Genomic DNA, 55,858 nt, shown 5'->3' with positions numbered 1-55,858 from the left:
GCGAAACTTGCCGGACGGACCTCCGGCGACAGCACCGTCGCCTATCAGCTCGCCTTCGCGCGCGCCGTCGAGGCGGCGCTTGCCCTCGAGGTGCCGCAACGTGCCCACTGGCTGCGGGCGCTCATGGCGGAGCTTGAACGCCTCGCCAATCACCTCGGCGACATCGGCGCCATTTGCAACGACGCGGCGTTCGCGCTGATGCATGCCCATTGCGGCATCCTCCGGGAACAGGTTCTGCGGGCGAACGATGCCTGTTTCGATCACCGGCTGATGCGCGACCGCATCGTTCCGGGGGGCGTGATCGGCGATGTCGCGGAGGGTGGCCTCGCCGCCTTGCGCGCGTTGCTCGCCGAGGTGCGCCGGCGTTTTCCCGCGCTGGTCGAGCTCTACGACAACACGGCGTCTCTCCAGGACCGGACCGCCGGCACCGGGGTACTGACGCCGGACCTCGCGCGCCGGTTCGGCGCCGGCGGCTTTGTCGGGCGGGCCTCGGGCGCGCCTTCGACGCACGCAAGCTTCCCGATCAACCGCCGTACGATCGCCTCCGCTTCGATGTGCCGGTGCTCGATGACGGCGACGTCAATGCGCGCGTGTGGATCCGCGTTCGCGAGGTCGAGCAGAGCCTGTCACTCATCGAGCAGATACTGGACGGATTGCCGGACGGCGCGGTGCGGGCCGAGGTCGCGCCTGGCTCCGGCGAGGGATTGGCGCTCGTCGAGGGCTTTCGCGGCGATGTCCTGGTGTGGCTGCGCCTCGACGCCGGAGGACGGGTGGCGCGCTGCCATCTCCGCGACCCGTCCTGGTTCCAATGGCCGCTGCTCGAAGCGGTCATCGAGGGCAACATCGTCGCCGACTTCCCGCTCTGCAACAAGTCGTTCAACTGCTCCTACTCGGGGCACGATCTTTGAAAGCGTCGCCTCATGCGGAAGTTGCTCCTCGAAGGCCTGATCCGACCACCGCTCACCGAGCGGGCGCCCTCCCCGGACGACGCGGCGCTGATCGAACTCGCCAACGCGCTCGGCCGTGCAGGACAACGGCGCCTCGGCCGCAGCCTTTCGATCCGCGAGGTCGACGCCGGCTCGTGCAACGGCTGCGAGCTCGAGATCCACGCGCTCAACAACGCCTACTACGACATCGAGCGGTTCGGGCTGCGCTTCGTCGCCTCGCCGCGCCATGCCGACGTGCTGCTGGTCACCGGGCCGGTCACCAGGAACATGCGCGAGGCTCTGGAGCGCACCTACGCCGCGACGCCCGATCCGAAGTGGGTGGTCGCGGTCGGCGACTGCGCGCGCGACGGCGGGTGTTTCGCCGGAAGCTATGCCGTCACGGGTGGCGTCGCGGATGTCATTCCGGTCGACCTGCATATCCCCGGCTGCCCCCCGCGCCCGCTGGAGATCGTGCAAGCTCTCCTGGCGCTGGTGCAGTCGTCCGCGGCCGAGACGAGGGCCGTTTGAAGGACACACGCCTCGACGACGCGGCTCTTAGCAGCGCCGGTCAGGCCGGTCGCGTCTTCCAAGTCGCCGCCGTCGCGCTTCCGCACCACGATCCACCGGGAGATAACCCACAACCCCCCCCGGGGGGGGGGGGGGGGGGGGGGGGGGGGGGGGGGGGGGGGGGGGGGGGGGGGGGGGGGGGGGGGGGGGGGGGGGGGGGGGGGGGGGGGGGGGGGGGGGGGGGGGGGGGGGGGGGGGGGGGGGGGGGGGGGGGGCGGCCCGGGGGGGCCGCCCCGGGGGGGGGGGGGGGGGGGGGGGGGGGGGCGGCGGGGGGGGGGGCCGGGGGGCCGGGGGGGGCGGCGGGGGGGGGGGGGGGGCGGGGGGGCGGGGGGCCGCGGGGGGGGCGGGGGGGGGGGGGGGGGGGGGGGGGCCGGGGCGGCCCCGGGGGGGGGGGCGGGCCGGCCCGGGCCGCCCGGGCGGGGGGGGGGCCGGGCCCCCCGCCCCGGGGGGCGGGCCGGGGGCCGGCCGGGGGGGCGGGGGGGGGGGCGCCGGCCGCCCCGCGGGGGGCCCCGGGGGCCGCGGCCGCCGGGCGGCCCGCCCGGGGGCGGGGGCCGGCCCGGGGGGCGGCGGCGGGGCCGGGGCGCCCCCGGGGGGGGGTGGGGGGGGGTCGCCGGCGGCCCGCCCTGGGGGGGGCGGCGGGGGGGGCCTTCCCCCGGCGGCCGCGGGGGGGGGGGGGGGGGTTGGGGGCGCTTTCCCTGGGGCGGCGGGGGCGGGGGGGGGGGGGGGGGGGGGGCTTCCGGGGGCGGGGGGGGGGGGGGGGCGCGGGGGGCCGGCCCCGCCGGGGGGGGGGGGGGTGTGGGCCCCCCCCCGTTCGTGGGGGGGGGGGGGGGGCGGCGGAGGGGGGGCGGCGGGGCGGGGGGGGGGGGGCGGCGGGGGCGGGGGGGGTTTGGGCGGGGTCCGCGCCCTTTTGGGGGGGGGTTTCTTGGGGTTTTGTGGGGTTTGTGGGGCCCGGCGGCTGGGGGGGGGGGGTCGGGGGGCCGGGGGGGGGGGGGGGGTTCCCCCCCCCCGGCCGCGGGGGGCGGGGGGTGTCGGGGGGTGTCGGCGCTCGGGGGGGGGGGGGGGGGGGGGGCCGGGCCCCCGGCTCCGGGGGGGGGGGGGGGGGGGGGGGGGGGGGGGTTGTCGGGGGGGGGGGGCTTCGGGGTTTGTCCCCCGGGGGGGGGGGGGGCCGGGGGGGGCCCCGCGCCGCCTGTTGGGGGGGGGGGGTTGGGCGGCCCCGGGGGGGGGCTGTGGGGGGTCGGGTGGGCTTTGCAGCGGCTTTCGCCGGGGGGTCTTTGCTTGGGGGGGGGGGGGGTTTTCGGCGCCGGCGGGGGGGGGGTTGGTCCCCGGGGGGCGGGCGGGGGCGGCTTCCCGGGGGGGGGGCCGCGAGCGGGGGCGCTGACCCCCCCCCCGCCCGCGGGGGGGGGCATCTGCGGTCTGCGGGCCCCGGCGGACGGTTTTACACCCGGGTACCTTTTGGGGGGGGGGCCGCGCCGCCCGGGCGGCGGGGTTGGTTTGTTGGGGGTTTGGGGGGGGGGGGGGGGGGGTTTCCGTTTGGGGGCTCTTCCGGCGGGCGGCTTGGTTGGGGGTGGGTTTGGGGGGGCGCGTCGCGGGGGGGGGGGGGGCCGGGGGGGCGGGGGGGGGGGGGGGGGGCCGGGGCCCCGGGGGGGCCGCGGGGCTCTTGGGGGGCGTTCCCCCGCGGGGGGGGGGGGGGGGGGGGGGGCCCCGGCGGGGGGGGGGGGGCCCCCCCGCCGCCCCCCCCCCGGTGCGCCGACGGCTACAGGCCGGGCATGACCTGCTGAAGGGCTGCGCGGGTCGGGGTGGACGCCTGGACGGCGGAAGCGAACGCGGCGGTGCTGCGCGGTTTAGCGGATGTTAACCATGTTCGGCGATGGTGGCGGCATGACGATCGCCCCGTCAAGCATCCGGACGCCACTCGCTCGACCGCAGGCCGACGGCAGTGCGGGCAAGCGAGCGGCGACGGCGACGGCAAGCGCCGTCCGCGCCGCGTCGCCCGCCGGAGGAGCCTCGGCGACTGACGCGGGGATGGTGCGGCTGCGGCGATTCCTCGAGTCCGGGGAACGTCCGGCGCGCTTCGTGTTGCCGGGGTCATACCTGAACATCCTGGTTTGACATCGCTCAAACTCTGTTGACCGGCGCGTCGGGTTGTACCGGCGGCTGCGGCAAGGCCATCGCGGGCGCCGCTTCGAGGGCATGGACCTGCACCTTTGCGTTGCGGCCGCGCAACGGCAGGACGCCGATGGCGGTCGAATGGAAGCCGTCGCCGGCGGCGGCGAGGGCCCGCTCGGTGACCAGAATGTACGTGCCATACTGCTTGTTCATCTGCTCCAGGCGGGCGGCGATGTTGACCTCGTCGCCGTGCACGGTGAACAACAACCGCTCGGCGGTGCCGACGGCGCCGGTGATCAGCTGGCCGGTGCTGATGCCGCACCGCGCCTTGAGCGCCAGGCCGCTGCCGAAGCGGCGGTTGGCGAGCACGTCCTGGATGTCGAGGGCGGTGCGCAGCGCGTGGGCGGCGTGGTCGGGGTCGTCGATGGTGGTGTTGAAGGTCACCAGCATGGCGTCGCCGCGGAACTCGGTGATGACGCCGCCGTAGCGGGCGATCACTTCGCCGACCGCTGCGAGGTAGTCGTTGAAGGTCTGCATCAGCTCGTTCGGCGACAGCCGTTCGGCAATGCCGGAGAACCCCTCGATGTCGCAGAACAGGATGCTGGCGGTCTTGACCTCACCGACGCCGGGCCGGATGCCACGGTCGGAGTGGGCAATGCGGGCGGCGACGTCAGGGGTGACGAAACGGGACAGATCCTGGGCCACCGTGGCGTCGGCGACGGCGCGGATCAGAAGGCGCCGCGCCCGCACCTGCGCCACCGCCAGAACCGCGGTGACGAGGAGGATGGAAATGATCTTGTCGATCTCCGCCCCGACGAGGACCATGTTGGAGGTCAGGTAGGCGACGTAATCGCGGGTGACGACGGCGGCGCTGCCGGCCATGGCATCGATGGCGTACCACAGCAGCGCGAACCAGCCCACGGCAGCGGCGGTGCCGGTGGCGATCACGAACGTCGGCTCGAAGCGGAGCGTCCTGAGGGAGATAAAGATGAACACATACAGCAGTGTCGGCGCCTTGAGATAGAACGGCGCCGGTTGCTGGTACTGCAGATGAAAGCTCCAGATCAGCACCATGAGGAGGCCCATGTCGCCGATCACCGAGATGAACAGGAACCATTTCGGCAGCACCCACTGATACGAGAGGAGCAGCCTGACGCCTGTAAACAGCACGTAGAGCGCCAGAACATAGGGCACCGGCGTGAACGGCGTGCCCTCAGAGGTCTTGGGCGCGACCGTGTAGAGCAGGACGAAGAACACGACGAGAGCAAGCTGCGTCCAGCCGATCAGCTTCTCGGCCTGCACCTGTTGTGCTTCGATCGAGCGCCGCACCCGCTCCGGCATTTCTGCGTGCCCGGACGGGCCGAAGACGAACCTGCCGACCTTGTTCGACATGCGGTGAATCCCTTACGAGCGCCCGGCGCGTTGGCGGCCATGTTCGGGCGGCGACGGAGTATGGACCCCCGCGGCGCTCGACGCGATCACACCGTTGCACAACCTCGTTACGGGCGGCTCCGGACGAACCCGGACGCCATATGATCGCCCTTGGGCAAGGCCAAGATTTCCTGTACGGAGTCGAGTATGACGGATGAACGAACCAACCTGATCGGGCTCACCCGTGCGGAACTGGAAAGCCGGCTGACCGCGATCGGGGAGCAGCGCTTCCGCGTCCGCCAGGTCTGGCACTGGATCTACCACCGCGGCGCCCGCGACTTCGACCAGATGACGTCGCTGGCGAAGCCGCTCCGCACCCGCCTTGCCGAGCATTTCACCACGGCCCGCCCGGAGGTCAGCCGCGAGCAGACGTCCGAGGACGGCTCCCGCAAGTGGCTGTTGCGCTTCGCCGACGGGACGGAAGCGGAATCGGTGTTCATCCCCGAAGAAGACCGTGGCGCCCTGTGTGTCTCGACCCAGGTCGGCTGCACGCTCACCTGCCGGTTCTGCCACACCGGCACCCAGCGCCTCGTGCGCAACCTCGACGCCGGCGAGATCGTCGCGCAGGTGCTGGTGGCCCGGGACGCCTTCGGCGAATGGCCGGCGCCGCCGGGCGAGCGCATGCTGTCCAACGTGGTGGTGATGGGCATGGGCGAACCGCTGTTCAACTACGATAACGTCGCCGACGCGCTCCGCATCATCATGGATCCCGAGGGCATCGCGATCTCACGGCGGCGCATCACGCTCTCGACCGCAGGCGTGGTGCCGATGATCCGCCGCGTCGGCGCCGATCTCGGCGTCAAGCTGGCGGTCAGCCTGCACGCGGCGACCGACGAGCTTCGCGACGCCATCATGCCGATCAACAAGAAATACCCGCTGGCCGAGTTGATGCAGGCGTGCCGGGAGTATCCGGGCGCGGACAACGCGCGGCGGATCACCTTCGAATACGTGATGCTGAAGGGCGTCAACGACTCGGCGGACGACGCCCGCGCCTTGGCGGCGCTGGTGCGCGGCATACCGGCCAAGTTCAACCTGATCCCGTTCAACGCGTGGCCGGGCGCGCCGTACGCCTGCTCGCCGATGGCGACGATCCGCCGCTTCAGCGCCATCCTCAACGACGCCGGGTATACGGCGCCGATCCGGGTTCCGCGCGGACGCGACATCCTGGCAGCGTGCGGACAGCTACGCTCCGCGAGCGAGCGGGAGCGCCTGTCGCGAATGACGGCACGTCTCGCTGCCGGCATCGCCGACGAGCACCACCCGAGGCCGCCCGATCCGCCAACGGCCGACCCGCCGCCGGCCGATCCGCCATCGGCATGAAGGCTCGGGGCTCGCTCCAGACCGTCGGGCAGGTGCTCGCCCTGACGCTGTTCTGCCTTGCTCTCTACGTGCCGGGGCTGACCGTTGTGCCGCCGCTCGATCGCGACGAAGCCCGCTTCGCTCAGGCGACCAAACAGATGCTGGAGACCGGCGACCTCGTCGACATTCGCTTCCAGGAGGAGCCGCGCCATAAGAAGCCCGCCGGCATCCACTGGCTGCAGGCTGCGTCCGTGGCGCTGGTGGGCGAGCCGAAGACGACCATCTGGCCCTATCGCCTGCCGTCGGCGCTGGCAGCGTGGGCGGCGGCGCTGCTCGTCTTCGCCGTCGGCGCCTCGCTGTTCGACCGGCGCACCGCCTGGCTCGGCGCCGGACTCACCGCCGGCTCAGTGATGCTGGTGCTGGAGGCGCATCAGGCCAAAACCGACGCGGTGCTGCTTGCCACGGTCGTCGCTGCACAGTTGGCGCTGGCGCGCCTCTACATGAGCGGGCGCGCGGACGCTGCCGATGTCAAACCACCCGGCATCGCCGCCGCCCTGACATTCTGGAACGCACAGGCGGTCGGCATCCTCGTCAAGGGTCCGATCGCGCCGCTGGTCAGCGGCTTGACCATCCTCGCCCTGGTCCTCGCCGACCGCGACGGCCGCTGGCTCAAGGGGCTGCGTCCGAAACTGGGCGTGCCGCTCGCGCTGGCGATCGTCGCACCATGGGCGATCGCCATCGGCGTCGTCACCGATGGCGCCTTCTACACCAGCGCCATCGGCTCCGACCTGTTGTCCAAGGTCGGCTCCGGTCAGGAATCCCACGGCGCCTGGCCCGGCTACCATATGCTCCTGATGCTGGCGCTGTTCTGGCCCGGCTCCCTCTACGGGTGGCCGGCGCTGCTTCAGGCGTGGCGGACACGGGCCGCCCCTGGGGTCCGCTTCTGCCTCGCGTGGCTGGTGCCGGCTTGGCTGGTGTTCGAGTTGGTGCCCACCAAGCTCCCGCACTACGTCTTGCCCCTCTATCCGGCTCTGGCGCTGCTCACCGCCCATGCCGTCCTCGGAACCGCGGGTCGGCTCGACGCGCGCTGGGTAAGGGCGATTCAGGTGGTGTGGGCGGCGCTGGCCATCGCGCTCGGCGTGGCGGCGATGGTGCTGCCGGCGATCCTCGGCGATGGCTTTACAGCCTGGTCCTTGGTCCCCGCCGCCGCCGCGTTCGCCGCCGCGGTGCTGACATTGCGCCTCACTTGGCGCGGCCGGCCGCTGGCGGCGACGCTGTGTGCTCTGCTGCTGGGCGCCGTTACCCTCGCCTCGACGCTGCACTGGGTCATGCCGCGTCTCTCCGATCTCTGGCTCAGCCGCGAAATCGCCGCCTTGGTCGCCGAAGCCGCGCCGGCTGGTGACCCTGTGGTGGCGGTGGCCGGGTTGAGCGAGCCGAGCCTGGTTTTTCTGCTCGGCACCAGGACCCGGCTCACAGATGGCGCCGGCGCCGCCCGTCATCTCGCCGCGTCGCCCGGTGTCGTGGTCGTGGTCAGCGCCCGGGAAGCGGATGCGTTCCGCTCTACAGCCGCGGATCTGGGCGTTGTGCCGTGCCTGCGCGGCGCCGTCACGGGTTTGAACTACTCCAAAGGCGATGATTTGCAACTGACGCTCTACGACCGAAGCTGCTGATCCGACGCCGTGCCGGGCGACCCTCCCAGTCGCTCGCCACTCTTCCGGGCAGCATCCACGCCTTCGATACGCGGCGGCCGTGGCTGGCGTCGTTCATCGTGGTGACGCTGGCGGCCCTGATCAGCATGCTGTGGTTCCGCTTCATCGGAAACCTCGGCCTTGTGCCACGGTTTTGCCACCCGGCACGGATATAACATATTGAAATAGCTTGTTTTGTGTCCGTACGCTACGTAAAGGTGTATGCGGATGTATGCAGTCGTCACGGTGTGGACTGAGAGACAGGTAACGCCGGTAGACCGGAGACAGAACCCTGAGTTCTACCCACGGATGCATTCTGTGCTGCCCGCCTTCGGGTCTAGTGCAGCGGTGCATTCAAAAAATGCACCATTGCTGCACGCAACCCTTGATTCTCGTGCAAACCGTGACTTGTTCACCGAATCATTCGCAGGGGTTGTGCACTAGGACCCTGATCGCGCGGTGCGGACTTGCGAGACATGACGGGCAAAAGAACCTTAACAGAACATGCCCACGACTCCGGGCTCCGTCAAGGGTGGCCCCCCTACAGCAACCCCATCTGCTTGAAGCTGGACTGGCCGCGGCGGGAGACGATGACGTGATCGTGCAGCACGATCCCGACGCCCTCGAGGGCCTTCTTGACGATGCGGGTCATCTGGATGTCGCCGTCGGACGGCTTCGGATGGTTGCTGGGATGATTGTGGACCATGATCAGCGCCGAGGCGTCTAGGGCCAGTGCGCGCTTGACCACCTCGCGCGGGTAGACGGGCGTGTGATCGATGGAGCCGGTGTGCTGCACTTCGTCGGCGATGAGCACGTTGCGGCGGTCGAGAAACAGCACCCGGAACTGCTCGACCTTTGCGTGCGCCATCGACGCCCGGAGGTATGATATCAGCTTGTCCCAGGTGGTCAGCACCGGCGCTTCGTCCACCTCTTCCCGGATGATGCGTGCGGCAAGCGTGCGCACCGCCTTGAACATGGCGATGGTGTGGTGGTTGACCGGCTCGAACGCGGCGAGCCGCTCCTCGGAGGCGTTGACGACGCCGCCGAGGCTGCCGAACGCCTTGAGCAGGTCCTTGGCGAGGGGCTTGGTGTCGAGCCGCTGGATTGAAAAAAACAACAGCAGCTCCAGCAACTCGTAGTCCGGCAGTGCTTCGTCGGCACCGGCGAGGAAGCGATCGCGGAGGCGCTGGCGATGCCCCCAGTAGTGCGGGCGGTTGGTGAGGAGTTCTTGGCTCTGGCTGTCCGACAGGCCGGTTGGCGGGGCGGCGGCTTCACCTTGCAACTTCTGCGACAAGAGCGGCCGCGGGTCCTCGCACTGGAACACCCAGTGCTGGCGGATCCGGTCCCAGGTGCCGCCCAGTTCGCGCATCAGATGGCGATGCGGGTGGGTGTCGCCCTCGATCGTGTAGATGCTCTCGCCGGACGGTGTCACCCGCTGCGTCACGTTCAGGCCGACGGCCGTCAGAACGGCGTCGGCGTCTTGCCGGCTCACGGTCATCACCAACGCATCTCGCTCCTTGCGACGCGACCAGCACCGGGAGCCGCAGACTTGGAGAGGCGGCCGAGGCTCCCGGTGGGTGCGGGTTGTCGGTTGTGCAATCCAGATGCATCCGATGCGTTAACCCAATGGTAAGATAGCAGCACCACCCCAATTGGGTAAAGAGAGATTCCGTGCGTTCGATGGGGTATGCGGCAGCCCGGCCGGCCGGCCGAGGCTCGCGCGCTACGAGCGGGAGCGGCGGCCGGGAATGGGGATCAGGCTCAACCCGAACAGCACCGCGGCAACCAGCACGATCGACGGCCCGGACGGTGTGTCCAGGTAGAGGGAGGCGTAGAGGCCGAGCACCGCCGCCGCGGCGCCGATAAGCGCAGCGAGAACCGCCATCCGCTCCGGCGTGGCCGCGAACGGGCGGGCGGCGGCGGCCGGAATGATCAACAGCGCGGTGACCAGGATGATGCCGACCAGCTTCATCGCCATGGCGATGATCAGGGCGATCAGCACCATGAAGATCACCTGCACCCGGCCGACCGGCACGCCCTCGGCCTGAGCCAGATCCTGATGCACGGTCGCAGCCAGCAGTGGGCGCCAGATGGCCACCAGCGCGGCGACGACGAGAACGCCGCCGCCGTAGATCCAGGCGAGATCCGCCGGCGTCACGGCGAGAATGTCGCCGAACAGGTAGCCCATGAGATCGAGCCGCAGCCATGCCATGAGGCCGATGGCGACCAAGCCGAGCGACAGGGACGCGTGAGAGAGGATGCCGAGCAGCGCGTCCGATGACAGCCATTGGCGTTGCTGGAGAGCGACTAGAGCGACGGCGATTGTGGTCGTCACCACCACCACGCCGGCGGTGAGGTTGATGTCCAGGAACAGGCCGAGGGCAACGCCGAGCAGCGCCGAATGGGCCATGGCGTCGCCGACATAAGCGATCCGGCGCCAGATGATGAAACAGCCGAGCGGCCCGGCGACGACCGCGACGCCAATCCCCGCGAGGACGGCGCGAATGAAAAAATCGTCGAGCATCATCGGGCTTTCGGCTGCGAGGGCGCGGACGCCGGGTCCGGGTGGCTGCCGTCCCGCAACGGTACGACGTCGCCGGCAGCATCGTGGGCGTGATCGTGATGGTGAGTGTAGACCGCGAGCGCAGGGGCCGCCCGCGGCCCGAACAAGCGGACGTATTCCGGATGCTGACCGACCGCTTCCGGTGTGCCGGCACAACAGACGTGGCGGTTGAGGCAGAGCACGTGGTCGGTGGCGGCCATCACCACGTGGATGTCGTGGGACACCATGAGGATGCCGCAGCCGCGTTGCCGCCTGAGCCCGCCGATCAGTTCGTAGAGGGCCGCTTCGCCGGCATAGTCGACACCCTGCACCGGCTCGTCGAGCACCAGGAGATCCGGGTTGGCGAGCAGCGCGCGGCCGAGCAACACCCGCTGCAACTCGCCGCCCGACAGCGACTGAACTGCAGCAGCGGCCAAGTGCGCGACGCCGGTCTCCGCCAACGCCGCCACGACCTCGGCGGGCGATCGCCGCACCGTCAGGGTCATAAGCCGGCTGACGGTCATCGGCAGCACCGCCTCCACGTGCAGGCGCTGCGGCAGGTAGCCGACGCGCAGCCCGGCGCGGCGTCGCACGCGACCGGCGCTGGGCGGCACGAGGCCGAGCACCAGCTTCAGCAAGGTCGTCTTGCCGGCGCCGTTGGGGCCGATGATCGTGGTAATCTCCCCTCTCCGCAGGGTGATGTCGACGCCCTCGACGATAGTGGCTGCGCCATATCGCAAAGTCAGGGCCTCGCCGACCACCAGCGTTGCCGGATCCAAGGCAGTGTCCGTCACGCGCAGATCCCTCGAGAGCCAGAGGTGTCGGTTTGGCGGTCCCGGCCGTTGCACGGCCTCGGTGTTGACACGCCGTGCCGCCATTCTGTAACAGCAGGCGCGGCGCGTTTCCAGTCGTGGCGGAGGAGGAGCCGGTTGTGAGGATCGTACACCTCTTTCTGCGCATCTCCCTCGCCTTCGCGATGTGTGCGGTGATCAACGTTGCGGCGCGTGCCGATGCGCTGCACGTGGTCGCGAGCATCCAGCCGGTTCATTCCCTCGTGGCGGGCGTCATGGATGGCGTCGGTGAACCGACCTTGCTGATCCAGGGCGGTGCGTCGCCGCATACCTACGCGTTGAAGCCATCGGAAGCAGCGGCGTTGCAGCAGGCGGACGTGGTGTTCTGGATCGGGGAGGCGCTGGAGACCTTCCTCGCCAAGCCGCTCCGGAGCCTGTCGCGCCGCGCGGCCATCGTCACCTTGGCGGACGCGGACGGGGTTGACTTGGTTGAGGCTGGATCCGGGGACCATGCTGCTCACGATCATGCCGACGGCGGGCACGATCACGCCGACGGCGGGCACGACATGCACATCTGGCTCGACCCGACGAACGCTGAGGCGATGGTCCGGCGCATCGTGGACGCGCTAAGCCTTGCCGATCCCGCAGCGGCACCGCAGTTCCGGGCCAACGGGGCCGCCCTGCAGCGGCGGCTCGCCGGCTTGGACGCGGCGCTGTTCAAGGCCCTGACGCCGCTCCAGGGGCGACCCTACATCGTGCTCCATGACGCCTACCGCTATCTGGAGCGGCGCTACGGCTTGACGCAGGCGGGGGCGATAACCGTCAGCCCGGAGCGCCGCCCGAGCGCCCGCAAGCTCACGGAGATCCGCGCAGCGCTCGCTGACACGAGAGCGTCCTGCGTGTTTGCGGAGCCACAGTTCGAGCCGGCCCTGGCGCACACCGTGATCGAAGGCAGCGATGCGCGCATCGGCGTGCTCGACCCCCTGGGGTCGGCGTTGCCGCCGGGACCGGATGCCTACTTCGGGCTGATGCACAACCTGGCTGCGGCGCTCGCCGACTGCCTGGCGCCGCACCGGTGAGACCTGTCATCGGGTCAACAAGCTGAGGAACCGGAGCGACGGCTTGACGTTAAGCACGATGACGCCTAGCCGAGGAGGAAAACGTCATGATCAGGCGCATCAGAACGGGGATGTTGTTGGCTTCGTTGTCGGCGGTCGCCTTCGCCGGGACGGCCTGCACTTCGGAGCGCGAGCGGCGCATGGAAGACGCGCGTCTGGCGCAGCGGGTCATGGAGGAGCTTCAGGACGCGCGCGATCTCGACACGAGCCGCGTCAATGTTCAGGCCAAGGGGCACCTGGTGCAGCTCAGCGGCTTCGTCGATACCGACGACGAGAAAGAGCGCGCCGAGGAAATCGCCGAGGATGTGAAGGGCGTGAAGGACGTTGAAAACGACCTGATCGTGGACTGACCGGCCGGGCGCGCTCCCTTACGCGTTCTTGAACTGGCGATGTGAGACAGCGAACACGTCCGCGTCGATGGAGGTCCCGTCGCCGTAAAGTCGGTCCTCGGCCGGGCTGTCGTTGACGATAAGCAGTCGCTGCGCGTCGTCTTCCACCGCGAGAAGCGCGATGCCCTCAGGGTGATCAACCCCATCTCCCACTGGTAGGTCAAGGAGATGTTTCAGCCGGTCGTGGGGAACCACGTCCGGCTGGTCGATCTCCAGGGCGCCGGGCCAGCGGTACAGGGCGACCGGGCCGTCCAGGTCCATGGTGGGGCCGGCCAGGATCAGCAGGTCGTCGTCGAAGCGCGCGAGCTCGCGGATGCCGAGTCCGTCGAGGTCGAGGAAATGTTTGCGGAACCGCGCACCGTTGGGGCCGATCTTCTCGAGCTTCAGCCGTCCGCTCTTGCCGCGCACGACGCGGAGTTCCAGTATCAGCGCCCACCCTCGCAGCACCGGTCCTCGCAGTCCGAGGTAGACGCGCCGGCCTCGCACGGCCAAGCCTTCGACATCGAAGCCATTCTCCTTGCAGGGGACGCCCAGAAACGGCGCAAGCTGCTCGTCCTCCGCCACCGCCCTGCTCAGGGCGCTGCCGCCGTTCTTCATTTTGATGCAGGCGGCTTCGCGGCAGCCGTCGCTGCCGCCATCCGGGTGTTGCACCGGACGCCAGATCCCGTCCTCCGGATGCCCTTCGGGAACCAGCGGCACGCGGCCGAAAAAGAAGCGGTTGGGATCGCGCTTGATGACGGTCAGCCGCTCTAGCGCCGCTTCGGCGTCTGTTTCGTGGCGGGCAGGCTTCTTGCGGGTGAGGCCGTGGGAGCCGACGATCCACAAATAGCCGTCGTCCACGTCCAACCCTTCGATGTCGATTTCGTTATCGGGGCCGGCAGGAAAATCAAAGAAACTGACGAGATCGAAGCTGACGTGTTCTTCGAAGGTATCGCCGTCGCGGGTAATCAGCCGCTCGACGCTGGTGGCCTCGTCGCTCGCGGTCCACAGCGTGGAGCCGATGAGCGCGCAGGCGGACAAGTCCCGCCGCATCGGCTCGTCTATACCGGAAACGCCGCCATGCTTGCCAAACCGCAACCGCACGCGTTTCTCGGGCTTCGCCGGCTTCGACATGCCAAATCGCCTCCCTTCGTCCGCCGCTTAAGCGACCCGCCTGACGTGCCGCGGCGTCGTTCCGGCGCTGCTTAGGTGGCGCTTCAAGAGTGCGACGTTGCGGCGGTTGGCCTTGAACCCGAGGTCGAACAGGTCGCCCACCAACGGGATCGACCCGAGGACAGCGTCGAGGCCGACGTTCCCCAGCATGCGCAATACCAGGTTTTTCGGCACGCCCAGCTGATGCGCGCGCAAGACAACGTAGAGCGCGGCGATGGCCGTGGCTCCGTCCCCGATTCCCGGCAAGAGGCCCAACAGCGAGTCGAGGCCGAAGCGGATGCCGGTGCCCGGCACGCGGAAGCGGCTGTCTAGCAGATCCGCAAGATCTTCGATCTTCCGGATCTCGGCGTTGTCGTCCATGGCCTCGAACCCTTACCTCCGCGCAATGATCCAGATCGCATGAACGATGCCCGGGATGTAGCCAAGCAACGTCAGCAGGATATTGAGCCAGAAATGGCCGCCGAAGCCCACCTGGAGAAAGACTCCCAGCGGCGGCAGCAGGATGGCGACGATGATGCGAATCAGGTCCATGGATTGATCTCCCGCGCGGTTTTGGATCGCAGAACGGAGACGGGGGTGCAGCGTCCTCTGCGTAAACGACCCGGCCGTATCCGGAGTTCCACCGGCAGCGCCGCCGCCTGTTCGGTGGCGGCGCAGGCACCTTAACCGGATCGCAACCCTTAGGCGTTACCGTCCTCCATTGATCCGGCCTACCGCTTTTGGGAGGTAGATTTTGCAGCGCAACATACTACCTTAGAGGTTGTCGATGATTGATGCGCAGGTTTCCTGGAAGGAAAGGCAATGTTCACTGTAGTTCGCGCCTGGCCCGAGCTTCTGGCGCTTGGGGTCATCATGTTGAGCTTCACCGTCATGGCCGTCTACGCCGGCTAAGAGAGGCGCGACCCGAAATGGACAGATGCTGCCAGACGTGCATGCACTGGGGTGACGATGACCAGGCCTTCAAGCTTGCCGGCGGCTTTCGCTATTGCATGCGCGACCGCGAAAGAAAGCGGCTGAACCCGAAGGCTCCGGACGCCGGCCGCTGGTGCGCCGCCCATCATCCCAAAGCCGCCACACATGCGGAGAACCCTGCATGATGCTGGTCGACATGCGGGGATTGGGGGCGCAACTGGTTCTCGACGACGCCCCGGAGCCGGCGCGGCTTTGGTTCCCGTCCATGGTCAAGGCACTCGTGGCCAAGGCCCAGCTTGAGGCAAACCACCGCATCGCCGAGACGCTGGGGTTCCGGAACCGCGACGCATTGCTCTTGTCGCCCCAGCCGGGCGCCGCCCGATGCGAGTAAATCAGTCGAAATAACGCGAGATCCCGTGCCGGTTCCGGTTATCATCCCCAAGTCGTTCCTATATCATTAGTTTCGGAACCGACGCGGTAGGAGGGAGCGGCTGCCATGGATCGTGCTTTTCCCGATTTGGAGACACAGCAACCGGCCGAGGAGAAACGGTCACCCTCACGTTCAATGCGGACGGACGCAAAATCGACCTTCCCGTCCTGGGCGGGACTCATGGGCCGAAGGTTATCGACGTTCAGCGCCTGTACCGCGACACCGGCTACTTCACCCATGACCCCGGCTATATGTCGACGTCCAGCTGCGACTCGGCGCTCACCTTCATCGACGGCGGCCGCGGGATTCTGCTGCATCGCGGCTACCTGATCGAGGAACTGGCGGCGCAAGCGTCGATCGTGGAGGTATGCTACCTGCTGCTGCACGGCGAGCTTCCGACCCTTGACGAACTGGCGGCTTTCGACAACAAGATCACCCGCCACACCATGGTGCACGAGAAGCTGAAGGAGTTCTTCCACGGCTATCGGCGGGATGCCAATCCCATGGCAATCATGGTGGGAACGGTGGGCGCGTTGAGCGCCTTCTATCACGAAGACACCGACGTTACCGATCCTGCCGCCCGCGAGCTGGCCACCCAGCGCATCATCGCCAAAATGCCGACCATTTGCGCGATGGCTTTCAAGTACTCCCTCGGCCAGCCGTTCGTTTATCCCAGGAATGAACTGGACTACGCTGCCAACTTCCTCAACATGTGCTTCTCGGTGCCTGCGGAGTCGTATGAGCCGAGCGAGATCATGGTGCGGGCGATGAACCGTTTCCTGGTCCTGCACGCCGACCACGAGCAGAACGCCTCGACGGCGACGGTGCGCATCGCCGGATCGTCCCAGGCCAATCCGTACGCCTGCATCGCCGCCGGCATCGCCTGCCTGTGGGGTCCCGCCCATGGCGGCGCCAACGAGGCCGTGCTCCGCATGCTGATGAAGATCGGCTCCAAGGATCGCATCCCGGAATTCATCAAGCGCGCCAAGGACAAGGACGATCCGTTCCGGCTGATGGGCTTCGGCCATCGCGTCTACAAGAACTACGATCCGCGGGCGCGGGTGTTGCGGGAGTCGTGTCACGAAGTTCTGGAAGAAACCGGCAAGAAGGGCGACCCGCTGTTCGATCTGGCGATGGAGCTGGAGCGCATCGCCCTCGAGGACGAATATTTCGTCGAGCACAAGCTGTTCCCCAACGTCGACTTCTATTCGGGGATCACCCTGCAGGCCATGGGTTTCCCGATCCCGATGTTTCCGGCGCTGTTCGCGCTCGGGCGCTGCGTCGGCTGGATAACGCAGTGGAAGGAGATGATCGAGTCGCCCAACCAGCGCATCGGCCGGCCGCGGCAACGCTACGTCGGCGAACGCATACGCCCGTACGTGCCGCTCGCCGACCGCTGACGTTCGGCGTCGGCGTTCGGCGTAAGACTAATGGGGAGCTACCTCTATCTTACGCTGCGCGCTGGAGGCGGGTCGTGAAGTGGTGGCGGATGTGGCGGGCGAGCTCGGCGGCGCCGTCGGTGGTGTTGGCGCGTTGCAAGTACATGTTCACGTAAAAGGTCTTCAGCGGCGGCAGGCCCGCGTCAGGGCCGAGGATGACGAGATCGTCCGGCACTGTCGACGCGAGCAGCGGTGAGACCGACAGATCGGCTTTGAGGGTCGCGCACAGCGGCTCCATGTTCGATATCTCGCACACGGGTCGCCAAGCGCATCCCCGATCAGCGAGGGCGCGCACCGCGGCGCGCCGGAACATGCAGTCGCGGTCGCCGAGCGAAACCGGCAGCGGCCGTAACGTATGCGCCCGACCGCCGGGCGCTCCCACCCACACCAGTTCGTCCGGCAACAGCACCTCGCCGCCGGCGCCGCATGTTTCCTCCGTCGTCAGGGTCAGATCGACGTCCCCCCGCTCAAGGTCCTCCAGCAGCTTCTGGGTGACGCTGCAGACGAGTTTTACGTGGACCGCCGGACATGCCTGGTCGAAGGCGCGCAGGATCGGCGGCAGGAATGGCCGCACAACATCGTAGGGCGCGCCAAGGCGCACCTCGCCTTCGAAGTCCGGCGAGGTCATCGCCCCCCACATTTCGTCGTTGAGGGCGAGCATGCGCCGCGCGTGAGCCAGCAATCGCTCGCCGCGGGGCGTCAGGCGCAAATGGCGCCGGTCCCGCTCGAACAGTTGCTGACGGAACAGGTCCTCAAGCCGCTTGATCTGTTGACTGATCGCGGCCTGGGTCAGATTGAGCGACCGGCCGGCGTTGGTCATGCCGCCCGTCTCCGCGACCGCGATGAAGGCCCGCAGCAGCGCGGGGTCGATGTTGTGGACCATGGACAGCCTCCCGTTCATCACAAAACCTTATCATCAACATTAAACTTATTCGCTTCCATTATGCAAGGGGTATTGCTACCTTAACAACTTGTGGTTCGCGGTCTTACAAGGTCTAAGTATCGGAGGTTGCTATGTCTTCCATCCTCTCTCGTTCTTCGCGATCCCTGTTCGGCAGCGTCGCCCCTGGTGGCTTTGCACGGCTGATCGAACTGGTTTTCGATTACCTTGAGAAACAGCGTCAGCGCCGCCAACTCGCGGGACTCGACGACCATCTGCTGAAAGACATCGGCGTGAACCGCGCCGACGTGTGGCGCGAGTTGCACCGGTAGCGGCGGCGCGCGGTTCGGCATGCTGCTCAAGAATCCGTTCGGCCGGTTCTCCTCACTTTTGATGCGCCCCAACGGGCACGACGGGCGCAGGGTGAGGTGCCGGCTGCGACAAGGCGCCTCCGCGGCGGGGATTGAGTCTTGACTCGTTTTGTGCCTCTTTATCGGCAAGGCTCGTGAACAAGAAGGCCGCTGAGGCTGTTTCCGTTGGGTGCACAAGGGCAGACGCCCGATCCGGCCCATGCTTCATGCGCTTTCGAACCGTTGCGCGGGTCAGCGGGCGCGTGACGCGTTGTCAAAGGCGGGATCGAGGTCAACAACGTGCACCCGAACAGGATGCGCATCCTGGATCGCTGGGTCGGCCGGCCTCTCTGCGGCATCGTCAGCGGCTGGACCGTGGCGGCGCGCTTGTTCGGTGGGCGGCGCCAACATCGGGAGCCCGGCTCGGCTGAACAGCCGAGCGCCATCCTGTTCATCATGCTGGCGGAGATCGGCGCCCTGGTGCTGACGGCACCGGCGCTGCGGCGCGCCCGCGAGCGTTTTCCCGACGCCCGGCTGTTATTCCTCACGTTCCCGGCCGGCGTGGAGATGCTCGAGCTGATGGGATTTGAGCGTGGGCAGATCATCGTCATCGACCCGGCGGGTGTGCCGACGCTGATGCGCTCCTCGTTCGCGGCGCTTCGGCGTCTGCGACGCGAAAGCGGCCTTGCTTCGGTCAATTTCGAGGTCTATTCCCGCTTCAGCACCCTGATGGCGTTCCTCAGCCGGGCGCGCCTCCGCGCCGGCTACCACCGCTTTCACGAAGAGGGCGGCTACCAAGGCAATCTCATCACCCAGCGCGTCGTCTATTCGCCGCACCACCACATGGCCTCCAGCTACGTGGCTTTAGTGGAGGCCCTTTCGGACCCGCCGGGGCGGGAGCCGTGCGCAAAGCTGCCGGCCGCCGACGTGCTCGCTCTGCGTCTACGCTTGCCGGCCGACGCCGACCGTAGCGCTGGAATATGGGCCGCGATTCGCCGCCGCCTGTCTCCGGATATCGACATCGAGACGGAACGAGCAAAGCTGATCATCCTCAACTGCAACGCCAGCGACCTGGTGCCGTTGCGGCGCTGGCCGCAGGAACGCTACGTCGGCTTGGCTCGGCGGTTGCTGGCCTGCTCCCCGCACCATGTGGTGGTGCTGACGGGAAGTCCCGCGGAAGCTCCCGACGTGGCGGCGATGGCCCGCCGCATCAGCGATGCGCGCGTCGTTGACCTGGCCGGGGCGACGTCGCTCCGGGAGTTGATCGACCTCTACAACGTGGCGTCGCTGATGGTCACCAACGATTCCGGTCCTGCGCACTTTGCGTCGACGACGGAGTTGCCCACATTGGTGCTTTACGGGCCGGAGACTCCTCGCATCTTCGGGCCGCTGGGGCCGCGGCAGGAGGTCGTCTATCTCGCTCCGTTGTGCAGCCCCTGCGTCAGCGTCTACAACCAGAAGCGCTCCACCTGCACGCTCAACCGCTGCATGTTGGACATTTCGGTGGACCTCGTGTTCGACAGGTGCCGGCGCATGCTTGAGCGGAGCGACCAATGCGGCGCGGATTGATCCTGACGGCGAAGATCGGCTTCACCCTCGCGCTGCTGTGGTGGGCGCAGACCGAGTTTGCTGCGGACGGACTGCTGTCACTGTACCAGGATATATCGCCGGAATTCGTCGCTGCGGCCGTCGCTATTCAGGCGGCGCTGACCGTGCTGCTGACCGCGCGCTGGTGGTTGGCGGCGCGGGCTTTGGGAACGCGGCTGCCGACGATGGCCGCTTGGCGCCTGGTTTGGATAGGACAGTTCTTCAACCAGACCCTGCCCTCCTCGCTCGGCGGCGATGCCTACCGGATCTGGGCTCTTTGCACGAGATATGGCGCCAGCCTCGGTTTCGCCTCGACCAGTGTCGTAGTCGATCGGTTGTTGGCGTTGCTGGCAATCCCGATCATCGCCATGGTCGGCCTGTGGCTGGTCCCGGAGTTCACGCGCCGCCCCGATATTGCGGTCATCCTGTGGCCGGCTGTGCTGGCGGTCGCCGCCGTCGCCATCGTCCTGTCGCGGCTCGACGCGGTGCCCGCCGGATGGCACCGGCTTGCGCCGCGCACGTTCGCGCGGGCGGAGTGGTTCTCATCGGCACTGCGCGGGGCGGCGCGTCGTCGTCCAATTGCCATCGCAGGGGTGTCGTTGTCGATCGTCATTCACATGTGCGTTGCGCTCAGCGTCTATATGCTGACGCGCGCCATCGGACTCGATGCGAAGCTCCTGCACATCCTGTTGGTGACGCCCCTGGTTCTGGTGATCGCCATGGTGCCGATCACGATCTCCGGCTGGGGCCTGCGGGAGGGAGCAATGGTGACTGCCTTCGGCGCCCTCGGCTACGACGTCAGCCTGGTATTTGCAACGTCCGTTGCGTATGGCCTCACCATGATCGTCATCGGCCTGCCGGGGGGTCTCCTGTGGATCCTGCAAGGGAGCGGCGAACGGTCGGCGCGAGAACAGCCGGAGCAGCCCGACGTGAAGTGGTCCATGGCGGCAGCGCGATCTTCAACACGAAGGAGCAGGATGTGACATCACTCTCGAAGCTCTCTCTCACCGGAAAGCCGCGGCCTGTGCCGGCGCGTCTCGCCGGCCTCGGCGCGGCCGTGTGTCTTCTCGTCGCCTCCGGCGGCACTTGGGCGGACGACGTCGTTGGTGATCTGAGGGTGTATGCGGCGACGCACGAGGATACTCTGCTGGATATCGCCCGCGACAATCAGCTTGGCTTCATTGAGGTGATGGCGGCCAATCCCGGGGTCGACGCGTGGTTGCCGGGATCGGGTACTCGGGTGATCCTGCCGACGGCGCATGTGCTGCCGGACGCGCCGCGGACCGGCATCGTCATCAACCTGGCCGAGCTGCGGCTCTATTATTTCGGGCGCGGCGATGCGCCGGTTGTGACATTGCCGATCGGCGTCGGCCGCGAAGGCTTCCAAACGCCTGTCGGCACGACCAAAGTGGTTCGCAAGCAAGCGGGTCCGACCTGGCGTCCGACCGCCGCGACCCGCGCCGATGATCCGCAACTGCCGGCCGTAGTGCCGCCCGGACCCGACAACCCGCTCGGCAAGTTCGCGCTCTACCTCGGCTGGCCTGCATACCTGATCCACGGCACTGCGGAAGGCGCCAAGGAGTGGGGGATCGGCCGCCGGGTCAGCCGCGGCTGCATCCGCATGTACCCGGAGGCGATCGAGTGGCTATTCAACCGGGTTCCGGTCGGCACCCAGGTACGCACCGTGCAGGAGATGGTCAAGCTCGGTCGGCGAGACGGTGACCTCTACATGGAGGTGAATCCGTCCTACACGCAGGTCGATCAGATCGAGGAACGCGGCTTTGCCGATCCGGAACCGGTGCCCGAGCAGATCGATCCCGACCGCATTCTGCTCGCGGCGGACCAGGACATCGGCCGCCTGGACTGGGATGCCGTGGCGTGGGCGCTCAATCAGCGCGACGGCATGCCGGTTCGCATTACCCGTTAGAAGCCTCTACCAGGTCAGGAGAGCGGCCAAGAAAAAAGGCGCTGCCACGGCGGGCAGCGCCTTCGAGCTGGAGTGTGCGAGGGAAACTAGTTCTTGATTTGGATCTCCACGCGCCGGTTCTGCGGCTCGCGGACACCATCGCCGGTGGGCACCAGCGGAAACTCCTCACCCTTGGCCTCTGTCATCACGTTGTTGCTGGGGATGCCCATCCCCTCGAGCGCCTTCTCCACCGACTGGGCGCGACGCTCCGACAGACCCATGTTGTAGTCCGCCGGACCAGCTGTGTCGGTGTGGCCGGTCGCTACGAGCGACTTGTAGTTGCTGGACTTCGCCCGGTTGGCAACGGTTCGGACGATTTCCTGCGCCTCAGGCGTCAGGTTGGACTTGTCGAAGTCGAAGAACACCAAGTAGGCATCCGGAGCAGCCCCGGTCGCCAATGCGGCTTCGACCCTGCCGATCGCCGTCATGTAGGCTTCGCGGCACGCCTGGATGTGCTCCTCCTGGAGGTTCTCCTGACGCTGCTCAACCCAGCAGTCATACATTGCCTGGGCCCGCGCCGCGTCGGCGGGAGCTTTTTGGCGACCGGTGCGATCGAGAGCGCTCATGAGGCGCTGCCGCTCGCTCATCAGTTCCGGCTTGTACTCGTCGGGGAAGATCGGCTCCCGATATTCCGGGCTGTCCGGCTCGGTCGGGTTACCGGCGGCGGCGTCCATGGCGCGCTTGGCGTAGGTGTCCGCGTCCCGGTTGTCACCGGCCTGCTTTTCGACATTGGACAGGCCCATATATTCCTGCGCCAAGGCGCTGTCGAAGCCACTTCCCGACGCCGAAACGTTGCCCAACTGGTTCATCGGCCTATCGGCGCAACCAGCAAGGGCGACGACGGCGGCGGTCATGACCGCGTATCTTACTGTCTTTGTCATCGTCTCATTCTCCCATGTAGCGGTGCTGTCGGCAGCAGCGGGTCACACGTGCGATCACGTTGCCGCCGAGGCGTGGCTACGATGTTCCCTTGCCTAGAAATTGAAGCCGACGCCGAGCGTGTAGTTCAGGACAGCTTCGTCGAAGGCGTCCTCGAACGTCGGCGTGTAGGACGCACCCAGCTGGAGGAAGGTCGCCTCGGACACGTAGTACTTCAACCCGCCGCGCAGGCCATAAAGACCGTCGTCATCGACGTTCTTGCCGTAAATCCCGCCGACTGCAGCGCCGACGTACGGCCGGAAACGACCAAGGTTGAAATTGTAGTCCACGAAGACGAGCGAGCGGCCGTTCCAGGCGTCCTCTACAAGGTCATCATCGCCGACCGTAAAACCGATCGACTGCTCGAGACCGACTTCAATAGCGTCGGTGAAGAAATAAGCAATTGTGCCAGTGGCGCCGAACGTGTTGTTGTCAAAATCATTCGTCGACGTACCGCTGCCGGACAAGGTTGCCTCGTAGTCACCGACGCGCGGGCCGACTTGTGGTGTGTATGGCGGCTGCGTAGCTGACTGCGCCATGGCGGTCGACGCCGAAGCAACAACAAGCAAGGCCGCAAGGGTCTTCTTCATTTTGCTATCTCCTTCCCCTGAGGGTTACGGTGTTCTGCTGCTGCGCGGGGTAGTCACAGCGCGTTCTCCAACTGTGGAAAAGTGTACCAGCAAAACCGAGGTTGCCCAGATCCGATTCGGGAACTTGATGCGAATGAGACAGATTGTTGTAATTATGACGCACCTGGGTAGTCGGACGGACGCCACCCCGGATCGGGGGTTCCCGCCGTGAGGTGTCGGCGAAAGGCTGTCGCGCGGCGTGGGCTCGCTTTGACGACCGTGCCTACGTTGCGCCATATACGGCACATGTCCCATTCCGCCTCTCGATCCTCCGCGCCCGGTCGTCCTGCATCCGGCTCAACCGTCCCGCCCGGCTTCGCACCGCGTGGCGATCTGGCGACCATCCGCACCCTGCTGCCCTACCTGTGGCCGGCAGGCGAGCTGGGCCTTCGCGTGCGGGTCGTCGTGTCCATGGTCTTCCTGGTGCTCGCCAAGGGCGTCAACGTCATCGTGCCTTGGTTCTACAAGGCGGCGGTGGACGCACTGACGGGCGAGACGGGTACGCAAGGCGCCGGGGCAGCCGCGACGGGCGACGGCACCGCCGTTGCCGCCGCCGTCGCGGTGCCGGTGATGATGCTGGTGGCCTACGGCGTCGCCCGGGTGCTGGCCCAGGCGTTCGGCGAAGCGCGCGACGCGGTGTTCGCGCGGGTGGCGCAGCGGGCGATCCGCAAGGCCGGGCTCGCGACCTTTCGGCACCTGCACGGCCTGAGCCTCCGCTTTCATCTCGATCGCCGCACCGGCGAAATCAGCCGCGCCATCGAGCGCGGAACCAAGGGCATCGAGTTCCTGCTCAGCTTCATGCTGTTCAACGTGCTGCCGACGTTTCTCGAAATCTTCATGGTGTGCGGCGTGCTGTGGTGGATGTTCGGCTTCTGGTACGCCGGCATCACCTTGCTCTGCATCGGCGGCTACATCGCGTGGACGACGGTGGTGACCGAGTGGCGCACCAAGTTCCGCCGGCAGATGAACGAGACCGACAACGCCGCCCACACCAGGGCCATCGACAGCCTACTCAACTTCGAGACCGTCAAGTACTTCGGCAACGAGGCCCATGAGGCGCGGCGGTTCGACGAGGCGCTTGCCGCTTACGAAGCGGCGGCGGTGAAGAGCAGGACCTCGCTCAGCCTGTTGAACGTAGGCCAGGGCGTCGTCATCGCCGTCGGGCTCATCGTGCTGATGATCATGGCCGCCAACGGCGTCGTTGCCGGCACGATGACCGTCGGCGACTTCGTGCTGGTCAACGCGTACCTCATTCAGTTGTTCATGCCGCTCAACTTTCTCGGCTTCGTCTATCGGGAGATCAAGCGCTCTCTGACCGACATGGAGACCATGTTCAGCCTGCTCGACCAGCATCCCGAGGTTAGCGACGCGCCGGACGCCACGCCGCTCCGCCCGGACGGCGGCGCGTTGGTGTTCGAAGATGTTTCATTCGCTTACGACCGTCGGCGGCCGGTCATCGCCCACGTGTCGTTCAGCGTGCCGCCAGGGAATACGGTTGCGATCGTTGGTCCATCCGGCGCCGGCAAATCCACCATCTCCCGCCTGCTTTACCGGTTCTATGACCCGGGCGCCGGCCGCATCCTGATCGACCGGCAGGACATCCGCCAGGCCACCCAGGAGTCGGTGCGGACCGCCATCGGCATCGTTCCGCAGGACACTGTGCTGTTCAACGACACGATTCATTACAATATCGCCTACGGACGGCCCTCTGCGACGCCCGAAGAGGTGCGTCGGGCAGCGCAGCTTGCCCGCATCCACGACTTCGTCGCATCGCTTCCTGATGGCTACGCCACCACCGTCGGCGAGCGCGGCCTCAAGCTCTCCGGCGGCGAGAAGCAGCGTGTGGCGATCGCCCGGGCGATCCTGAAGTCGCCGCGCATCCTGTTGTTCGACGAAGCCACCTCCGCCCTCGACACCCACACGGAGAAGGAAATCCAGGCGAGTCTGCGGGACGTGTCGGCCGGACGCACGACGGTGATCATCGCCCACCGCCTGTCGACGGTGGTCGACGCCGACGAGATTCTGGTTCTTGACCACGGCCGCATCGTCGAGCGCGGCCGCCATGCCGAGCTTCTGGCCCGCGACGGCGCCTACGCCGCAATGTGGCGTCGACAGCAGGAGGCGGAAGTAGCGCGCGAAGTCCTGGAACACGCCGACGAAGGGGACCCCTTGCTCCCGGAGTCCAAGGGTGAGCTTGCCGGTTCTACCTCATGATTCGACAGGCTCCGCATGAGGTATCGATGTTACTCCGCGGGCTTATATGGTCCAAGGATCGCACCCTCAGTGGGTGATCGGAGGGGCCTTGCCGTGGCGGCGGGCCCAGCTGTCGTACTGGCCCGCGACCCGCATCGCGGCGTGCTCGAGAGCCTGATGGTCGCGCACATATGAATGGGCGAAACCGTCGATCCCCATTCGTTCGAACTGCTGGACATGGGCGAGTTCGTGGGCCCACAGCACCGCGTCAGTCTCGGCGTCCTCCCTGTTGCGAAACACGATGACATCATCGAGTGTGGTCGCCAGAAAGTACTCCGACTGGAACAAATATCCCTGCACCGATGTGTCGGTGCCGCTGCCGACGCGATAACGCACCCGATCGAGCAGCGTCTCCGGAAAGAAACCGCTGAGTCGCGTCCGCATCGCGAGGGGAATAGGTTCGACGCCGGCGTCGATCGCCGCCGCCCGCGACGACCGGATCAGCCTGGCGACCATGGGACCGGCCGACTCCGCCGCCCACTCCGCCGCCCTTTCCGTCAGCGACCACGGGCGCGCCATCGTTCGCGGCTCCGGTATGGGCGGAGCGGGCTCGCGAGGCGCATCCGCCGCCGCCAATAAACCCGCCGCCACCATCATTGCGACGGACCGGAACACTGCCGCCGTCACCGTCGGTGCGCGCGGTCGGAATGACCGAGGTCGCGGTCGGGAGCGACGCGATCGCGCACCCGGCGCTTGAGCTCCGGCAGTTCCGGGAAGCGGCCTTCCTGACTGCGAGACCAGACGACGTCGCCGTCGATGCGCACCTCGAAGACACCGCCGCTGCCCGGACGGAGGGTGACGCCGCCGAGTTCGGATTCGAAAGTGACGAGCAACTCCTGCGCCATCCATGCCGCCCGCAGCAGCCAGCGGCACTGGGTGCAATAGACGATCTCGACGCGCGGCAGGTCGGTCGGCATGGCGCCTCCTCGTCGCGGCAGATCCAGCCGCCGCCGAGCAGCCGCTCGCCCTGATAGAAGACGCAGGCTTGGCCCGGTGCGATGCCGGCCTGGGCTTCGTCAAGCACCACCTTTCCCCCGCCATTCGCCCCCGCCGTCACCGTCGCCGCGGCCGGCGGCTGGGTCGAGCGGAGCTTCACCGCAACGCGTTCCCCATCCGGCGACAGCGGCGCGTTGCCAAGCCAGTTCAGGTCCCGCAGCGCCAGCCGCGAGCGCTTCAAGGCGTTTGACGGCCCGACGACGACACGGCGGGTTTCGGGTTCGAGGCGGATCACATAGAGGGGCCCATCGGCGGCGATGCCCAGCCCGCGGCGCTGGCCGATGGTGTATTGGATGATCCCGTCATGCCGGCCGAGCACACGTCCTGCAATGTCGACGATGTCGCCGGGCTCCGCCGCATCGGGACGGAGACGCTGGACCACGCGTGCGTAGCTGCCGGCCGGCACGAAACAGATGTCCTGGCTGTCGGCCTTGGCCGCCACCGGCAAGCCGTGCCGCTGCGCGATGTCACGGGTCTGATCCTTGCTCATGTTGCCGAGCGGGAAGCGCAGACGGTCGAGCTGCCGCGGGGTGGTTGCGAACAGGAAATAGCTCTGGTCGCGGCTCGTGTCGGCCCCACGATGAAGCTCCGCACCGTGCTCGCCGCGGCGCCAGCGCACGTAGTGGCCGGTGACCAAGGCCCCGGCGCCGAGAGTGTCGGCGGCGTCGAGCAGGTCGGTGAACTTCACGGTCTTGTTGCATAGCACGCAGGGCACCGGCGTTTCGCCGGCGGCGTAGGCGTCGGCGAACGGTTCCATCACCTGGGCGCGGAACCGGTTCTCGTAATCGAGAACATAATGGGGGATGCCGAGCCGATCGGCGACGCGGCGAGCGTCGTGGATGTCGTCCCCGGCGCAGCACGTCCCGGCGCGGCCAACCGCGGCGCCATGATCGTAGAGTTGCAGGGTGATTCCGACCACGTCGTAGCCCGCCTCCACGAGCAACGCCGCCGTTGCCGATGAATCGACTCCGCCGGACATGGCGACGACGACGCGGCTTCGCGCGGGTGGGCTGTCGAGGTGCAGGTCGATCATAGGGGCGATATGGGAGCGCTCGGCGAGCGGGCAAGTGTTCGCGCGCCGCCGCGCCGGCATCCCATCAGCCTGCGGCCAGGCCCATGTCCCAGAACGCCGACTCGAGCCGGGTGGCCTGGTCGAACGTGGTGATCAGCGACGGAAGCCGGCCGGGGCCGCCGCGGCGCTCCATCAGCCGATCCATGTGCGAGACATGCGCGGCGGCGACGGCCTGATAGTCGGCGCTTGCGTACATCTCGATCCACTCGCGGTACGGGTTAGGCGCGTCCGGCCTTGCGCTCTCGGCGACTCGCTGCCCGATCTCCGCGTAGCCCACGATGCATGGCGCCAGCGCCACCTGCAGATCCAGGATGTCGCCGGCCAAGCCGCGTTCCAGGACATAGCGGGTGTAGGCAATCGTCGCGCCGAACTCGGGCGCGTCCGCCAGCGCCCGTTCATCGACGCCCCATTGCCGACAGTAAGAGACGTGGAGGCTCAGTTCCCGGTCGACGATGGCGGAAAGGCCGGCTGACGCCTGTCGAAGGTCCTCCACGGAGTCGCTCTTGTAAACGGCCAAGCCGTAGGCGCGGGCGAAGTGGATGAGAAAAAGATAATCCTGCTCGAGGTAACGGCGGAAGCAGGGTTCCGGCAGGCTGCCGTCGGCAAGTTCGCGGACGAACGGATGCGATACATACGCCCCCCACGCCTCGGCGCATGCCGCGCGCAGCGTCGCGAACAGGGTCGATCCGCTCAGGTCCACATCAAGGCCGGTCCGCATCAAAGCTGGGGCACGTCGAAGTCGTGGTGCCGGCAGCAGGCGATGAGCGTGTTGCGCAACAGGCAGGCGACGGTCATCGGCCCGACGCCGCCGGGCACCGGACTGATGGCGCCGGCAATCTCGACCGCTTCGTCGAAGGCCACGTCGCCGACCAGCCGTGACTTGCCGTCTTCCGCCTCGACGCGGTTGATGCCGACATCGATGACGGTGGCGCCCGGTTTGATCCAGTCGCCGCGCACGACCCGTGGCCGCCCGACCGCGGCGACGACGACATCGGCGCGGCGGCATTCCTCCGCCGGATCGACGGTGCGCGAGTGGACAATGGTGATGGTGCAGTGCTCCGCCAACAACAACTGCGCCATAGGCTTGCCGACGATATTGGAGCGCCCGAGGACCACCGCCTTGCGGCCGGCGAGATCGGGTACATGGCGCTTGATCATGGTCAGGCACCCAAGCGGAGTGCACGGCACCATGGCGCCGGCGATGCCGAGCGCAAGCCGGCCTGCGTTCTGCAGGTGGAATCCGTCGACGTCCTTGTTCGGATCGATGGCCTCGATGATTGCCGCGGCGTCGATATGCGCCGGCAGTGGCAATTGCACCAGGATTCCGCTCACCCGGTAGTCCCGGTTCAGGCCGTGGATGAGAGTGAGCAGGTCCTCTTCGCGCACGTCTTCGGGCAACCGATGCTGGAACGAGGCGATGCCGACTTCTTCGCTCTGCTCGCTCTTGCTGCGCACGTAGACGGCGCTGGCAGGGTCGTCGCCGACCAGGACGACGGCCAAGCCCGGCGTAACCCTGTGCTGGTGATGAAGCTGGTAGACCTCCTCCCGCACTGCGCGCCGCAGTTCCTTGGCGATCCCCTTGCCATCGATGATCTTCGCCCGCGCCACCGCTAGCCTCTCGACTTGTCCAGCCGTTCGGCGGCCCACGCATTAAGCAGCGCCATCAACGCAGCGGGATCGCCGGCCACCGTCAGTGTCTTGCGGCGCGAGGTCCGGCCGGCGGCAATCGTCATGCTGCTTCTTGGAACCCGCCATTCTTTGGCCAGCAAAGCGACGACCGCTTCGTTCGCCCGGCCCCCGTCCGGCGGCGCAGTGACGGCGACCCGCAATGCCGGTCTACCATCGGCGTCGCGTACGATCCGGTCGCAGCAACTTAGCGCCGCCCGTGGCGAAACCCGCAGGTAAACCCGAACGCCGGTGGGGGATGTGTCGAATGGCGTCGCCGCCGGTGCCTTGGGCTCCCGCAGCACCAGCGCAGCGGTGGATTCGGAGAATGCACCGTTGCTGCACGTAACCTCTTGAATGTCGTGCACGCTATGACCCATGCGGCGGAATCATTCGAACGGGTCTGTGCCCTAGTAACAGGCCAGCGGCACGTATCCGCAGAGCAGCCTGCGGACGAAATAGAGCAGCAGGATCAAAATGACGGGCGAAACGTCTACGCCGCCAAGATCGGGCATGAACCGGCGGATCGGCGCCAGCGCCGGCTCTGTCAAGCGATGGGTGAAGTCACCGACGAGGTAGACAAACCGGTTGCGGGTGTTGACCACGTTGAAGGCCACCAGCCAACTCAGAATGACGCCGACGATAATGACGAAAATGTAGAGTCCGATGAGCTGGTCTACGAGCCAAACGAGATTGACCAACAGGTTGTCCATGAGGTGCTGAACCCGTTCCGGTAGGAAACGCGGTAACCTAGCGGTCGCGGCACGGAGGCGCAAGCGCGAGCCTTGACAGGAGCCCTCGCCGCTCATCATTATCCCGGCGTTGTTACCGCTGGATCTTCGTCGGCGCTGTTACATGCCGGACCTGGGTCGCCGGTATGACGTGGGGCCGTAGCTCAGTTGGGAGAGCGTCGCGTTCGCAATGCGAAGGTCAGGGGTTCGACCCCCCTCGGCTCCACCAATCAAACGCGATGCTCGGCCGCGCGATCTATGCGGCGCGGGAAGCGGCGGTGTCGATCAGGAGGGCGTACAGCGCCTCGGGGTCGTCGGTGCCGCGCAGCTTTTCGCAAGCCGCCTTGTCGCGTAACAGCCGGGAGACGCGGGCCAAAGCCTTAAGGTGATCGGCGCCCGCCGTCTCCGGCGCGAGCAACAGGAAAATAAGATCCACCGGCCGCTCGTCAATGGCGTCGAAATCGATCGGATTTTCAAGACGAGCGAACAGGCCGTAGAGCCGGTCGAGGCTCGCGAGCTTGCCGTGGGGGATGGCGATGCCGTTGCCGACCCCGGTGGTGCCCAGCTTCTCGCGCTCCATCAGCACGTCGAAGATGGCGCGTTCCGGCTCGCCGGTCATGCGCGCCGCCCGTTTGGCGAGATCCTGCAGCGCCTGTTTCTTACTGGTCGCGCGCAACTGCGCGACGACGTTGTCCGGTGAGATCAGCTCTTCAATTTCCATTGCTTGCCAAGCCTTACCACTGTCGGCAACCGGCAGCAGTCGAGATTATGGAGGGGCGTTCTAGTGGATCGGATCAAACGTCCGGTACCCAAAGCGTGTGATGGTCGATCCACTAAACCCTTTATCTGGTGGTTCGATTCAGCTGAGGGATGCGACTCATCCGTCAGCATCGGACCACTAGGACTGTTGCGTGTGCGTCGGATCGATCCAGCCGATGTTGCCGTCAGGGCGACGATACACGACGTTCATGCCCCCGTTTGCGCGATTGCGAAACATCATTGCGGGAGCGTCGGCCAAATCCATCCGCATCACCGCCTCGCCCACCGACAGCGTGGCGATCTCGGTCGGGAGCTCGGCAATGATTGCCGGCTGTGCGTCCTCAGCGGGTTCGTCGTCTTCATCCGCTTCGGCGGCGATGATGTACTGCAACGCTGGCAGCGGCTCATCGGTTCCGTGCCGCGCGTGGTGGCTGGAAATCCGGCGCTTGTAGCGGCGGATCTGCTTGGCGACCCGCTCCAGCGCCGCGTCGAACGCACCGTACGCATCGTCACCGGCCGAATGAGACTGAACCGTGACGCCCCGCACCGGATGGACGATGATGTCGGCGCAAAATAGATGCGCCTCCCGCGAGAAGGTCACGTTGGCGTCATGGGCTCGGGAGAAGTACTTGGTGACCACAGGCTCGAGCTGATCCAAGACATGGGTACGCAGCGCGTCGCCCACGTCCAAGTTCTTGCCTTTGACTGCTATATCCATGGAATGGACTCCTGCTCCGGGAGGCCAGTCGGTCTCCACGGCACCCGCATGTCGTTCATCTGAGGGCGAGAGCGGATAATCACGAGGGCGCAGCAAACTCAATGATGATTGCTTTTTGATGCCATGCCAGCGAGGCTTGTGACCTTAGTCAGCCCCCTCTCGCCTGTCAAGCGCCGCCCCTTCGCCACGAACTCGCCACTATACCCGCGCCAGCTTGTCCCGCCGGCGCTGCACGGACGACCGCAACCCCAACGCCTCCCGGTACTTCGCCACCGTTCGCCGGGCGATGTCAATCCCTTCCTGACGGAGCAAAGTGACGATCATGTCGTCGGACAACACGCCGTGCGGCGGCTCGGCGTCGATCACCGCCTTTACCCGGTGGCGTACCCATTCGGCGGAGCAGGCGTCGCCGCCGTTGGCGCCAGCGATCGCCTGGCTGAAGAAATACTTGAGCTCATAGATTCCGCGCGGCGTCGCCATGAACTTGTTGGATGTGACGCGGCTGATGGTGCTTTCGTGGAGCGACACGGCTTCGGCGACGTCGCGCAGCACGAGCGGCTTCAGCGCCTGGACGCCTTGGATGAAGAACCCGTCCTGCTGCCGCACGATCTCGGCGGCCACCCGGAGGATGGTGGTGGCGCGCTGGTGCATCGCCTTGACCAGCCAGTTTGCCGACTGGAAGCACTCGTTGATGTAGTGCTTGTCTTCGCTGCTGAGCGCATTTTTCGAGATGCGGGCGTAGTACTGGTTGTTGACCAGGACCCTCGGCAACGTCTCCGTGTTGAGCTCGACGATCCAGCCGCCGGCTGGCTGAGCGCGCATCAGGATATCGGGCACCACCGGCTGTGTCAGGATCGGGTCGAACGCCAACCCCGGCTTGGGATCGAGCGTGCGAAGTTCGGCAATCATCGCGCCCAGAGCCCCCATGTCGACCCCGCAGGCCCTGGCGAGGCCCGGCAGGTCCCGTTTCGTCATGAGTTGCAGATTGGCGAGAAGAGCCCGCATCGGCTTTGTCAGCCGGCCGCGCTCGCGCAACTGCAGCCTCAGGCACTCGGCGAGGTCCCGGGCGAAGATCCCCGGCGGGTCGAACTCCTGCACGCATGCCAGCACGTCCTCGACGCGGTCGAGGCTGCATCCCAGCATCTCGGCGACCTGCGCCAGATCGGCGGTGAGGTAGCCGGTGTCCTCCATGAGGTCGATCAACTGATGGCCGATGATCCGATCCACCGGATCGGCGAGGTCGACGGCCAGTTGCGCGGTCAAGTGCTCGCGGAGCGTGATGTTGCCGTGGAGCGTCTCCTCCAGGCTGGTGTCCCCGCCGTCGCCGCTGCCGCCGGAGCCATTGCGGCTGCCGAGACCTGCAACGCCATCGCCGCTGACGCCGGAGATCGGCCCGTCCCCGTCAGACGAGTCGTTATAGTCGAGGTCCATGGCGGCGTCGGTGACGGCGCCAGTCTCGTCCGCAACGGCCTGATCCACGGATGGCGTACCGTCGCCCGCGGCCGCAGTCGGCGCCTCAGGCTCGCTCATGTGCCCGCTTGGGCCCAACACCGGGCCGTCGGCGCCGGCGTCGTCCCGTTCCAGCAGCGGATTCTGTTCGAGCTGCTGTTCCACGTACTGGGTGAGGTCCAGGTTGGAGAGCTGCAGCAGCTTGATCGCCTGCTGCAACTGGGGCGTCATTACCAGAGACTGGCTCTGGCGAAGATCGAGACGGGGAGCGAGAGCCATGGGCGCTACCGCATCCGAACCTGGATGCGCCCGCCGCATCGCGCGCGCACGGCCCAGGACCTTTCGCCGCTCATTCTGTCGGCTCGCTCACAGGCTGAAGCGATCCCCGAGATACACTCTGCGCACGTCCGCGTTGCCGACGATATCGGCCGGCGTGCCTTCCATCAGCAGCATGCCGTCGTGGATGATGTAGGCGCGATCGATGACGTCGAGGGTTTCGCGCACGTTGTGGTCGGTGATCAACACGCCGATGCCGCGATCCTTTAAGTGCGACACGAGGCCGCGAATGTCGCCGACCGCAATCGGATCGATGCCCGCGAACGGCTCGTCGAGCAGCACGAAATGGGGGCCGGAGGCCAGCGCCCGGGCGATCTCCACCCGCCGCCGCTCGCCCCCAGAGAGCGCGAGCGCCGGGGTGCGCCGCAAATGTGTGATCGAGAACTCGGCGAGCAGGGCGTCAAGCGCGGCTTCGCGGCGCTCGCGCGACGGCTCCACGACCTCCAGTACGGTGCGGATGTTGTCTTCGACGGAGAGGCCGCGAAAGATTGATGCCTCCTGCGGCAGGTAACCGATGCCGAGCCGCGCCCGGCGATACATCGGCAACCGGGTGATGTCCTGGCCGTCCAGCACGACTTGGCCGTGATCCGGCGCGACCAGCCCGATCATCATATAGAAACACGTGGTCTTGCCGGCCCCATTGGGTCCCAGCAGCCCGACGATTTCACCGCGATGCAGCTTCATGTCGACGCCGCGCACCACCGGGCGCTTCTTGTAGCGCTTGCCGATGTTGGTGGCGAACAGCCCGCCGAGGCCCGAAAGCACCACCGGCCGCTGGGCGCGGCGGCTTTCGGCATTGCTGGCGTTGATGTCGGTCGAGTGTGTCGTCATGGCCCCGGATCCAGAGTGTCTGCCCATATGGTTCATTTCTTGTTATCCTGTTCCGGCTGGATCAGGCCACGAACCCGTCCAACGCCGCCGTCGCCGCATCCGAACAGCTTGCTGACGCCGGACTTGAGGTCGACCTCCGCGCGGCAGCCGTTGAGTTGGTTCTTGCCGCGGGTGATTCGGACATCGCCGGTCAGTGCCGCCTTGCCCGAGGCCGCATCATAGACCCCGCGGGTGCCGTGCACGTCTTCTTCGGCGGTGATGATGTGGACGCGGTCGAAGGCTTCGACACGATCGAGTTCAGTCTTGCCCTCCGCTCCTTCGCGAAGATAAGCGACCAGCACGTCGGCGCGGATAGTCTTGTCGCCCTGGACGGCGACGGCATCTCCGCGAGCGACCACCATGCGCTTGGCCTGCCAGTATTCCATCTGTCGATCGGCGCGCACTTCTCCGTCCTTGCCGACCAGCCGCACCGGATTGCCGCCGCTCAGCACTAGGACCGCACTGTCCACGTCATACTGGCCGCGCTCGGCGAATGCGGTATCGGTGGGCGTCGTAATGCGTACGTCGCCGTCCGCCTCCAGGCGCCAGATCTCGGCGGCGCCTGCGGCGCTGTCGCGGTAATACGCGCTCAGCATGTCGGCGTTAACCGCCACGTCGCCATGCACCGCCCGCGCATTGCCGCGCGCCCGTATCACTGCCCGGCGCTGCTCCCACTCGATGCCGCCGTCGGCGGTAATCTCCAGCGGCAACCCGGTTCCTCCGATGGCGAGCCCGAGGTCGTTGGCTTTTGGTGCGGCCTCAACCTGATCCTGAGCGAGCGCCGACCCGGCCGGCAACGTGCACAGCAACGCCAAAGAGATGATCAGGCCGCGCTTGTACGCGCGTCCAAACACGCGCCATGGCCGCGGCGTCGTCATGACTGCGGCCGCGGCTTCATCGCGCTCGGATAGATCAGCAGGCGCGCAGGCCCGTCGAACACGATCGTGCCGCCGTTGTCGAGAACGCGGAAGCCCTTGGCGTTCAACTCGCCCAACGGCCCGTGGCCTGCGACCGGCTCCGGTCCGGCGATGATGTGGTGCTCCAGATCGACGTTGGCCCGCGACGTCCGGAACTCATAGCCGGCGTCGTGGAACAGCTGGACGTCGCCGACGAGATCGAGGGACTCGGCCTTGACCGCGTACTCACCGGTGTCGGAACGGACGAGAATCCAGCTTCCGTCGTCCAGCGTCATGTCGGCGGCCGGTTCGTGCAGAACCATTTCCGTCGCGCCCGGCTTCAGGTTGTCGACCCGCCGGGCACTGACCGTGAAGGGCAGGTTGCGGTCGTCGGTGCCGACGAAGCGCGCGTCGATCATGCTGACGCTGTCGACCGAATCCTCAAGATCGGCGAACGCAATGGGAAAGCCGCTGCTGTCCGGCGCCAGATACGGCCACAGCACCACCGCGGCAATGAGCAGGATCGCCGCCGCCGGCAGCACCAGTTTCATCACGTGGACTGTCCGGGTGCGCACCGCGATACGCTGCAGGGCATCGCGCGTGCGGGGCGGCAGGCTGCGCTGGAACGGGCCATGGACTGGCCCGGAAGACACTGCGGGGCGAGGCCGAGCAAGCCGTTCGCCCGATCCTGCCGCAGGACCGGCTGCGGCGTCAGCGGCTCCGGTTCGGATCCCGTGGTCGATGGCGTCCATCATGCGACGCCGGCTCTCAGGCAGTCGTGAATGTGTATGATCCCGACCGGCCGGTCCTCGTCCACGACGAACAGGTTGGTGATCGGCCGTCCACCACCCGCGTTCATCACGAACACCGCTTCGCTCACCAACGCGTCCGGCCGGATGGACTTCGGGCTCACGGTCATGACCTCGTTGACCGTGCGGCCCATCAGGTCGCTTGACATGTGGCGACGCAGATCACCGTCGGTAACGATTCCGGCGAGCCGACCCTCGTCGTCGACGACGCCGACGCACCCGAAGCTCTTCGCGGTCATGATGATCAGCGCCTCGGACATCCGCGTTTCGCACGCGGCCAGCGGCACTGCGGCGCCCACGTGCATGATGTCGGCGACCCGCAGCAACCGGCGCCCGAGCTTGCCTCCAGGGTGAAGCACGTGAAAGTCGTCGGCCGAAAATCCCTTGCGCTCCAGAAGGGCGACCGCAAGAGCGTCGCCCAGGGCCAGCATGACGGTCGTCGAGGTGGTCGGGGCGAGCCCCATCGGGCAGGCTTCGTCGGTGTCGGCCAGGACCAAAGTGGCATCGGCCGCGCGGGCGAGCGTGCTGCCGGCCTTCCCGGTCATGGCGATCAGAGGGATCTCGAAGCGCTTGGCATAGGTGACGATGTCCGCGAGCTCGGTTGTCTCGCCGGAATTGGAGAGCGCGACGACGACGTCCGTGCGGGCGATCATGCCAAGATCGCCATGGCTCGCCTCGCCCGGATGGACGAACAAGGCCGGCGTTCCCGTGGACGCGAGAGTGGCCGCGATCTTGCGGGCGACATGGCCGCTCTTGCCCATGCCGGTGACAATGGCGCGCCCCGCCATGTTATGGAGCAGATCGACCGCTGACGTGAAGCTTGAACCGATGCCGCGCGCCATCGCCAGCAGACCCTCGGCCTCCGTCGCCAGCACGCGTTTGGCCGTGCGGAGGATCGGGTCGTCCGCCCGTTCCGGCGTCTGCAGCGCGGCTTCAGTCAGCGCGACCTCCATTCATATCGATCCGCTCATGTGTCTGGTGTCGCGGTTCCCATTGCGACAAGCCGCTGCCGGCCGCGAGAGAACAACGCATCGGCTGATCCCCGAGCGCACCGTCGCAAGCAAGATCCGTGCCCTTCGCAGGTGCAGTATGACGCGCGGAGCTACGAAGGTCAACCGCGTGTCCTGAGACCGCCTCTCAATCGTATTACTAGTACGCGAAGATGTCCTGCTCGGACCAGCCGTCAATGTCGAGGCGGGCGCGGAAGGGCAGGAACCGGAAGCACGCCTCGGCCAGAGCCCGCCGGCCGGTTCGATCGAGCATGGCGTTCAATCGGTCGCGCAACGGGTGGAGGTAGATTACGTCGCGGGCCGCGTAGAGGAGTTGCGCCTCGCTCAGGTCTTCGCGGCCCCAATCGGACGACTGCTGCTCCTTGGCCAGATCGACGCCAAGCAATTCCCGGCACAACTCCTTCAAGCCGTGGCGATCGGTGTAGGTGCGGCAGAGGCGGGACGCGATCTTGGTGCAGTAGATCGGCTGGCAGGCGACCCCGAGCGAGTGCTCCAGAACGCCCACATCGAACCGGGCGAAATGGAACAGCTTGGTGACCGATACGTCGGCGAGTAGCGCCGCCAGATTCGGGGCGTGGTACGGCTCGGCGCGCTCCTGGTCCGTTCGCGGCCAAGGAAACTGGACCAGATGACAGGCCCCCCCGCCGTCGTAGAGCTGCGCCAGGCATAGCCGGTCCCGGTGCGGGTTCAGCCCCATCGTCTCGGTATCAATCGCCACCGCGCCCTGCAGGCGCACGTCCGCCGGCAGGTCGCCGCGGTGCAGGCGGATGGGAATGCCGTCGACTTTCATCCGTGTTCCAGCATCACCGTTGGGAAGGACCGGCATCGGCGCCGGCAAATCCGCCCCGCGATCGCCGGCGGAACATTGGTGCCCAGGAGAAGACTCGAACTTCCACGGCCTTGCGGCCACAGGTACCTGAAACCTGCGCGTCTACCAATTCCGCCACCTGGGCTCACGCGGCGCGGGACGTGCAACGAGGGAGCAAGCCGGTCCGCCGACTACTGGTAGAACCCCGGGGCTCCCCGTGTCAACCAATGTCGACCCGCGCGGCATTTGATCCTCGCCGCGAGCGTAGTATAAGCGCTGCAAGGAACTGGCAGCACGCGCCGACGGTGCAAGCAGCACCACCGGACTGTCAGCGCGTCGCAAGCAGTATTCGGCGGTGAGGCCAGGGAGGAGGATCTTATGGAGCGTCGCGTTGCCGTCTTATTCGGGGGCTCCGGGTTCATTGGCCGGCACCTGGTGCGGCGTCTAGCCGCAGACGGCTGGATCGTGCGGGTCGCCGTGCGCAGGCCGGAGCATGCCTTGTTCTTGAAGCCGATGGGAGAGGCCGGGCAGGTCGTTCTGGCCCCGGTGGATGTGACCAATCCGGACATGGTCGAGAGCGCTGTCCACGACGCCGACGCGGTCTTCAATCTGATCGGCATCCTCTACCAGCGCGGCAAGCGGACCTTCCAGCGGATGCACGTCGACGTCGCCGGCAGCATCGCGGCCGCCGCGGCCCGCGCGGGCGCGCAGCGCCTGGTGCACGTCTCAGCTATCGGCGCCAGCGCGGATTCCACCGCGGCCTATGCGCGCACTAAGGCTGCCGGCGAAAAGGCGGTGTTCGCGGCCTTCCGTCAGGCGACAGTCCTGCGGCCGAGCGTGGTGTTCGGTCCGGAAGACCAATTTTTCAACCGGTTCGCCAGCATGGCGCGGTTCATGCCGTTCCTTCCGGTATTCGACACGAAGTTTCAGCCGGTCTATGTTGGCGACGTCGCCGATGCGATGATGACGGTGCTGACCGATGCCGAGGCCTCCGGCAAGACCTATGAGCTGGGCGGCCCGCGCGTGATCAGTTTCCGTGAGGTAATGGAGTTGGTGGTGGCGGAGACCGGGCGCCACCGGCCGCTGGTTCCGGTGCCGTTGGCGATCGGCTCGCTGCAGGGCGCCGTTCTGGAATGGCTGCCGGTTCCGCCGCTGACCCGCGATCAGGTAGAGTTGCTCCGCACCCCCAACGTGGTGTCCGCTAACGCCCTGACCCTCCATGATCTCGGCATTACGCCGACGGCGGTGGAAGTCGTCATCCCCACCTACCTCAAGCGGTACCGCCGCTACGGGCGGGACCAGCGCTCCCATCTTCAAAACGGTGGCTGATATCTGTTTCGGGCCCTACAATTATTCCGATTTGAAACCAGGCGCAGTTTATCGTATAACGAGAGCAAGGCGGGCTCGCACACATCGGCGCAGGGGACATGCTGGATCGAACGATCATGATTGAGGCGGAACGGCGGCAACCTGAGCTGTCCATCGTTGTCCCCATGTACAATGAGGAGGACAACGTGGCGCCGCTCTGCGAACGCCTGCTCACCAGCCTCACCCCCCTCGGACTGGACTACGAGATCGTCCTGGTCGATGATGGCAGCGCTGACAACACGCTGCGCAACCTGCGCGCACAACAGCAGCGTAACCCGGAAATCCGGGTGGTGCGGCTCCGGCGGAACTACGGCCAGACACCCGCAATGGCGGCGGGGATTGAAGTGGCCAGGGGCCGGACCATCGTGCTCATGGATGGCGACCTGCAGAACGACCCGGCCGACATCCCCCGCTTCCTCGAAAAGATGGAGGAAGGCTACGACATTGTTGTCGGCTGGCGCCAGCGCCGGCAGGACTACCTGTTCCGCCGCAAGATTCCGTCGTGGATCGCCAACCGCCTGCTCGCCCGCATCACCGGCGTCAACGTCAAGGACACCGGCTGCTCGCTGAAGAGCTTTCGGGCCGAGTTGATCAAGGGCCTGCCGCTCTATTCGGAAATGCACCGCTTCATCCCGGTGGTCGCGTCAATGGCCGGTGCGCGCATGGCGCAGATTCCGGTGAGCCATCACGCCCGCCAATTCGGACAGTCAAAGTACGGGCTGTCGCGCATCTACAAGGTTGCCATCGACCTGATCGTGCTGCGCACCCTCATTTCCCTTGCCGGTCGCCCGTTCGGCACCCTCGGCTGGGTCGCGCTATTCGCGGCGTTCCTCAGTATCGGCGGCTTCATCTATGGTGTCGGTGTCGCCACCACCGGCGACGCCATGTCATCGGTCACCTTCGCCGGGCTCAGCGTTCTGCTGGCGGCGCTCGCTATGTTCCTGTTCTTCCTCGGTCTTCTTGTGGAACTGCTCTACGGCGCCGATGAGTTGCGCATCGAGAACCTGGCAAGTCTGACCGTCCGCCAGATCAATCCGAAGACGCCGCCTGCATGAGCGCTCGCCATCCCGCTCCGGGCCGGCTGGCGGCAGCGCCCGATTGTTCGCCACTGCAGCACTTTGCTGCCTGCCCCGAGGTGAGAAACAACCCGTGACTGCTATCATCGAACGCGATCCCAACGTCAGCCAGCACAGCGAAATGGCTACCGACGTCCAGGTGTCCGCCGTCATTCCGATCGGCGGCGCAACCGATCACATTGCTGACTTGCACCGCGAATACCGCAGCGGTCTGGAAGCGGCTGTGGACAGCTTTGAATTCCTTTATGTCTTGGAGCAGCGCTCCCCGGCGCTGGCGATCCTGCAGCGTCTGCAGTCCGAAGGCGAGCCCATCAAGCTGATCACCTTCGCCAAGTGGCACGGCGAGGCGAGTGCACTTTGCGCCGGCTTTGCGCGGGCGGCGGGCGACGTGGTCCTTACCCTGCCGGCAGAGTTCCAGGTGGATGCGTCACGCATCGGCGAACTCATCAAGACGCTGGATCACTGCGATGTCGCGGTCGGTAAACGGCATCCACGGCCGCGCAGCGCCATCGGCAGCCTGCAGGGTCGCGTGTTTCATTTTTTCCTCCGCCGCTTTGCCGGCGCGCCGTTCCAGGACGTGAGCTGCGACTTCCGTGCCCTCAAGCGCGATGTCGCAAGGGAACTGGTGCTTTACGGCGAGCAGCACCGCTATCTGCCGCTGCTCGCCCTGGTCCAGGGCTTCAAGGTCTGCGAGGTCGAGGTTCCTCCGTCGGCAAAGAGCCGCAACCGATCGGTCCACCCGGTCGGCAAGTACCTGCAGAGCATGCTCGACGTGCTGTCGATCGTCTTTTTGGTCAAATTCTCGCGGAAGCCGCTGCGCTTCTTCGGCATGATCGGCATGAGCCTGTTCGGGGTCGGCTCGCTGTGGACCCTGTTCATCATCGCCCAGCGGGTGTTCGGCGACCAGCCCCTGATGGAGCGCCCCGCTCTCATTCTGAGCGTGCTCCTGGTTGTGCTGGGCATCCAGATCGTCGCCGTTGGGCTGGTAGGCGAGATCCTGATCTTCACCCGCTCCAAGGACCTGAAGGAATACAAGATCGCCGAGGTGATCGAGTAGTTCCGCGACCATCGTGCGTGTCCTTGGAGATGGGTCGGTTCCGGACAAACAAGTCGCCGGTCATCGCCGAGTCGCGGTCGTCGTTCTACCCCATGCCCGCCGCAGAAATCAGAACCTCATCCTGAGCGAAGTCGCAGGGTAAGCATGCGCTTCTTTCTGTGGCGCGACGGGATCGGATTCGACTGAGCCGTTGTCGCCCGGAAAGCGGCCGCCGTAGCGTAGCCGCCTTCCGCAGATCGGTACCGCCGCCACACCGCCGCGGGTGGGCAGCGGCAACACGTTGCTCACCTATTTGTAGCCCTTCAGGGAGTCGATGTATTCCGGCAGGAACAGAGAGATCTGCGGCACGTAGGTGACGATGACCAGGAAGCCCAGCAGCACCATCAGCCACGGGAGGGCCGCCCGCACCGCCCAGACAATGCTGTGCCCGGTGATCCCTGCGATGACGAACAGGTTGAGCCCGACCGGCGGCGTGATCATGCCGATCTCCATGTTGACCACCATGATGATGCCGAGATGGATGGGGTCGATGCCGAGCTGCACGGCGATCGGGAACAGGATCGGCGCCATGATCAGCACGATCGCCGACGGCTCCATGAAGTTGCCGGCTACCAGCAACAGGATGTTGACCACGATGAGAAAGCCCCACCATGACAGGCCCCATCCGGTGATCATCTCGGCGATGTGATGGGGGATGCGCTCGGTGGTCAGCACGTGCGCGAACAGCATCGCGTTTGCGATGATGAACAGCAGCATGATGGACACCTTGGCGGCATCCAGAACGACCCTGTTCACGTCGGGATCGGCAAACGACCGGGGAAATGCGCCAAGAATGGCGCCGATATTGCGCGCCACCATGCGGCCGGTGGACTCGCTTTCGCTGCGCCAGGCGCGGCCCTTCATCGGCCCCATGTCGCGGTAGCCGAACACCGACACGGCGTAGGCGTAAATCGCCGACACTGCCGCCGCCTCGGTCGGGCTGGCGATGCCGCCGTAGATGGTCCCGAGGACGATGATGATCAGCAGCAGCCCGCCCAAGGCGCTCCAAAACGACGCGAAGATCTCCCGGACGCCGGGGAACGGCTGCGCCGGCAGGTTCTTGACCCGCGCGACGATGTAGATCACCACCATCAACAGGAAGCCCATGAGGATGCCCGGAAGAAAACCGGCCATGAACAGGCGCGCCGCCGACTCCTCCGTCGCTGCCGCATACACCAGCAACACGATGCTGGGCGGGATCAAAATCCCGAGGGTACCGGCGTTGGCGATGACGCCCGCTGCCATCGCTTCCGGGTAGCCGGCACGCACCATGCCGACGATGACGATGGAGCCGATCGCCGCGACCGTCGCCGGAGACGATCCGGAGACCGCAGCGAAGATCATGCAGGCGACCACCGACGCCATTGCCATGCCGCCGCGGATGAAGCCGACCAAAGCTAGGGAGAAGCGGATGAGGCGCCGCGCTACTCCACCGGTCGAGAGAAACGCCGACGACAGGATGAAAAACGGGATGGCCAGCAAGGTGTAGTGGCCGGAGACCGCCTCGAACAGCTTCAGCGTCACCGAGGCGATCGAATCGTTGGAGAACAGCAGGATCGTCGTGATGCTGGAAAAGCCGAGGGCCACGGCGATCGGCATGCCCATGAACATGCAGCCGAACAGTAGCGCGAACAGGGCGAAAATGGTCATGGCGCCGTCCCCGTCCCGGGCGTGACTTTCGTTCCCGTCACGCCCGACAATGCCGCTTCTTTGGCACGCTCTTTCTCAAGCGCTTCCAAGGCTTCCTTGGCCTCGTCGGAGCTGCGGAACCCGTCAACGTCACCCTTGAACACCAGCCATCCCAGTTCCACAAATCGGATGAACAATAAAATAAAACCGATCAACAGGATCGAATGGGCAATCCACTTCGGAAGCGGCACGTCCTGGAGAAAGATTCCAATCTTGTACATTTTCTGGAGGTAGACCCAGGACCCCTCGATGAACATCACGCAGTAAACCAGACACAGCGCCAGCGCGATCAGTGTTACGACGCGCCGAACTTTGCTCGACAGCAGTCGGACGATAGAGTCGACACCAATGTGGGCGCCTACCTTCACGCCGTAAGAGGCGCCGAACAGCACCAGCCAGGCGTTCAGATGCAGCGTCAGTTCCTCGACGAGGCGGAAGAATTGGCTCAAGAACGTGGCGAACGCGCCCTCGTTCGGAAAGATCTGCCAACCGTAGCCGAAGCGCAGGACCACCTCGAAGAACACGAGTACGGTCATGATGACGAGGAGGAGGGAAATGAATCCCTCCTCCAGTCGATTGAATACGCGTGAGAACATGCGAGGCGCGACGGTTAGCTGGTGGCCTTGGCCGCCGCCGCGGCGTCGATCAGGTCCTTGCCGATGTCCTTCTCGAACTTCTTCCACACCGGCTTCATGGCGTCGACCCACTTCTGCCGCTGTTCGTCGGTGAGCTCGATGACCTCGCTGCGGCCGGAGTCGATGATCTTTTGCTTCTGTTCCTCATTGACGTCCGAAGCGATCTGGTTGCCATACTTGAGAGCTTCGTCCATCGCCGCCTTGAGTTCAGTCCGCACGTCATCCGGCAGCCCCTCCCAGAATTCCGTAGAGGTCACCACCATGTAGTCGAGCGCGCCGTGGTTCGACTCGGTGATGTAGGGCTGAACCTCGTAGAACTTCTGAGAGTACATGTTGGACCATGTATTCTCCTGGCCGTCGATCGCTTTGGTCTGCAGCAGGGTAAACACCTCCGAGAACGGCTTCTTGACCGGCAGCGCATTCACCGCCTCGAATTGGGCGGCCAGCACGTCGGAAGGCTGGACACGGAACTTGAGGCCCGCCGCATCCGCCGGCACCTTCAACGGCTTGTTGGCGGAAAGCTGTTTCATGCCGTTATGCAGATATCCGAGGCCGACGACGCCCTTGTCTTCCATCGAGGCGAGAAGCTCCTGGCCTTCCTTGCTCGCCTGGAAAGCGTCCACGGCAGCGATGTCCTTGAACAGAAACGGCAGGTCGAAAATTTGCACCTTCGGCGTGTAGGAGTCGAACTTGGACAACGATGGCGCCGCCAGTTGGACGTCGCCCAACAGCATTGCTTCGATAACCTTTTCATCGCTGTAAAGCTGCGAGTTCGGATAGACTTCGACTTTGACCTTGTCGCCCATCCGCTTGTTGACGATATCGGCGAAGTAGGTCGCCATCTTGCCCTTCGGCGTGTTCTCGGCGACCACGTGCGAGAATTTGATCACCATGGGTTCCGCCGCCTGAACGAGCGGCGCAACTATAACCGCGGTGGCGAACGCAATTAGAGATAGCATGCGGGTCATACAGTCCTCCCAGTCATTCAGTCCTCGCTGGCCGCAACCACGAAGCTTCTTTTAACGTCGCACCGGCGTCGCGACGTAGCGCTGCGGCCTCCGGACGATCGATTCCTTCCTTGTACACGGTATCGAACCCGTTTGGAAGTGAGGAACCGACCAGACTTGCGAACGAATATCATGCAAACCCGCACGCACTGAACGCGGTGGGGTACCCGACGATGGCCGCGCCAGCGGGGCCCGAACCGATCACCGGAGGAGAGGAGGAGGTATCATGGCAGACGACTGGTGGCGGGGCGCCGTCATCTACCAAGTCTACCCGCGCAGCTTCTGCGATGCTAACGGAGACGGGATAGGCGATCTCGCCGGCATCTCGGAGAAGCTCCCCTACGTGGCCGACCTTGGCGTTGACGCGGTCTGGATCTCGCCGTTCTTCACCTCGCCGATGAAGGACTTCGGCTACGACGTGGCCGACTACTGTGGCGTCGATCCGCTGTTCGGATCGCTGGCGGACTTCGACCGCCTGCTCGAAGACGCCCATCGTCTCGGCCTCAAGGTGATCATCGATCAGGTCTACTCCCACACGTCGGATGCCCATCCGTGGTTCGAGGAGAGCCGGTCCAGCCGCACCAACCCCAAGGCGGACTGGTACGTGTGGGCCGACCCCAAGCCGGACGGCACCGCGCCCAACAACTGGCTGTCCGTGTTCGGCGGCCCTGCGTGGGACTGGGAGCCACGTCGGAAGCAGTATTATTTCCACAACTTCCTCAAGGAACAGCCGGACCTCAACTTCCACAACAACGAGGTGCAGACTGCGGTCCTGGACGCGGCGCGCTTTTGGCTCGACCGCGGCGTCGACGGCTTCCGGATGGATGTCGCCAACTTCTTCTGTCACGACCCGCAGTTGCGCGACAATCCGCCGTTCCCCCACCCCAATCCGGTCAAGGCGTACTGGCTGCAGCGGCAGGTCTACAACCGCTCGCGGCCGGAGACGCTGGACTTCGTCGCCCGCTTTCGCGCCTGCCTCGACCGCTACGCCGGCGCCATGGCAGTCGCTGAAATCGCCAGCGACCATCCCGTCGCGACTACGGCCGCCTACACTGATGGGCCGGATCGCTACCACACGGCCTACAGCTTCGTGTTTCTGCGCCAGACTTCGGGCGTCCGCCACATCCGGGACTCGATCGAGGAGATGCTGGCGGCCGCACCGGGCGCTTGGCCGTCGTGGGCGTTCAGCAATCACGACGTGCCGCGGGTCGTCAGTCGCTGGGGCGATGGCGCCAACGTCGCGCCGGCAGAGCGCGCGGCGTTCGCCAAATGCCTGATCGCGGTGCTCACCTGCCTCCGCGGCACCGTCTTTCTCTACCAGGGGGAAGAGCTCGGGCTACCGCAAGCGTTCGTCCCGTTCGAGCGCTTGCAGGATCCGGAGAGCCGCCGGTTCTGGCCCGCCTACCACGCCCGCGACGGCGCCCGCACCCCGATGCCGTGGCGGTGCGACGCGCCGCACGGTGGCTTCTCGGTGGCGGAACCATGGCTTCCGCTCGACCCGGCTCATCTTGCTCTCGCAGTGGACCGCCAACAGGACGACGCCGGGTCCGTGCTCGCCTTCACGCGCCGGTTCCTCAGCTGGCGGCGCGAACAGCCTGCGTTGATCACCGGCGACATCCACTTCCTCCATGTCGATGACGCGGTGCTGGCGTTCGAGCGCCGCCTTGACCGCCGGCGGCTCCTGTGCGCCTTCAACCTGAGCGCCGCCAACGCCCGATTTACGCTCAATGAAAGTGTCGCCGCCGTGCACGCGACCGGCCTGCCTGGTTCAGTCGAGCATGGATGCGGGGTGATGCTGCCGCCGTTCGGGGGAGTGATCGCTGCCATGGACTGAGCAGCCTGTCACGATCTTCGGGTGCAGTTATCCCCAGGACGGCGTGCTTATCCCCAACCGGGTTGATGAAGACCCCCAAAAGTCGATTGCAGACCCGGGCCAACATGTGGTTCTTTTCTCGGCTCCACAATATGTTGCGAGTCGCTGCAATGCTCGCCCTAGATGCGCTATTCTGGGATGTCGCACTTGCGTCTTATCATGGCGATAGCGGCGGATTGCGGCCGCCTCGATGCTCGCCGGCGTGACCTCGGCTCCGGCGGCGCCGTCGGAAGATGGCGTGCACCCGATGCTGGAATGCCTCGGCGTCGCCGCGTTCGTGATAGATATACTGGGTGACGGTTGGCTCCGGTTCGCCGCCGCCAATCACCGTTTCCTCGAGGCGGTGGGTCGCGAGCGCGTAGTTGGTCTGTCACCGGCGGCGGTGCTGGCGCCGGAGCTGGGCGGGGAACTGGAGGCGCGCTGCCGCGGCTGCCTGGAGACTGCTGCGGCGGCGACCTGGGATGTGGAGATGCGCGGCGACGCCGGAATGCGGTGCTGGCGCCTGGTCCTTGCCCCGGTCGCGGAAACCGACCGCGATCCGGCGCGAGTGTTTGCGACGATGACCGATGTCACGGGGCTGGTACACGAGCGGCGGCAGCTTCGGGATCGTGAACAGGCGGTGCGAGCCGCCGTGGACGCCATCGATCAGGGGGTGGCGGTCTGGGATACGTCGGAGCGTCTGATCCACTGCAACGCCGTCTACGCGCGGCACCATCCCCAAATCGCGGGTCGCCTTGTGCCCGGGGCCGGCTACCGTGCGCTGTTGTGGGAGGATGCCGCTGCCGGTTGTCAACCGCGGGCCGATGGCCGCCGCATCCGCACCTCCGTTCATTGTGCTCCGGATGGCGGGCTGGTCACGGTCAGCACGGATGTTACTGCCGCGACCGCCATGCGCAGCGCCGCGGAGCGGAGCAGCGCCGCGTTCTCGGCGCTGTTCGGCGCGATGGACGAGGCGGGCCTGTGGGTGACTGCGTCGGGCAGAGTGGCGGCGCTCAACAGCGCGGCGGCCGACTGGCTTTGCGCGACACCGGAGTCGGTAATCGGCCGGCCGCTGATGTCGGTGCTCGACGCCGACACGGCTGCGCGGATCGCCTCGCAGCTTGACATGGTGATCGCTGGCGGAAAGGCCGAGCCCATCCCCTGCAGCCGAGACGGCCGCAGTCTGGTCATCAGGGCCCGTCCGATCACCGGCGCCGACGGGCGGGCTACTGGCGCCGTGCTGAGCGTACGCGACAGCAGCGCGCTGGAGGCGGCAACCGCTCGAGCCAACGATTGCGAGCAGGCGCTGGCGCGCGCCATGCGCATCGCCAGCCTCGGTGAAATGGCCGGCGGTCTGGTCCACGAGGTCAGCCAGCCCATTGCCGCGGTCGTAAACTATTGCCGGGGCTGCATCAACCTGCTCCGGTCAAGCGACGGCGGCGACGTGACGGCGGTGGTCGACGCGCTGGAAGAGGCATGCCGAGAGGCGGAACGAGCGAGCGCCATCATGCAAAACATCACCGGCATGATCCGCCGGTCGCCCGGCAGCAAAAGCGAAGTGGACATCAATGCCGCGGTCCGCGGCGTCTGCGATCGGCTGCAGAAGGAGGCGCGCAAGCGGCGAGTGGCGCTCAACCTCGATCTCGCCGAGGATCTGCCGAGGCCGTCGGGCAACGCAATTGAAGTGGAGCAGGTCTTGACCAATCTCGTCAAGAACGCCCTCGAGGCCGCCGCCGCAACGACGGAGGGCGAGCGGCGGGCGACGGTGCGGACCGCGGCCGGCGCGGATGCCGCCGTCGAAGTCATCGTCAGCGACACGGGGGCAGGCTTCGCGGGCCAGGACGCGGCGCAAGCATTCGCGCCGTTCTACACTACCAAACCGGGCGGCATCGGCATGGGCTTGTCCATTTGCCGGGCCATCGTCGAAGGTCACGGCGGTCGCATCTTCGCCGGCAATCACGAGCACGGCGGCGGTGTCGTCCGCGTCACCCTGCCGTTGGACACGAGCTAGCACACGCCATGTCTGCTGCCGAAGCCACCGTGTTCATCGTCGACGATCATGGCGGCTTGCGCAAGTCGCTGGCGTTTCTGGTCGAAAGTGCCGGTTTCAGCGCCGAAGTATACGCGTCGGCGGAGGCGTTCCTTCAGAATTACCGGCCGGAACGCCGGGGCTGCCTGATCCTGGACCTGCAGATGCCGGGGATGAGCGGCCTCGACCTGCTCGATGTCCTCGCCGGCAGGGGCGATTGCCGGCCGGTGATCATGGTGACCGCCCACGGCGACGTGCCGACGGCGGTGCGCGCGCTCAAGACAGGCGCGGTGGACTTCGTCCAGAAGCCGTTCAAGGACCAGGAACTGCTGGAGCGGATTCGCCAAGCCATCATCGTCGACGCCGAATGGCGGCGGTGGCGGACGGAGGCGCAGGACGTGCTGCTGCGCTTGGCGTCGCTGACGCCCAGGGAACGGGAAGTATTCGATCTCGCCGTCGAGGGCATGACCACCCGGGAGATCGCCGCGCGGCTGGACTCCGGCGTCGGTTCTGTCGAGACTCACCGCCGCCACGTCCTCCACAAGATGCAGGCGCGCTCCGCCGTCGACCTCGCTCGCCTTGCCTCACTCTGCCGCAATCCCTGGGGCCCCGCCCGCCCCGGGTGATGGCGCCGCGCGACTGCCGCGCGACTGCCGCGCGACTGCCGCGCAACCGCGGCGATGACGGTTTAACGAGGGCCACCGCCGTTTCAGTCGTTGGCGGCTTCGGATTCCTCGGCGGTATCGGGGCCGGCCATCATGGCTGCGGAGACGAGGCCGGCGTTTTCGCGGATCTTGGCCTCGATCTGGGCCGCCATGTCGGGATGGTCGCGGAGGTAGGTCTTGGCGTTCTCCCGGCCCTGGCCGATGCGCTCGGAACCGTAGGAGAACCACGAGCCGGACTTTTCGACAAGCCCCGCCTTCATGCCGAGATCGAGGAGCTCGCCGGTCTTGGAGATGCCCTGGCCGTACATGATATCGAACTCGATCATCTTGAACGGCGGCGCGAGCTTGTTCTTGACCACCTTGACGCGGGTCTGGCTGCCGGTCACCTCGTCGCGGTCCTTGATTTGGCCGATGCGGCGGATCTCCATGCGCACAGACGAATAGAATTTGAGCGCGTTGCCGCCGGTGGTGGTCTCGGGATTGCCGAACATCACGCCGATCTTCATGCGGATCTGATTGATAAAGATAATGATGGTCCTGGAGCGAGCGACGGTGGCGGTCAGCTTGCGCAATGCCTGGCTCATCAGCCTCGCCTGCAAGCCGACGTGGGTGTCGCCCATCTCGCCCTCTAGCTCGGCGCGGGGCACCAGCGCCGCGACGCTGTCGATGACCAGAGTGTCGATGGCGCCGGAGCGGACCAGCGTATCGGCGATTTCCAGCGCCTGCTCGCCGGCGTCCGGTTGGGAGATCAGCAGGCCGTCCACATCGACGCCAAGCTTCTTGGCGTAGACGGGATCGAGGGCGTGCTCGGCGTCGATGAACGCGCAGGTGCCGCCCTTGCGCTGGGCCTCGGCAATGCAGTGCAACGCCAGGGTGGTCTTGCCGGACGCCTCCGGGCCGTAGATTTCGATCACCCGCCCGCGGGGCAGGCCGCCGATACCGAGTGCGATGTCGAGGCCGAGGGAGCCGGTCGAAACTGCGTCGGCTTCCACGTGCTCGCGCTGGCCGAGGCGCATGATCGAGCCTTTGCCGAAGGCGCGGTCGATCTGGCTGATGGCCGCTTCGATGGCGCGGTCCTTGTCGTTGCCGTTCCTGTCCATGAGTCGAAGTGGCCTATACAGCATGGGTTCTCTCCCTCTTGTTTCATACCACCCTTGAGATGGCAATGGGCATCCGGGCGCGGTTCATTCCGCCCTTCGCCGAGAGAATTAACCCATTTGGGGTATTGACAGCAAGTCCTAAAAGTTGCGCTTACCGGGCTTGATTCGGGTTTCGAGGGCGCTGCCGACCTTAGCCACAAGTTCCGCGAGCGAAAATGGCTTGGCGAGGAACTGGCTCGATGGCACGTCGGCGAGCACCGGCGTCTGTCCTTCGTCAGCATAGCCGGACATCAGGATCACCGGCACGCTCGGCCACTCCTGGCGCACCAGTCGGGCGAAGGTGCCGCCATCCATCCCCGGCATCACCAGGTCGGTGAGGATCAGGTCGACGCCCTCCGGCCGTTCGCCCAGCAATTGCAGCGCATCCTCACCGTCGCCGGCCTCGATCACCCTATAGCCGCGGACAGTCAGGGCCTTCGCCGCGATGCGCCGCACCGCGGTCTCGTCCTCGACCAGCAGCACGGTCGCGCCCGTAGCGCGAGGCAGCGAGCCGGATTGGTCGGGAGCCGGCACTGCGTCCTCCGCGGGCTGGAAGCCAAGTTCGGCGGCCGGAAGATAGAGACAAAAGGTGGTCCCCGCTCCCGGCGCGCTGTCGACGGTCACGAAGCCCCCGGTCTGGCGGACGATGCCGTAGACGGTAGCGAGGCCAAGACCGGTGCCGCCTCCCACCTCCTTTGTGGTGAAGAACGGCTCAAAAATGCTGGCGATGATCTCCTTCGGGATGCCAACGCCGGTGTCTCCCACCGCGAGAGTCACGTAGCGGCCGGGCGGGACGGAGTCCGGCTGGCCGTCGAGCGGCGCCGTCAGCACCCTGTCCTGCGTTCGGATCGAGAGGCGGCCCCCGCCAGGCATCGCGTCGCGGGCATTGACGGCGAGATTGATGACGACCTGATCGAGCTGCCCCGGATCCACGCGCACGACGCCATCGGCGGCGGACAATTCCAGATCCAGAGCCACAGTCTCGCCCAACAACCGCGCCAACAGGGTCGACAGCGCCCTCAGCGCCCGGTTGATGTCCAGCGCCACCGGTTTCAAGGACTGTTTGCGGGAGAACGCCAGAAGCTGGCGCACCAGTTCGCTCGCCCGCGCCGCGGCGGCGCGTACCTGGACCACGTCGTCGTGGCTGGGGTCGGGGGCGGCGTGCCGCTCCAGCAGCAGATCGCAATGCCCCAGCATCGCGGTGAGCAGGTTGTTGAAGTCGTGGGCGATGCCGCCCGCCAACTGGCCGAGGGCCTGCATCTTTTGCGCCTGCACGTGGCGCACGTCGGCGTAACCGGCCTCGCTCTCCTCGATCAAATAAACGATCGCCCGATCGCTTCCGGCGAGCCGCCGCGCCTCGATGGCGACGGGGCGCGCCGCTTCGCCCTGGATACGTACCGAACCCAGACGGCCCCCGCGCGTCGTGCCCATGGCGAGCTTGGACAGCTGGCCAGAGACCTCGTCACGATCCTCCCGGCACAAAAGCTCTATGAACGCACGCCCGGCCGCCGCGCAGGGCTGTGCGCCCACCATCACCTGCAAGGCTGCGTTGAAGGCGAGGACGGTTCCAGAGAGGTCGAGGATCGCCATCGCCACAGGAGCGTCGTCGAACAGCGCCCGGCGATCGAGGGGAAGCGGGGTGGTGCGGCTGGATGAAGAGCGGGCGGCGGGATCAGCAAGCATCGAGACACGGCAATTGGAGGCAGCCGGCAGTATGCAATGAGTCGTTGCGGAACGCAACGAGCGAAGCCACTTATGGGCGCATTCTGCCTCGCCGGCAGGTCAGCGGCTGCTGTCCTCCAGCGAGCGGAGCACTTTGGCGAGCGTTGCCGTAGATGAGAAGCGCCGCGCGCGGGGAGCCCGCGCGCGGCGTCCGGCAAATGCTTGATCAGGCGATGTCGGCGCCGTTGGCTGCGGCGGTACCCGCGTCCAGCTCTCCGTCGAAGATGTCTTCGAACCTGAGGCTGTTCACGCCTTCGTCTTCCTCGGAGTCTTCGCCGATGTCTTCCGGGTTGTTGAAATAGAAGACGAGGTCGTCACCGTCGATGACCGCGTCGGTCGAACCCACCCCGTCGTGCTCGATATCATAGATGAAATCGTAGAAGTCGTCGTCGGTGGTCAGCGTGACGTCGAACCCGGCGATCTGGATGTGAGTGCTGTCGAAGGACTCCTCGCCGCCTTCATCAACGTCGAAATTACCGGTTATGACGTCCTCGCCGGCCTGCGACCCGCTGTAAACGAACAGGTTGTTGTCGCCGCCGCCGGTGTCATCCAGCGTGTCGTCGCCGGTACCGCCGTCGAGCGTGTCGTCGTCATTGCCGCCGTCGAGTTCATCGTCTCCACGGCCGCCGCTGAGGTCGTCGTCGCCGTTGCCGCCTCTGAGCGTGTCCTGGTCATTGCCGCCGTCGAGCGTGTCATTTCCGTTGTCGCCACGGAGAAAATCCCGCCCTTGGCCACCGCTGATGTCGTCGTTGCCGCCGTTCCCGCGGAGGTCGTCGTTGCCCTGATTGCCGATCAGGGTGTCGTCACCGCCGCCGCCCGTCAGGGTGTCGTTGCCTTTCCGGCCCAGAATGAAGTCGGCATCGTCACCACCGCCGAACGTGTCGTTGCCGTTGGTGCCACCAAAAAACGCCATGATCCGTCTCCCTCTTCGTGCGAACGCGCGTCGTGCGCGCCGCATCCCGTTGATGAGCACAGGTGAGCCCGCAAGCGCTTACCTTCTTTCGGGGCGAGGCTGCTGTCTTTAAATGTTATCGGATCCGGTATTGATTTTGTTATTGGATTCGTGGCTTCCGCACAGTTAATGATGATACTCCGAATTAGCGGTGGATGCCAGCCGCAAGACGATGAAGTTTCGGCAGTACTGAGGCTTTAATGTGGCCGGCAGGCTGTTCACCCGGCCGCCGTCACTGCGGCGTCAGGTCCAGGGGATCCGGCCCTTGAGGCGCATGACGTAGCCGATGACTTCTGCCACGGCTTGATAGTGCTGGGGCGGAACGTCCTCGTCGAGCTCGACCGATGCGTAGAGGGCGCGTGCCAGGGGCGGGTTCTCGACGATCGGCACGTCGTGCTCGCCGGCGACCTCGCGGATGCGGAGCGCCAGCGAGTCGACGCCTTTGGCGACCAGTTTCGGCGCCGCCATCGCCGCCATCTCGTACTTGAGCGCCACCGCATAGTGGGTCGGGTTGGTGATCACCACGTCGGCCTCGGGCACCGCCGCCATCATCCGCCGTTGGGCCCGCTCGGCGCGGAGCTTGCGGATGCGCGCCTTGATCTGCGGATCGCCCTCCGACTGCTTGTGCTCGTCCCGCACCTCCTGGCGGGTCATGCGCATGTCCTTCATGAAGCTGTAGCGCTGGAACATGTAGTCCAGTCCGGCGACCACAGTCAGCACGCCGACGGTGCCGGCGATCAGGCTGATGGCGATGGCGTGCAGGCGGTCGAGCGTGACTGCGACGCTCAAGTTGGGCAGCAGCGCCGCATCGCCGAGCAGCGGGATGGCGAGGCCGAAAGCGACCACCGACACCGCCGACAGCTTGAGAATGCCCTTGCCGAACTCCACGAGGGTCCGCATCGAAAACAGCCGCTTGATCCCCTTCAGCGGAGACACCTTGCTGAATTCCGGCTTGATCTTGGCGGGAGCCCAGAGCAGTCCGGACTGGACGAGGCTGACGCCGAGCGCCGCCACCATGATCAGCGCAATCAGCGGCGCGACGATGCGGCCGACCACCAGCATCAGACCCATGAGCGCGGTCTGCACACTGTCGGCGTCGACGCGCAAGGCGTGCGGCTGCTCGATGAACACCCGCCCGAAGGTTGCAATATCGTGCGCGAGGCTGGGCGCAAGGAACAGAACGCCGAGGGCCCCGGCAGTCAGCACCGCCCAGCTCTTGACCTCCTGGGAAACCGCGACCTGGCCGCGCTGGCGGCCCTTCTCCAGCCGGCGCGACGTCGGTTGTTCGGTTTTTTGGCTGTCGTCGGTATCGGTATCGGCCATTGTCTCGATTTTCGCTCTACAGTCCGGCGAACTTGCCCATCGTCTCGGCGAACTTGCCGACGAACGCCAACATGACCGCCGACAGCACCAGCGTCATCAGCCAGATCTGCACGGCGATCTGAAATGGCAGCCCGAAGAAGAACACGGAGAGCTGCGGCATCAGCCGGCCGAGCAGGCCGAGGCCGAGAGTGTACGTGAAGCCGAGCAACACGAACGGCGCCGCCATCTGCAGGCCGAGCAGGAAGCTTTCCGCCAAGCCGCGCCCCAGCGTCTCGGCGAAGTCGCCCACCGGGAGCGGCGCGCCGGCCGGGAACAGCTCGTAGCTGGCGACGATCGCCTTCAGCATCAGGTGATGGAGGTCGGTGACGAAAACCAGCAGCACGCCGATGGTCGAGAAGAAGCCGGCGACGGTCGAGGACTGCGTTTCCGCCACCGGGTCCTGGGCCATCGCGTTGGCGAGCGACATGACATAGGAAATGAAGGTCCCAGCGGCGTGCAGGGCGGCGACAATGACCCGCGCGACAGTGCCGAGGAACACGCCGACGATCACCTCGCCGATCAGGAGAAGGCCGAGATCGAGGGGCGCCGCCGGCAGCGCCGGCAGCCGCGCCGCCAACAGCGGCATCAATAAGAAACTGAGGCCGAGCGCCAGCATCATGCGGATGCGCATGCTGACATAGCTGGCGCTGATACCCGGCATCAGGGTCAGCACGGCCCCGACCCGGGCCAGGATGACGATCAGCGCATAGCTGTTGAAGGTCAGCAGCTCGGCGAGCATCGGACGCGGCCGCTCATTCAACCGATCACGGCTATGCGGTCAAAAAGCGTCCCTGCATATTCGACCAAGGTGGTCATCATGAAAGGCAGCAGAACGACGATGGCCACGAGCATGACGATGATCTTGGGAACGAAGGTCAGCGTCATTTCCTGAATCGTGGTGATCGCCTGGAACAGCGCGATGATCAGCCCGATGACCATGCCCGCCAGCAAGATCGGGCCGGCGATCTTGAGGACCACGAACATGGCCTCGCGACCGACTTCCAGCACGGCCTGTTCATTCATCGTGCGTGTCCTCTCACCCCGCCGAGGCTGTCAGATCGGCATCTGGGAGATTTCCTTGTAGGCCTGGATGACCTTGTCGCGGATGGCGATCACCGCCTGCAGGGTGAGTTCCGCCTCGGCGACCGCGGTCACGACCTGGCCGATGTCGGCGCCGTCGGTGATGGCGGCGACCGACATTCTTTCACCGCTTTCCGCCGCCGAGACTGCACCGTGCACCGCATTCTTGACGAGGGCGGCGAAGGTATCGCCCGGCGCCTCCGGCACGGTGGTGGACTCCGGTTCGACGGCCTTGCCGGCGCGCGCATAGGCCGCGATGGCGTTGGCGTAGCTGCCTGCACTGCTTACGGATGCGACCATGACGTTCTCACGTCTCCTTGCGCTTCATGATGCCGTTGGTGGTGCGCGCCGGTCAGCGCAGGATGTCTATGGCTTCGGTGAGCATTCGCTTCGAGGTCTTGATCATGTTGAGATTCGCCTCGTATGAACGCTGGGCCTCGCGCATGTCCATCATCTCAATCAGGGAGTTGACATTGGGCGTCAAAATGTATCCGTCGGCGTCGGCGGCAGGATGGCCCGGCTGATAGCGCTTGCCGAACGCGGTGGGATCGGTGCGGACCCGGTCGACAGCGACAACATCGAGGCCGCTCGCCCGATCGACCTCGTTCTTGAAGGTGACGACCTTGCGCCGGTAGGGATCGCCGCCGGGCGTGGTCGCGACCGAGTCGGCGTTGGCGATGTTCTCGGCAATGGT

General features: G+C 66.3%; 54 protein-coding genes, 2 tRNA genes and 2 pseudogenes (1 of these 58 cut by a window edge). 21 read left to right on the top strand and 37 right to left on the bottom strand.

Annotated elements, in window-relative coordinates; genetic code table 11:
• The 3 genes and pseudogenes from IPM60_13510 to IPM60_13500 form a co-directional block, all read left to right on the top strand.
• Positions 1–908, top strand: a pseudogene (locus IPM60_13510) (NADH-quinone oxidoreductase subunit C); it begins 495 nt to the left of the window's first position.
• A 12-nt stretch (positions 909–920) separates the two neighbouring features.
• Complete coding sequence (locus tag IPM60_13505) at positions 921–1,454, top strand: NADH-quinone oxidoreductase subunit B family protein (GenBank protein MBK8908876.1); 534 nt, start codon at positions 921–923, stop codon at positions 1,452–1,454.
• A 1,896-nt stretch (positions 1,455–3,350) separates the two neighbouring features.
• Positions 3,351–3,602 carry a hypothetical protein gene (locus IPM60_13500; GenBank protein MBK8908875.1) on the top strand — a complete coding sequence of 84 codons (252 nt, stop codon included), beginning with the start codon at positions 3,351–3,353 and terminating at the stop codon, positions 3,600–3,602.
• A 6-nt stretch (positions 3,603–3,608) separates the two neighbouring features.
• On the opposite strand, the gene IPM60_13495 is transcribed toward IPM60_13500, so the two are convergent.
• Positions 3,609–4,991, bottom strand: a complete 1,383-nt coding sequence (locus tag IPM60_13495; protein MBK8908874.1) for an adenylate/guanylate cyclase domain-containing protein — start codon at positions 4,989–4,991, stop codon at positions 3,609–3,611.
• A 186-nt stretch (positions 4,992–5,177) separates the two neighbouring features.
• On the opposite strand from IPM60_13495, the gene rlmN reads away from it, so the two are divergent.
• Together rlmN and IPM60_13485 are read left to right on the top strand one after the other, a co-directional pair.
• Positions 5,178–6,350: a 23S rRNA (adenine(2503)-C(2))-methyltransferase RlmN gene (gene rlmN, locus IPM60_13490; protein ID MBK8908873.1), complete on the top strand. Its 1,173-nt coding sequence runs from the start codon at positions 5,178–5,180 to the stop codon at positions 6,348–6,350.
• The gene (locus tag IPM60_13485) at positions 6,347–7,999 is read left to right on the top strand and encodes a glycosyltransferase family 39 protein (protein ID MBK8908872.1); all 1,653 of its coding nucleotides are present in this window, start codon (positions 6,347–6,349) and stop codon (positions 7,997–7,999) included. Before rlmN ends, IPM60_13485 begins: the two co-directional genes overlap by 4 nt.
• 559 nt (positions 8,000–8,558) lie before the next feature.
• Here the strand turns inward: IPM60_13485 and radC are convergent.
• From radC to znuC, 3 genes are all read right to left on the bottom strand, one after another.
• Complete coding sequence (gene radC, locus IPM60_13480) at positions 8,559–9,386, bottom strand: DNA repair protein RadC (protein MBK8908871.1); 828 nt, start codon at positions 9,384–9,386, stop codon at positions 8,559–8,561.
• A gap of 354 nt (positions 9,387–9,740) precedes the next feature.
• A complete protein-coding gene (locus IPM60_13475; GenBank protein MBK8908870.1) occupies positions 9,741–10,541 on the bottom strand; it encodes a metal ABC transporter permease in 801 nt (266 codons plus the stop codon).
• Positions 10,541–11,437: a zinc ABC transporter ATP-binding protein ZnuC gene (gene znuC / locus IPM60_13470; protein ID MBK8908869.1), complete on the bottom strand. Its 897-nt coding sequence runs from the start codon at positions 11,435–11,437 to the stop codon at positions 10,541–10,543. The genes IPM60_13475 and znuC overlap by 1 nt, the downstream gene beginning before the upstream one ends.
• Positions 11,438–11,535: 98 nt before the next feature.
• On the opposite strand from znuC, the gene IPM60_13465 reads away from it, so the two are divergent.
• Together IPM60_13465 and IPM60_13460 are read left to right on the top strand one after the other, a co-directional pair.
• Positions 11,536–12,429, top strand: coding sequence for a zinc ABC transporter substrate-binding protein (locus IPM60_13465; GenBank protein ID MBK8908868.1), 894 nt, complete (start codon positions 11,536–11,538; stop codon positions 12,427–12,429).
• Between the two features lie 86 nt (positions 12,430–12,515).
• The gene (locus IPM60_13460) at positions 12,516–12,818 is read left to right on the top strand and encodes a BON domain-containing protein (GenBank protein ID MBK8908867.1); all 303 of its coding nucleotides are present in this window, start codon (positions 12,516–12,518) and stop codon (positions 12,816–12,818) included.
• Positions 12,819–12,836: 18 nt separating this feature from the next.
• Here IPM60_13460 and IPM60_13455 read toward each other — a convergent pair whose 3' ends face one another.
• The 3 genes from IPM60_13455 to IPM60_13445 are packed head-to-tail and all read right to left on the bottom strand — an operon-like array spanning position 12,837 to position 14,540.
• Complete coding sequence (locus IPM60_13455) at positions 12,837–13,970, bottom strand: DUF3616 domain-containing protein (GenBank protein ID MBK8908866.1); 1,134 nt, start codon at positions 13,968–13,970, stop codon at positions 12,837–12,839.
• 27 nt (positions 13,971–13,997) lie between these two features.
• Positions 13,998–14,369 carry a DUF4112 domain-containing protein gene (locus IPM60_13450; GenBank protein ID MBK8908865.1) on the bottom strand — a complete coding sequence of 124 codons (372 nt, stop codon included), beginning with the start codon at positions 14,367–14,369 and terminating at the stop codon, positions 13,998–14,000.
• A gap of 12 nt (positions 14,370–14,381) precedes the next feature.
• Positions 14,382–14,540 (bottom strand): YqaE/Pmp3 family membrane protein, encoded by a 159-nt coding sequence (locus IPM60_13445; GenBank protein ID MBK8908864.1) that lies wholly within the window; start codon positions 14,538–14,540, stop codon positions 14,382–14,384.
• 562 nt (positions 14,541–15,102) lie between these two features.
• On the opposite strand from IPM60_13445, the gene IPM60_13440 reads away from it, so the two are divergent.
• Positions 15,103–15,312 carry a hypothetical protein gene (locus IPM60_13440; GenBank protein ID MBK8908863.1) on the top strand — a complete coding sequence of 70 codons (210 nt, stop codon included), beginning with the start codon at positions 15,103–15,105 and terminating at the stop codon, positions 15,310–15,312.
• Positions 15,313–15,377: 65 nt separating this feature from the next.
• Positions 15,378–16,751 (top strand): citrate (Si)-synthase, encoded by a 1,374-nt coding sequence (gene gltA, locus IPM60_13435; GenBank protein ID MBK8908862.1) that lies wholly within the window; start codon positions 15,378–15,380, stop codon positions 16,749–16,751.
• Between the two features lie 49 nt (positions 16,752–16,800).
• On the opposite strand, the gene IPM60_13430 is transcribed toward gltA, so the two are convergent.
• On the bottom strand, positions 16,801–17,673 hold the full coding sequence (locus IPM60_13430) for a LysR family transcriptional regulator (GenBank protein ID MBK8908861.1): 873 nt from the start codon (positions 17,671–17,673) through the stop codon (positions 16,801–16,803).
• Between the two features lie 131 nt (positions 17,674–17,804).
• Here IPM60_13430 and IPM60_13425 point away from each other — a divergent pair, with 131 nt between their 5' ends.
• From IPM60_13425 to IPM60_13410, 4 genes are all read left to right on the top strand, one after another.
• Positions 17,805–18,002: a DUF1127 domain-containing protein gene (locus IPM60_13425; GenBank protein MBK8908860.1), complete on the top strand. Its 198-nt coding sequence runs from the start codon at positions 17,805–17,807 to the stop codon at positions 18,000–18,002.
• Positions 18,003–18,320: 318 nt separating this feature from the next.
• On the top strand, positions 18,321–19,589 hold the full coding sequence (locus IPM60_13420) for a glycosyltransferase family 9 protein (GenBank protein MBK8908859.1): 1,269 nt from the start codon (positions 18,321–18,323) through the stop codon (positions 19,587–19,589).
• The gene (locus tag IPM60_13415; protein ID MBK8908858.1) at positions 19,574–20,590 is read left to right on the top strand and encodes a flippase-like domain-containing protein; all 1,017 of its coding nucleotides are present in this window, start codon (positions 19,574–19,576) and stop codon (positions 20,588–20,590) included. The genes IPM60_13420 and IPM60_13415 overlap by 16 nt, the downstream gene beginning before the upstream one ends.
• Positions 20,587–21,534, top strand: coding sequence for a L,D-transpeptidase family protein (locus tag IPM60_13410; protein ID MBK8908857.1), 948 nt, complete (start codon positions 20,587–20,589; stop codon positions 21,532–21,534). Before IPM60_13415 ends, IPM60_13410 begins: the two co-directional genes overlap by 4 nt.
• A gap of 86 nt (positions 21,535–21,620) precedes the next feature.
• Here the strand turns inward: IPM60_13410 and IPM60_13405 are convergent, their stop codons facing one another.
• Positions 21,621–22,454, bottom strand: a complete 834-nt coding sequence (locus IPM60_13405) for an OmpA family protein (GenBank protein ID MBK8908856.1) — start codon at positions 22,452–22,454, stop codon at positions 21,621–21,623.
• Between the two features lie 93 nt (positions 22,455–22,547).
• Complete coding sequence (locus IPM60_13400; GenBank protein ID MBK8908855.1) at positions 22,548–23,081, bottom strand: outer membrane beta-barrel protein; 534 nt, start codon at positions 23,079–23,081, stop codon at positions 22,548–22,550.
• 285 nt (positions 23,082–23,366) lie between these two features.
• Here IPM60_13400 and IPM60_13395 point away from each other — a divergent pair, with 285 nt between their 5' ends.
• A complete protein-coding gene (locus IPM60_13395) occupies positions 23,367–25,334 on the top strand; it encodes an ABC transporter ATP-binding protein/permease (protein MBK8908854.1) in 1,968 nt (655 codons plus the stop codon).
• Positions 25,335–25,400: 66 nt separating this feature from the next.
• On the opposite strand, the gene IPM60_13390 is transcribed toward IPM60_13395, so the two are convergent.
• The 7 genes and pseudogenes from IPM60_13390 to IPM60_13360 form a co-directional block, all read right to left on the bottom strand.
• The gene (locus IPM60_13390) at positions 25,401–25,829 is read right to left on the bottom strand and encodes a DUF4157 domain-containing protein (GenBank protein MBK8908853.1); all 429 of its coding nucleotides are present in this window, start codon (positions 25,827–25,829) and stop codon (positions 25,401–25,403) included.
• Between the two features lie 167 nt (positions 25,830–25,996).
• A complete protein-coding gene (locus tag IPM60_13385) occupies positions 25,997–26,290 on the bottom strand; it encodes a SelT/SelW/SelH family protein (protein ID MBK8908852.1) in 294 nt (97 codons plus the stop codon).
• A gap of 14 nt (positions 26,291–26,304) precedes the next feature.
• Positions 26,305–27,402 (bottom strand): annotated as a pseudogene (mnmA, locus tag IPM60_13380) (tRNA 2-thiouridine(34) synthase MnmA).
• 64 nt (positions 27,403–27,466) lie between these two features.
• Positions 27,467–28,159: a TenA family protein gene (locus IPM60_13375; protein MBK8908851.1), complete on the bottom strand. Its 693-nt coding sequence runs from the start codon at positions 28,157–28,159 to the stop codon at positions 27,467–27,469.
• Positions 28,159–29,049, bottom strand: coding sequence for a bifunctional methylenetetrahydrofolate dehydrogenase/methenyltetrahydrofolate cyclohydrolase FolD (folD, locus tag IPM60_13370; protein ID MBK8908850.1), 891 nt, complete (start codon positions 29,047–29,049; stop codon positions 28,159–28,161). Before folD ends, IPM60_13375 begins: the two co-directional genes overlap by 1 nt.
• A gap of 2 nt (positions 29,050–29,051) precedes the next feature.
• A complete protein-coding gene (locus IPM60_13365; protein MBK8908849.1) occupies positions 29,052–29,486 on the bottom strand; it encodes a DUF167 domain-containing protein in 435 nt (144 codons plus the stop codon).
• 30 nt (positions 29,487–29,516) lie between these two features.
• Entirely contained in the window at positions 29,517–29,807 is a 291-nt protein-coding gene (locus tag IPM60_13360; protein ID MBK8908848.1) for a YggT family protein, read from the bottom strand.
• 183 nt (positions 29,808–29,990) lie between these two features.
• Here IPM60_13360 and IPM60_13355 point away from each other — a divergent pair.
• A tRNA-Ala gene (locus IPM60_13355) sits at positions 29,991–30,066 on the top strand.
• Between the two features lie 27 nt (positions 30,067–30,093).
• On the opposite strand, the gene ptsN is transcribed toward IPM60_13355, so the two are convergent.
• The 9 genes from ptsN to IPM60_13310 all read right to left on the bottom strand — a co-directional run bounded on the left by ptsN (position 30,094) and on the right by IPM60_13310 (position 37,637).
• Positions 30,094–30,558, bottom strand: a complete 465-nt coding sequence (ptsN, locus tag IPM60_13350; GenBank protein ID MBK8908847.1) for a PTS IIA-like nitrogen regulatory protein PtsN — start codon at positions 30,556–30,558, stop codon at positions 30,094–30,096.
• A 177-nt stretch (positions 30,559–30,735) separates the two neighbouring features.
• Complete coding sequence (gene raiA, locus IPM60_13345; protein ID MBK8908846.1) at positions 30,736–31,314, bottom strand: ribosome-associated translation inhibitor RaiA; 579 nt, start codon at positions 31,312–31,314, stop codon at positions 30,736–30,738.
• Between the two features lie 198 nt (positions 31,315–31,512).
• Entirely contained in the window at positions 31,513–33,042 is a 1,530-nt protein-coding gene (rpoN, locus tag IPM60_13340; protein ID MBK8908845.1) for an RNA polymerase factor sigma-54, read from the bottom strand.
• Positions 33,043–33,129: 87 nt separating this feature from the next.
• Complete coding sequence (gene lptB, locus IPM60_13335; protein ID MBK8908844.1) at positions 33,130–33,930, bottom strand: LPS export ABC transporter ATP-binding protein; 801 nt, start codon at positions 33,928–33,930, stop codon at positions 33,130–33,132.
• 32 nt (positions 33,931–33,962) lie between these two features.
• Entirely contained in the window at positions 33,963–34,847 is an 885-nt protein-coding gene (locus tag IPM60_13330; protein MBK8908843.1) for a hypothetical protein, read from the bottom strand.
• A complete protein-coding gene (gene lptC / locus IPM60_13325) occupies positions 34,844–35,416 on the bottom strand; it encodes an LPS export ABC transporter periplasmic protein LptC (GenBank protein ID MBK8908842.1) in 573 nt (190 codons plus the stop codon). Before lptC ends, IPM60_13330 begins: the two co-directional genes overlap by 4 nt.
• Positions 35,417–35,616: 200 nt before the next feature.
• Positions 35,617–36,627, bottom strand: a complete 1,011-nt coding sequence (locus IPM60_13320) for a KpsF/GutQ family sugar-phosphate isomerase (GenBank protein ID MBK8908841.1) — start codon at positions 36,625–36,627, stop codon at positions 35,617–35,619.
• A 196-nt stretch (positions 36,628–36,823) separates the two neighbouring features.
• Positions 36,824–37,459: a ribonuclease D gene (locus tag IPM60_13315; GenBank protein MBK8908840.1), complete on the bottom strand. Its 636-nt coding sequence runs from the start codon at positions 37,457–37,459 to the stop codon at positions 36,824–36,826.
• Positions 37,460–37,550: 91 nt separating this feature from the next.
• A tRNA-Leu gene (locus tag IPM60_13310) sits at positions 37,551–37,637 on the bottom strand.
• A gap of 233 nt (positions 37,638–37,870) precedes the next feature.
• Between IPM60_13310 and IPM60_13305 the strand changes: the two genes are divergently transcribed.
• From IPM60_13305 to IPM60_13295, 3 genes are all read left to right on the top strand, one after another.
• On the top strand, positions 37,871–38,821 hold the full coding sequence (locus tag IPM60_13305; protein ID MBK8908839.1) for a complex I NDUFA9 subunit family protein: 951 nt from the start codon (positions 37,871–37,873) through the stop codon (positions 38,819–38,821).
• Positions 38,822–38,937: 116 nt separating this feature from the next.
• A complete protein-coding gene (locus tag IPM60_13300; protein MBK8908838.1) occupies positions 38,938–39,915 on the top strand; it encodes a glycosyltransferase family 2 protein in 978 nt (325 codons plus the stop codon).
• Between the two features lie 94 nt (positions 39,916–40,009).
• A complete protein-coding gene (locus IPM60_13295) occupies positions 40,010–40,993 on the top strand; it encodes a glycosyltransferase (GenBank protein ID MBK8908837.1) in 984 nt (327 codons plus the stop codon).
• A 288-nt stretch (positions 40,994–41,281) separates the two neighbouring features.
• Here IPM60_13295 and IPM60_13290 read toward each other — a convergent pair whose 3' ends face one another.
• From IPM60_13290 to IPM60_13280, 3 genes are read right to left on the bottom strand one after another with little or no spacing between them, the layout of a single operon-like run.
• On the bottom strand, positions 41,282–42,682 hold the full coding sequence (locus tag IPM60_13290) for a TRAP transporter large permease subunit (GenBank protein MBK8908836.1): 1,401 nt from the start codon (positions 42,680–42,682) through the stop codon (positions 41,282–41,284).
• Positions 42,679–43,317 carry a TRAP transporter small permease gene (locus IPM60_13285; GenBank protein ID MBK8908835.1) on the bottom strand — a complete coding sequence of 213 codons (639 nt, stop codon included), beginning with the start codon at positions 43,315–43,317 and terminating at the stop codon, positions 42,679–42,681. Before IPM60_13285 ends, IPM60_13290 begins: the two co-directional genes overlap by 4 nt.
• A 14-nt stretch (positions 43,318–43,331) precedes the next feature.
• The gene (locus IPM60_13280; GenBank protein MBK8908834.1) at positions 43,332–44,324 is read right to left on the bottom strand and encodes a TRAP transporter substrate-binding protein; all 993 of its coding nucleotides are present in this window, start codon (positions 44,322–44,324) and stop codon (positions 43,332–43,334) included.
• Between the two features lie 265 nt (positions 44,325–44,589).
• Between IPM60_13280 and IPM60_13275 the strand changes: the two genes are divergently transcribed.
• The 3 genes from IPM60_13275 (at position 44,590) to IPM60_13265 (ending at position 48,870) form a co-directional block, all read left to right on the top strand.
• Entirely contained in the window at positions 44,590–46,197 is a 1,608-nt protein-coding gene (locus IPM60_13275; protein ID MBK8908833.1) for an alpha-glucosidase C-terminal domain-containing protein, read from the top strand.
• A 229-nt stretch (positions 46,198–46,426) separates the two neighbouring features.
• A complete protein-coding gene (locus IPM60_13270; GenBank protein MBK8908832.1) occupies positions 46,427–48,226 on the top strand; it encodes a PAS domain-containing protein in 1,800 nt (599 codons plus the stop codon).
• A gap of 8 nt (positions 48,227–48,234) precedes the next feature.
• Positions 48,235–48,870, top strand: coding sequence for a response regulator transcription factor (locus IPM60_13265; protein ID MBK8908831.1), 636 nt, complete (start codon positions 48,235–48,237; stop codon positions 48,868–48,870).
• Between the two features lie 83 nt (positions 48,871–48,953).
• Here IPM60_13265 and recA read toward each other — a convergent pair whose 3' ends face one another.
• From recA to flgC, 8 genes are all read right to left on the bottom strand, one after another.
• Positions 48,954–50,009 (bottom strand): recombinase RecA, encoded by a 1,056-nt coding sequence (recA, locus tag IPM60_13260; protein ID MBK8908830.1) that lies wholly within the window; start codon positions 50,007–50,009, stop codon positions 48,954–48,956.
• A gap of 138 nt (positions 50,010–50,147) precedes the next feature.
• On the bottom strand, positions 50,148–51,731 hold the full coding sequence (locus IPM60_13255; protein ID MBK8908829.1) for a response regulator: 1,584 nt from the start codon (positions 51,729–51,731) through the stop codon (positions 50,148–50,150).
• Between the two features lie 205 nt (positions 51,732–51,936).
• Positions 51,937–52,683, bottom strand: a complete 747-nt coding sequence (locus IPM60_13250) for a calcium-binding protein (protein ID MBK8908828.1) — start codon at positions 52,681–52,683, stop codon at positions 51,937–51,939.
• A gap of 282 nt (positions 52,684–52,965) precedes the next feature.
• Positions 52,966–54,045 carry a flagellar biosynthesis protein FlhB gene (gene flhB, locus IPM60_13245; GenBank protein MBK8908827.1) on the bottom strand — a complete coding sequence of 360 codons (1,080 nt, stop codon included), beginning with the start codon at positions 54,043–54,045 and terminating at the stop codon, positions 52,966–52,968.
• Positions 54,046–54,061: 16 nt separating this feature from the next.
• Positions 54,062–54,823: a flagellar biosynthetic protein FliR gene (fliR, locus tag IPM60_13240; GenBank protein ID MBK8908826.1), complete on the bottom strand. Its 762-nt coding sequence runs from the start codon at positions 54,821–54,823 to the stop codon at positions 54,062–54,064.
• A 17-nt stretch (positions 54,824–54,840) separates the two neighbouring features.
• Complete coding sequence (gene fliQ / locus IPM60_13235) at positions 54,841–55,107, bottom strand: flagellar biosynthesis protein FliQ (GenBank protein ID MBK8908825.1); 267 nt, start codon at positions 55,105–55,107, stop codon at positions 54,841–54,843.
• Between the two features lie 30 nt (positions 55,108–55,137).
• Positions 55,138–55,464: a flagellar hook-basal body complex protein FliE gene (locus tag IPM60_13230; protein ID MBK8908824.1), complete on the bottom strand. Its 327-nt coding sequence runs from the start codon at positions 55,462–55,464 to the stop codon at positions 55,138–55,140.
• Between the two features lie 52 nt (positions 55,465–55,516).
• A partial coding sequence (gene flgC, locus IPM60_13225) for a flagellar basal body rod protein FlgC (protein MBK8908823.1) occupies positions 55,517–55,858 on the bottom strand: 342 nt, incomplete at its 5' end.

This window comes from Rhodospirillales bacterium (genome assembly GCA_016710335.1).
Classification (GTDB): Bacteria; Pseudomonadota; Alphaproteobacteria; order Rhodospirillales; family Defluviicoccaceae; genus JADJXQ01.
This window is presented reverse-complemented; position numbering and strand designations above follow the sequence as displayed.

What these genes read in the sequence shown, in the direction of transcription:
- IPM60_13505 (MBK8908876.1), top strand. Translation starts at nt 921, where the DNA reads ATGCGGAAGTTGCTCCTCGAAGGCCTGATCCGACCACCGCTCACCGAG.
- IPM60_13500 (MBK8908875.1), top strand. Translation starts at nt 3,351, where the DNA reads ATGTTCGGCGATGGTGGCGGCATGACGATCGCCCCGTCAAGCATCCGG.
- IPM60_13495 (MBK8908874.1), bottom strand. Translation starts at nt 4,991, where the DNA reads ATGTCGAACAAGGTCGGCAGGTTCGTCTTCGGCCCGTCCGGGCACGCA.
- rlmN (MBK8908873.1), top strand. Translation starts at nt 5,178, where the DNA reads ATGACGGATGAACGAACCAACCTGATCGGGCTCACCCGTGCGGAACTG.
- IPM60_13485 (MBK8908872.1), top strand. Translation starts at nt 6,347, where the DNA reads ATGAAGGCTCGGGGCTCGCTCCAGACCGTCGGGCAGGTGCTCGCCCTG.
- radC (MBK8908871.1), bottom strand. Translation starts at nt 9,386, where the DNA reads ATGCGCGAACTGGGCGGCACCTGGGACCGGATCCGCCAGCACTGGGTG.
- IPM60_13475 (MBK8908870.1), bottom strand. Translation starts at nt 10,541, where the DNA reads ATGCTCGACGATTTTTTCATTCGCGCCGTCCTCGCGGGGATTGGCGTC.
- znuC (MBK8908869.1), bottom strand. Translation starts at nt 11,437, where the DNA reads ATGGCGGCACGGCGTGTCAACACCGAGGCCGTGCAACGGCCGGGACCG.
- IPM60_13465 (MBK8908868.1), top strand. Translation starts at nt 11,536, where the DNA reads ATGTGTGCGGTGATCAACGTTGCGGCGCGTGCCGATGCGCTGCACGTG.
- IPM60_13460 (MBK8908867.1), top strand. Translation starts at nt 12,516, where the DNA reads ATGATCAGGCGCATCAGAACGGGGATGTTGTTGGCTTCGTTGTCGGCG.
- IPM60_13455 (MBK8908866.1), bottom strand. Translation starts at nt 13,970, where the DNA reads ATGTCGAAGCCGGCGAAGCCCGAGAAACGCGTGCGGTTGCGGTTTGGC.
- IPM60_13450 (MBK8908865.1), bottom strand. Translation starts at nt 14,369, where the DNA reads ATGGACGACAACGCCGAGATCCGGAAGATCGAAGATCTTGCGGATCTG.
- IPM60_13445 (MBK8908864.1), bottom strand. Translation starts at nt 14,540, where the DNA reads ATGGACCTGATTCGCATCATCGTCGCCATCCTGCTGCCGCCGCTGGGA.
- IPM60_13440 (MBK8908863.1), top strand. Translation starts at nt 15,103, where the DNA reads ATGATGCTGGTCGACATGCGGGGATTGGGGGCGCAACTGGTTCTCGAC.
- IPM60_13430 (MBK8908861.1), bottom strand. Translation starts at nt 17,673, where the DNA reads ATGGTCCACAACATCGACCCCGCGCTGCTGCGGGCCTTCATCGCGGTC.
- IPM60_13425 (MBK8908860.1), top strand. Translation starts at nt 17,805, where the DNA reads ATGTCTTCCATCCTCTCTCGTTCTTCGCGATCCCTGTTCGGCAGCGTC.
- IPM60_13415 (MBK8908858.1), top strand. Translation starts at nt 19,574, where the DNA reads ATGCGGCGCGGATTGATCCTGACGGCGAAGATCGGCTTCACCCTCGCG.
- IPM60_13405 (MBK8908856.1), bottom strand. Translation starts at nt 22,454, where the DNA reads ATGACAAAGACAGTAAGATACGCGGTCATGACCGCCGCCGTCGTCGCC.
- IPM60_13400 (MBK8908855.1), bottom strand. Translation starts at nt 23,081, where the DNA reads ATGAAGAAGACCCTTGCGGCCTTGCTTGTTGTTGCTTCGGCGTCGACC.
- IPM60_13395 (MBK8908854.1), top strand. Translation starts at nt 23,367, where the DNA reads ATGTCCCATTCCGCCTCTCGATCCTCCGCGCCCGGTCGTCCTGCATCC.
- IPM60_13390 (MBK8908853.1), bottom strand. Translation starts at nt 25,829, where the DNA reads ATGGTCGCCAGGCTGATCCGGTCGTCGCGGGCGGCGGCGATCGACGCC.
- IPM60_13385 (MBK8908852.1), bottom strand. Translation starts at nt 26,290, where the DNA reads ATGCCGACCGACCTGCCGCGCGTCGAGATCGTCTATTGCACCCAGTGC.
- IPM60_13375 (MBK8908851.1), bottom strand. Translation starts at nt 28,159, where the DNA reads ATGCGGACCGGCCTTGATGTGGACCTGAGCGGATCGACCCTGTTCGCG.
- IPM60_13365 (MBK8908849.1), bottom strand. Translation starts at nt 29,486, where the DNA reads ATGGGTCATAGCGTGCACGACATTCAAGAGGTTACGTGCAGCAACGGT.
- ptsN (MBK8908847.1), bottom strand. Translation starts at nt 30,558, where the DNA reads ATGGAAATTGAAGAGCTGATCTCACCGGACAACGTCGTCGCGCAGTTG.
- raiA (MBK8908846.1), bottom strand. Translation starts at nt 31,314, where the DNA reads ATGGATATAGCAGTCAAAGGCAAGAACTTGGACGTGGGCGACGCGCTG.
- rpoN (MBK8908845.1), bottom strand. Translation starts at nt 33,042, where the DNA reads ATGGCTCTCGCTCCCCGTCTCGATCTTCGCCAGAGCCAGTCTCTGGTA.
- lptB (MBK8908844.1), bottom strand. Translation starts at nt 33,930, where the DNA reads ATGACGACACACTCGACCGACATCAACGCCAGCAATGCCGAAAGCCGC.
- IPM60_13330 (MBK8908843.1), bottom strand. Translation starts at nt 34,847, where the DNA reads ATGACGACGCCGCGGCCATGGCGCGTGTTTGGACGCGCGTACAAGCGC.
- lptC (MBK8908842.1), bottom strand. Translation starts at nt 35,416, where the DNA reads ATGAAACTGGTGCTGCCGGCGGCGGCGATCCTGCTCATTGCCGCGGTG.
- IPM60_13320 (MBK8908841.1), bottom strand. Translation starts at nt 36,627, where the DNA reads ATGGAGGTCGCGCTGACTGAAGCCGCGCTGCAGACGCCGGAACGGGCG.
- IPM60_13305 (MBK8908839.1), top strand. Translation starts at nt 37,871, where the DNA reads ATGGAGCGTCGCGTTGCCGTCTTATTCGGGGGCTCCGGGTTCATTGGC.
- IPM60_13300 (MBK8908838.1), top strand. Translation starts at nt 38,938, where the DNA reads ATGATTGAGGCGGAACGGCGGCAACCTGAGCTGTCCATCGTTGTCCCC.
- IPM60_13290 (MBK8908836.1), bottom strand. Translation starts at nt 42,682, where the DNA reads ATGACCATTTTCGCCCTGTTCGCGCTACTGTTCGGCTGCATGTTCATG.
- IPM60_13285 (MBK8908835.1), bottom strand. Translation starts at nt 43,317, where the DNA reads ATGTTCTCACGCGTATTCAATCGACTGGAGGAGGGATTCATTTCCCTC.
- IPM60_13280 (MBK8908834.1), bottom strand. Translation starts at nt 44,324, where the DNA reads ATGACCCGCATGCTATCTCTAATTGCGTTCGCCACCGCGGTTATAGTT.
- IPM60_13275 (MBK8908833.1), top strand. Translation starts at nt 44,590, where the DNA reads ATGGCAGACGACTGGTGGCGGGGCGCCGTCATCTACCAAGTCTACCCG.
- IPM60_13270 (MBK8908832.1), top strand. Translation starts at nt 46,427, where the DNA reads ATGCTCGCCGGCGTGACCTCGGCTCCGGCGGCGCCGTCGGAAGATGGC.
- IPM60_13265 (MBK8908831.1), top strand. Translation starts at nt 48,235, where the DNA reads ATGTCTGCTGCCGAAGCCACCGTGTTCATCGTCGACGATCATGGCGGC.
- recA (MBK8908830.1), bottom strand. Translation starts at nt 50,009, where the DNA reads ATGGACAGGAACGGCAACGACAAGGACCGCGCCATCGAAGCGGCCATC.
- IPM60_13255 (MBK8908829.1), bottom strand. Translation starts at nt 51,731, where the DNA reads ATGCTTGCTGATCCCGCCGCCCGCTCTTCATCCAGCCGCACCACCCCG.
- IPM60_13250 (MBK8908828.1), bottom strand. Translation starts at nt 52,683, where the DNA reads ATGGCGTTTTTTGGTGGCACCAACGGCAACGACACGTTCGGCGGTGGT.
- flhB (MBK8908827.1), bottom strand. Translation starts at nt 54,045, where the DNA reads ATGGCCGATACCGATACCGACGACAGCCAAAAAACCGAACAACCGACG.
- fliR (MBK8908826.1), bottom strand. Translation starts at nt 54,823, where the DNA reads ATGCTCGCCGAGCTGCTGACCTTCAACAGCTATGCGCTGATCGTCATC.
- fliQ (MBK8908825.1), bottom strand. Translation starts at nt 55,107, where the DNA reads ATGAATGAACAGGCCGTGCTGGAAGTCGGTCGCGAGGCCATGTTCGTG.
- IPM60_13230 (MBK8908824.1), bottom strand. Translation starts at nt 55,464, where the DNA reads ATGGTCGCATCCGTAAGCAGTGCAGGCAGCTACGCCAACGCCATCGCG.